At 45.7% G+C, this 57,671-nt stretch carries 44 protein-coding genes; 23 read left to right on the forward strand and 21 right to left on the reverse strand.

Annotation, left to right across the window (positions count from 1 at the left end; genetic code table 11):
* Positions 1–374: 374 nt before the first annotated feature.
* Positions 375–2,603: a formate C-acetyltransferase gene (pflB, locus tag QT990_RS18265; RefSeq protein WP_333465594.1), complete on the reverse strand. Its 2,229-nt coding sequence runs from the start codon at positions 2,601–2,603 to the stop codon at positions 375–377.
* A 420-nt stretch (positions 2,604–3,023) separates the two neighbouring features.
* On the opposite strand from pflB, the gene QT990_RS18270 reads away from it, so the two are divergent.
* Positions 3,024–5,744 carry a bifunctional acetate--CoA ligase family protein/GNAT family N-acetyltransferase gene (locus QT990_RS18270; RefSeq protein WP_333465595.1) on the forward strand — a complete coding sequence of 907 codons (2,721 nt, stop codon included), beginning with the start codon at positions 3,024–3,026 and terminating at the stop codon, positions 5,742–5,744.
* Between the two features lie 370 nt (positions 5,745–6,114).
* On the opposite strand, the gene QT990_RS18275 is transcribed toward QT990_RS18270, so the two are convergent.
* Positions 6,115–6,717: a superoxide dismutase gene (locus tag QT990_RS18275; protein WP_333140780.1), complete on the reverse strand. Its 603-nt coding sequence runs from the start codon at positions 6,715–6,717 to the stop codon at positions 6,115–6,117.
* A 381-nt stretch (positions 6,718–7,098) separates the two neighbouring features.
* On the opposite strand from QT990_RS18275, the gene QT990_RS18280 reads away from it, so the two are divergent.
* Positions 7,099–7,638, forward strand: a complete 540-nt coding sequence (locus QT990_RS18280; protein WP_333105942.1) for a phosphate-starvation-inducible PsiE family protein — start codon at positions 7,099–7,101, stop codon at positions 7,636–7,638.
* A gap of 724 nt (positions 7,639–8,362) precedes the next feature.
* On the opposite strand, the gene QT990_RS18285 is transcribed toward QT990_RS18280, so the two are convergent.
* Complete coding sequence (locus tag QT990_RS18285) at positions 8,363–8,914, reverse strand: peroxiredoxin (RefSeq protein ID WP_333140602.1); 552 nt, start codon at positions 8,912–8,914, stop codon at positions 8,363–8,365.
* Between the two features lie 119 nt (positions 8,915–9,033).
* Here QT990_RS18285 and QT990_RS18290 point away from each other — a divergent pair, with 119 nt between their 5' ends.
* On the forward strand, positions 9,034–10,383 hold the full coding sequence (locus QT990_RS18290; protein WP_333140604.1) for a peptidylprolyl isomerase: 1,350 nt from the start codon (positions 9,034–9,036) through the stop codon (positions 10,381–10,383).
* An 80-nt stretch (positions 10,384–10,463) separates the two neighbouring features.
* Here QT990_RS18290 and QT990_RS18295 read toward each other — a convergent pair whose 3' ends face one another.
* The gene (locus tag QT990_RS18295) at positions 10,464–11,177 is read right to left on the reverse strand and encodes a tetratricopeptide repeat protein (protein ID WP_333305917.1); all 714 of its coding nucleotides are present in this window, start codon (positions 11,175–11,177) and stop codon (positions 10,464–10,466) included.
* Positions 11,178–11,703: 526 nt separating this feature from the next.
* Here QT990_RS18295 and QT990_RS18300 point away from each other — a divergent pair.
* From QT990_RS18300 to QT990_RS18315, 4 genes are all read left to right on the forward strand, one after another.
* Positions 11,704–12,420, forward strand: a complete 717-nt coding sequence (locus QT990_RS18300) for a pentapeptide repeat-containing protein (protein ID WP_333140608.1) — start codon at positions 11,704–11,706, stop codon at positions 12,418–12,420.
* 728 nt (positions 12,421–13,148) lie between these two features.
* Positions 13,149–13,880: a cytochrome c biogenesis protein CcdA gene (locus QT990_RS18305; protein ID WP_445251107.1), complete on the forward strand. Its 732-nt coding sequence runs from the start codon at positions 13,149–13,151 to the stop codon at positions 13,878–13,880.
* A 315-nt stretch (positions 13,881–14,195) separates the two neighbouring features.
* On the forward strand, positions 14,196–15,608 hold the full coding sequence (locus QT990_RS18310; protein ID WP_333337686.1) for a cytochrome c biogenesis protein: 1,413 nt from the start codon (positions 14,196–14,198) through the stop codon (positions 15,606–15,608).
* A gap of 268 nt (positions 15,609–15,876) precedes the next feature.
* Entirely contained in the window at positions 15,877–16,074 is a 198-nt protein-coding gene (locus tag QT990_RS18315) for a DUF2283 domain-containing protein (protein ID WP_333140612.1), read from the forward strand.
* Positions 16,075–16,111: 37 nt separating this feature from the next.
* Here QT990_RS18315 and queF read toward each other — a convergent pair whose 3' ends face one another.
* Entirely contained in the window at positions 16,112–16,531 is a 420-nt protein-coding gene (gene queF, locus QT990_RS18320) for a preQ(1) synthase (protein ID WP_006633986.1), read from the reverse strand.
* Positions 16,532–16,676: 145 nt separating this feature from the next.
* Here queF and QT990_RS18325 point away from each other — a divergent pair, with 145 nt between their 5' ends.
* Positions 16,677–17,273, forward strand: a complete 597-nt coding sequence (locus tag QT990_RS18325) for a hypothetical protein (RefSeq protein WP_333140615.1) — start codon at positions 16,677–16,679, stop codon at positions 17,271–17,273.
* Between the two features lie 84 nt (positions 17,274–17,357).
* Here the strand turns inward: QT990_RS18325 and speD are convergent, their stop codons facing one another.
* Positions 17,358–17,780 carry an adenosylmethionine decarboxylase gene (gene speD, locus QT990_RS18330; RefSeq protein ID WP_190743421.1) on the reverse strand — a complete coding sequence of 141 codons (423 nt, stop codon included), beginning with the start codon at positions 17,778–17,780 and terminating at the stop codon, positions 17,358–17,360.
* A 253-nt stretch (positions 17,781–18,033) separates the two neighbouring features.
* Positions 18,034–18,237: a hypothetical protein gene (locus QT990_RS18335; RefSeq protein WP_333140617.1), complete on the reverse strand. Its 204-nt coding sequence runs from the start codon at positions 18,235–18,237 to the stop codon at positions 18,034–18,036.
* Positions 18,238–18,310: 73 nt separating this feature from the next.
* On the opposite strand from QT990_RS18335, the gene QT990_RS18340 reads away from it, so the two are divergent.
* Positions 18,311–23,218 carry an ATP-binding protein gene (locus QT990_RS18340; protein ID WP_333465596.1) on the forward strand — a complete coding sequence of 1,636 codons (4,908 nt, stop codon included), beginning with the start codon at positions 18,311–18,313 and terminating at the stop codon, positions 23,216–23,218.
* Between the two features lie 495 nt (positions 23,219–23,713).
* Here the strand turns inward: QT990_RS18340 and QT990_RS18345 are convergent, their stop codons facing one another.
* The 6 genes from QT990_RS18345 to QT990_RS18370 form a co-directional block, all read right to left on the reverse strand.
* On the reverse strand, positions 23,714–24,775 hold the full coding sequence (locus tag QT990_RS18345; RefSeq protein ID WP_333140621.1) for a pentapeptide repeat-containing protein: 1,062 nt from the start codon (positions 24,773–24,775) through the stop codon (positions 23,714–23,716).
* Positions 24,776–25,124: 349 nt separating this feature from the next.
* A complete protein-coding gene (locus QT990_RS18350; RefSeq protein ID WP_333305926.1) occupies positions 25,125–25,265 on the reverse strand; it encodes a hypothetical protein in 141 nt (46 codons plus the stop codon).
* A 999-nt stretch (positions 25,266–26,264) separates the two neighbouring features.
* A complete protein-coding gene (locus tag QT990_RS18355; RefSeq protein WP_333140623.1) occupies positions 26,265–27,497 on the reverse strand; it encodes a histidine kinase in 1,233 nt (410 codons plus the stop codon).
* A 398-nt stretch (positions 27,498–27,895) separates the two neighbouring features.
* Positions 27,896–28,378 (reverse strand): BON domain-containing protein, encoded by a 483-nt coding sequence (locus tag QT990_RS18360; RefSeq protein ID WP_333140625.1) that lies wholly within the window; start codon positions 28,376–28,378, stop codon positions 27,896–27,898.
* 405 nt (positions 28,379–28,783) lie between these two features.
* Positions 28,784–28,984 carry a hypothetical protein gene (locus tag QT990_RS18365; RefSeq protein WP_333140627.1) on the reverse strand — a complete coding sequence of 67 codons (201 nt, stop codon included), beginning with the start codon at positions 28,982–28,984 and terminating at the stop codon, positions 28,784–28,786.
* Between the two features lie 16 nt (positions 28,985–29,000).
* The gene (locus tag QT990_RS18370; protein ID WP_333140629.1) at positions 29,001–29,555 is read right to left on the reverse strand and encodes a hypothetical protein; all 555 of its coding nucleotides are present in this window, start codon (positions 29,553–29,555) and stop codon (positions 29,001–29,003) included.
* 69 nt (positions 29,556–29,624) lie between these two features.
* Between QT990_RS18370 and QT990_RS18375 the strand changes: the two genes are divergently transcribed.
* A complete protein-coding gene (locus QT990_RS18375; RefSeq protein WP_333140631.1) occupies positions 29,625–31,040 on the forward strand; it encodes an S-layer homology domain-containing protein in 1,416 nt (471 codons plus the stop codon).
* Positions 31,041–31,651: 611 nt separating this feature from the next.
* On the forward strand, positions 31,652–32,686 hold the full coding sequence (locus tag QT990_RS18380) for a histidine kinase (RefSeq protein ID WP_333140633.1): 1,035 nt from the start codon (positions 31,652–31,654) through the stop codon (positions 32,684–32,686).
* A gap of 197 nt (positions 32,687–32,883) precedes the next feature.
* On the opposite strand, the gene QT990_RS18385 is transcribed toward QT990_RS18380, so the two are convergent.
* A complete protein-coding gene (locus QT990_RS18385; RefSeq protein ID WP_333140635.1) occupies positions 32,884–33,921 on the reverse strand; it encodes a hypothetical protein in 1,038 nt (345 codons plus the stop codon).
* A 230-nt stretch (positions 33,922–34,151) separates the two neighbouring features.
* Positions 34,152–35,129, reverse strand: coding sequence for a DNA polymerase III subunit delta (gene holA / locus QT990_RS18390; protein WP_333140637.1), 978 nt, complete (start codon positions 35,127–35,129; stop codon positions 34,152–34,154).
* Positions 35,130–35,302: 173 nt separating this feature from the next.
* On the opposite strand from holA, the gene QT990_RS18395 reads away from it, so the two are divergent.
* The 6 genes from QT990_RS18395 to QT990_RS18420 all read left to right on the forward strand — a co-directional run bounded on the left by QT990_RS18395 (position 35,303) and on the right by QT990_RS18420 (position 45,017).
* On the forward strand, positions 35,303–36,043 hold the full coding sequence (locus QT990_RS18395) for a DUF1868 domain-containing protein (protein ID WP_333140784.1): 741 nt from the start codon (positions 35,303–35,305) through the stop codon (positions 36,041–36,043).
* Positions 36,033–36,251: a hypothetical protein gene (locus QT990_RS18400; RefSeq protein ID WP_333305932.1), complete on the forward strand. Its 219-nt coding sequence runs from the start codon at positions 36,033–36,035 to the stop codon at positions 36,249–36,251. Before QT990_RS18395 ends, QT990_RS18400 begins: the two co-directional genes overlap by 11 nt.
* A gap of 334 nt (positions 36,252–36,585) precedes the next feature.
* Positions 36,586–37,890 carry a precorrin-6y C5,15-methyltransferase (decarboxylating) subunit CbiE gene (gene cbiE, locus QT990_RS18405; protein ID WP_333140639.1) on the forward strand — a complete coding sequence of 435 codons (1,305 nt, stop codon included), beginning with the start codon at positions 36,586–36,588 and terminating at the stop codon, positions 37,888–37,890.
* Positions 37,891–38,293: 403 nt separating this feature from the next.
* A complete protein-coding gene (locus QT990_RS18410; protein ID WP_333140641.1) occupies positions 38,294–38,992 on the forward strand; it encodes a hypothetical protein in 699 nt (232 codons plus the stop codon).
* Between the two features lie 3 nt (positions 38,993–38,995).
* Positions 38,996–39,838 (forward strand): DUF1822 family protein, encoded by an 843-nt coding sequence (locus tag QT990_RS18415; protein ID WP_333140643.1) that lies wholly within the window; start codon positions 38,996–38,998, stop codon positions 39,836–39,838.
* 421 nt (positions 39,839–40,259) lie between these two features.
* Positions 40,260–45,017: a CHAT domain-containing tetratricopeptide repeat protein gene (locus tag QT990_RS18420; RefSeq protein WP_333465597.1), complete on the forward strand. Its 4,758-nt coding sequence runs from the start codon at positions 40,260–40,262 to the stop codon at positions 45,015–45,017.
* 9 nt (positions 45,018–45,026) lie between these two features.
* Here the strand turns inward: QT990_RS18420 and QT990_RS18425 are convergent, their stop codons facing one another.
* On the reverse strand, positions 45,027–46,715 hold the full coding sequence (locus tag QT990_RS18425) for an SWIM zinc finger domain-containing protein (protein ID WP_333465598.1): 1,689 nt from the start codon (positions 46,713–46,715) through the stop codon (positions 45,027–45,029).
* A gap of 354 nt (positions 46,716–47,069) precedes the next feature.
* On the opposite strand from QT990_RS18425, the gene QT990_RS18430 reads away from it, so the two are divergent.
* Positions 47,070–47,267: a hypothetical protein gene (locus QT990_RS18430; protein WP_333140649.1), complete on the forward strand. Its 198-nt coding sequence runs from the start codon at positions 47,070–47,072 to the stop codon at positions 47,265–47,267.
* Between the two features lie 206 nt (positions 47,268–47,473).
* On the opposite strand, the gene QT990_RS18435 is transcribed toward QT990_RS18430, so the two are convergent.
* Positions 47,474–49,456, reverse strand: coding sequence for an NB-ARC domain-containing protein (locus QT990_RS18435; protein ID WP_333140650.1), 1,983 nt, complete (start codon positions 49,454–49,456; stop codon positions 47,474–47,476).
* 695 nt (positions 49,457–50,151) lie between these two features.
* Between QT990_RS18435 and QT990_RS18440 the strand changes: the two genes are divergently transcribed.
* From QT990_RS18440 to QT990_RS18455, 4 genes are all read left to right on the forward strand, one after another.
* Complete coding sequence (locus QT990_RS18440; protein ID WP_333140652.1) at positions 50,152–50,661, forward strand: hypothetical protein; 510 nt, start codon at positions 50,152–50,154, stop codon at positions 50,659–50,661.
* 173 nt (positions 50,662–50,834) lie between these two features.
* Complete coding sequence (locus QT990_RS18445) at positions 50,835–51,173, forward strand: hypothetical protein (protein WP_333140654.1); 339 nt, start codon at positions 50,835–50,837, stop codon at positions 51,171–51,173.
* 84 nt (positions 51,174–51,257) lie between these two features.
* A complete protein-coding gene (locus QT990_RS18450; protein ID WP_333140656.1) occupies positions 51,258–51,620 on the forward strand; it encodes a hypothetical protein in 363 nt (120 codons plus the stop codon).
* Between the two features lie 65 nt (positions 51,621–51,685).
* Positions 51,686–52,144, forward strand: coding sequence for a hypothetical protein (locus QT990_RS18455; RefSeq protein WP_333140657.1), 459 nt, complete (start codon positions 51,686–51,688; stop codon positions 52,142–52,144).
* 421 nt (positions 52,145–52,565) lie between these two features.
* On the opposite strand, the gene QT990_RS18460 is transcribed toward QT990_RS18455, so the two are convergent.
* From QT990_RS18460 to QT990_RS18475, 4 genes are all read right to left on the reverse strand, one after another.
* Entirely contained in the window at positions 52,566–53,429 is an 864-nt protein-coding gene (locus QT990_RS18460) for a CPBP family glutamic-type intramembrane protease (protein ID WP_333140659.1), read from the reverse strand.
* 309 nt (positions 53,430–53,738) lie between these two features.
* A complete protein-coding gene (gene lpxD / locus QT990_RS18465; protein WP_333140661.1) occupies positions 53,739–54,779 on the reverse strand; it encodes a UDP-3-O-(3-hydroxymyristoyl)glucosamine N-acyltransferase in 1,041 nt (346 codons plus the stop codon).
* Positions 54,780–54,922: 143 nt separating this feature from the next.
* Positions 54,923–55,240, reverse strand: coding sequence for a YkvA family protein (locus tag QT990_RS18470; protein WP_333036095.1), 318 nt, complete (start codon positions 55,238–55,240; stop codon positions 54,923–54,925).
* A gap of 551 nt (positions 55,241–55,791) precedes the next feature.
* Positions 55,792–56,907, reverse strand: a complete 1,116-nt coding sequence (locus tag QT990_RS18475; protein WP_333465599.1) for an SPFH domain-containing protein — start codon at positions 56,905–56,907, stop codon at positions 55,792–55,794.
* Positions 56,908–57,225: 318 nt separating this feature from the next.
* Here QT990_RS18475 and QT990_RS18480 point away from each other — a divergent pair, with 318 nt between their 5' ends.
* Positions 57,226–57,546 carry a DUF433 domain-containing protein gene (locus QT990_RS18480; protein WP_027248967.1) on the forward strand — a complete coding sequence of 107 codons (321 nt, stop codon included), beginning with the start codon at positions 57,226–57,228 and terminating at the stop codon, positions 57,544–57,546.
* The last annotated feature ends 125 nt before the right edge of the window (positions 57,547–57,671 follow it).

The following is a 57,671-nucleotide window of genomic DNA, read 5'->3' on the forward strand; positions in this document are numbered from 1 at the left end:
GACTGTTGACTGTTGACTGTTGACTGTTGACTGTTGACTGTTGACTGTTGACTGTTGACTGTTGACTGTTGACTGTGAACTCGAATTTACTATTCCGATGCTAACGGATTTGATATGAGGGGGAGGGCGGGCTTAACAATAGCCGGAAAACTTTTCGGATCTCTTGTTTATAGCCGAGGCTCGCTCCCCCTGGCCAAGGGCGGGCACGGGGGCACCGCCCCTACGAAGGGGGATTTTCCGAGTTTCCGGTTCTCCCTTTCTTAAGGCTAGGGGGGATTGAGCTTAATTGTTTAACAGCTTCTTCAGTCCCCCTCTGTTCGGATGAAAGTTTGACTCTTGAGCGGTTGAAACCGCCGAGTTTTTTCTGCTGGGATTTAGACGCGCTCGTGGAAAGTCCGTTTAATCACATCTAATTGTTGTTCGCGGGTAAGTTTGATGAAATTAACCGCATAACCGGAGACACGAATTGTTAGCTGGGGATAGTTTTCTGGATGTTCCATCGCATCTAGTAATGTTTGCCGATCGAGGGCGTTAACATTGATGTGATGGCCGCCATCGTGGAAGTAACCGTCTAACAGACCAACTAGGTTATTAGTCCGATCGCTCTCCATTCTGCCCAAGGCCTGCGGTACAATCGAAAAAGTATTCGATATGCCATCTTGACAATCACTGTAAGGCAGTTTTGCTACAGAAGATAAGGATGCGAGCGCCCCACAGGAATCTCGGCCGTGCATCGGGTTAGCACCGGGAGCAAAGGGTTCGCCTGCTTTACGTCCGTCGGGAGTGCTACCAGTTTTTTTGCCGTACACTACGTTAGAGGTAATCGTTAGTACCGATTGAGTCGCTACAGCGCCGCGGTAGGTTTTGTGCTGGCGAATTTCGTTCATGAAGCTTTGCACAAGTTCGATCGCCAGACTGTCTACGCGATCGTCATTATTGCCGTATTTGGGATATTCTCCTTCGATCGAGTAATCCACTGCCAAACCTTGCTCGTTGCGGATCACCTTAACTTTAGCGTGTTTAATCGCCGATAGGGAGTCCGCCACCACAGAGAGTCCGGCAATTCCGCAGGCCATTGTCCGGTAAACATCGCGATCGTGCAATGCCATTTCTAGCCGTTCGTAGCAGTATTTGTCGTGCATATAGTGAATGACATTCAACGTATTGATATACGTTTTTGCCAACCACGCCATCATGTCGTGGAACCGGGCTCTTACCTCGTCATAATCGAGATATTCGGTAGTAATCGGTGGGAACTGCGGCGCGATTTGGTCGCCGGACTTCTCATCTTTACCGCCGTTAATCGCATAGAGCAAAGTCTTAGCCAAGTTAACTCGCGCGCCGAAAAACTGCATTTGCTTGCCAATTCGCATGGCAGAAACACAACAGGCGATCGCGTAATCATCGCCGTATTGAGGACGCATCAAGTCGTCGTTTTCGTACTGAATCGAACTCGTATCGCTGGATACCTTGGCACAGAATTCTTTGAAGTTTTCCGGCAAGTTTTCCGACCACAAAACAGTGAGGTTTGGTTCTGGTGCAGTACCGAGGTTTGACAGGGTGTGCAAGAATCGGAAACTGTTACGAGTTACCAATGTTCTACCGTCAGTGCTTATACCGCCGATCGCCTCTGTTACCCAAGTTGGATCGCCAGAAAACAGAGCGTTATAGTCGGGAGTCCGCAAAAACCGCACCATGCGGAGTTTCATTACAAAATGGTCGATCAGTTCTTGCAATTCCACTTCGGAACTCGCGCCACTTTGCAAATCGCGCTCGAAATAAATGTCTAAAAACGTCGATACGCGGCCCAGAGACATCGCTGCCCCGTTTTGTTCTTTCACTGCTCCCAAGTAGCCAAAATACACCCACTGGACAGCTTCTCGTGCGTTTGCCGCCGGACGGCTAATATCAAAGCCGTAGCTAGCCGCCATTTCTTTTAACTCAAACAAGGCCCGAATTTGCTCGGATAACTCTTCGCGCAAACGAATTGTTGCCTCGTCCATCGCCTCTAGTTCGAGTGATTCTTGCTGGGTTTTTTTATCATCAATTAGGCGATCGACACCGTACAAAGCAACGCGCCGATAGTCACCGATGATCCGCCCGCGTCCATAGGCATCTGGCAAACCTGTGATGATACCAGAACGTCTCGCCAGACGCATCGAGCGCGTGTAAACATCGAATACACCATCGTTATGAGTTTTGCGATATTTCGTAAATATTTCTTCTGTTTGCTCATCTAGCTGATAGCCGTAAGCTTCTAAACCTGCCTTGACCACCCGAATTCCGCCAAAGGGCATAATCGCGCGTTTCAAAGGTTTATCTGTTTGCAAACCTACTATTTGTTCTAAGTCGCGATCGATGTATCCTGCTGCATGAGCCGTGATAGATGTGGGAACTTTTGTATCAACATCCAATACACTTTTTTCGCGCTCTTGCTTCATTAGTTCCAGGACTTTGTGCCAAAGCTGCTGGGTTTTTTCTGTTGGTGCTGCGAGAAATTCTGCATTCCCTTCGTAGGGGGTGTAATTCTTTTGGATGAAGTCTCTGACGTTGACTTCGTTTGTCCAGTTGCCTTCAGTAAAGCCGTGCCATTCTGCAAACATAGCTTGCTTTCCCCTCAAATTTTTGTTAGCGATCGATCTTTTCTTCTTCGACCACTACATCTAGTATATATTTAATTTCACTATTTTAAATCCTCAGTTCGCTATTTGTTACAAAAGTTGACTTGCTAATTCGGTGGGAAGAATTAAGATAGATAGTAGGCAGAGCATCCTCTTGAATTATTGTTGAGGAAGCTCTGACAAACTTGGCTCCCCAACTAACACTTGGACAACGGAAAGGTTGTTTAAGGGCGGGTAGGTCGGCAACGGGCAATGAGATTTTTGGGTCACGAACCGCGAACACGAGAGAAAGATGAAGAAAAAGCCGAAAAAGAGTTCGGATTTGATTCGGTGATTGTTATCGAAAGCAGAGCAATATTAATTGCTGATTAATTGAAGTAGGGTACTATGCAGATAAATTCAATGAATCAAAGCACTGCGAGCGATCGGGCTCACGATATTTGGAAAGAACAGCGTCATCCGCTCGATCGGATTTTTCGGCCTCGCTCCGTGGCTGTAATCGGCGCAACAGAGAGAGAAGGAAGCGTCGGACGAACTCTCCTGTGGAACTTGATTCGGAATCCGTTTGGCGGAACAGTTTTTCCAGTGAATCCCCAGCGCCACAGCGTCTTGGGACTCAAGTCTTATCCTGACATTGCTAGCGTCCCGGAAGTAGTGGATCTGGCGGTGATTGCTACGCCTGCTGCTGGGGTGCCGCAAGTGATCCGCGAATGTATCGCTGCTGGGGTGAAAGGGGCAATTATTGTTTCTGCTGGGTTTAAAGAGATTGGCGCGGCTGGGGAGGCTTTAGAACAGCAAGTTATGGCCGAGGCGCGTCGGGGCGGAATGCGGATTATCGGCCCAAATTGCCTCGGGGTGATGAATCCTGTGCTTGGGCTCAATGCTACTTTTGCAGGTACGATCGCCCGTCCGGGTAATGTCGCCTTCATCAGTCAAAGCGGCGCCCTCTGTACTTCGATTCTCGACTGGAGTTTGGGGGAAAATGTCGGTTTTAGCGCTTTTGTGTCGATCGGCTCTATGCTTGATGTCGGTTGGGGCGATCTGATCGAGTATTTCGGGGACGATCCCCATACCCACAGTATCGTTTTGTACATGGAATCTATGGGTGATGCTCGTTCGTTTCTGTCCGCCGCCCGCCCAGTGGCGATCGACAAACCGATCATCATTCTCAAGGTAGGACGTACCGCCGCCGCCGCCCAAGCCGCCGCTTCCCATACGGGGGCTTTGACCGGTAGCGATGACGTGCTTAACGCTGCTTTCCGCCGCTGTGGCGCGTTGCGCGTACATACGATTTCCGATTTGTTCGACATGGCAGAAATTCTGGCCAAGCAACCGCGACCGCAGGGCAACCGCCTATCGATCGTCACCAATGCAGGAGGCCCAGGGGCGATCGCCACTGATGCCTTAATTAGCGACGGCGGTGCGCTGGCAAATCTGTCACCGGAGACGGTGCAGAAGCTTGATGAGTTTTTGCCCCCTCAGTGGAGTCATCACAACCCGATCGATATTTTGGGCGATGCTAGTAGCGATCTTTACGCCAAAACTCTAGAAGTTGTCGCTCCCGATCCCAATAGTGACGGATTGCTGGTCATCCTGACGCCACAAGCGATGACAAATCCGACGCAAACCGCAGAAAAACTCAAGTCTTACAGCAAACTCGGAAAGCCCTTATTAGCAAGCTGGATGGGTGGTGTGGAAGTGTCAGCGGGAACGCAAATTCTCAATCAGGCAAATATTCCGACTTTCCCTTATCCCGATACCGCCGTCAGGTTATTCAACTATATGTGGCGGTACACATACAACCTGCGCGCTATCTACGAAACGCCTTCTCTCCCCGCTGATTGCGAAATCGAGACTTCCGGGTGTGCGACTGCTGCGAAGATTTTGACTGCCGCGGGCCAAAACAATCGCACTCTATTAACCGAGTACGAATCAAAACAGTTGCTGGCAGCTTACGGCATTCCCACCGTAGCGACAGAAATTGCAGCAAGTGCGGCCGAAGCTGTGGAAATTGCCGAGATCCTCGGTTATCCAGTGGTGCTAAAACTCCATTCTGAGACGATTACTCACAAAACCGATGTGGGGGGCGTAAAACTAAATTTAGGCGATGCTAACGCTGTAATTAGTGCCTTTGAGGGGATCTCCCAGCGGGTACGGGCGATCGATCCTGCAGCGTTTCTTGGCGTAACCGTGCAGCCGATGGTGCATTTGGAAGGCTATGAACTAATTTTGGGTAGCAGTATTGACCCACAATTTGGGCCGGTGATGCTGTTTGGTTCCGGCGGACAATTAGTGGAAGTCTTTCAAGATCGATCGCTCGCCCTTCCGCCTTTAAATACCACCCTAGCGCGGCGGATGATGGAGCAAACTCGCATCTATAAAGCTTTGCAAGGAGTGCGCGGTCGATCGGCAATTGACCTGGTACAACTCGAACAGTTATTAGTTCGTTTCAGTCAACTGATTGTAGAGCAACCTCAAATTTCCGAGATTGATATTAATCCGCTGTTGGTTTCTCCTGAAGGTGCGATCGCTCTTGATGCCCGCGTTGTTCTCCAGACAACAGAAAACCGCATTTCACCCGCGATTCGCCCCTATCCTACGCAATACGTTCAAACATGGTCAACAAACGGCGATCGTCCCCTCACCATCCGTCCCATTCGCCCAGAAGATGAGCCGCTGATGGTGCTCTTCCACAAAGAACTTTCCGAAGAGAGCGTGTATTTGCGTTACGCTCACATGGTAAAGTTAAAGCACCGCATCGCTCACGAACGTTTGACCCGGATTTGTTTTATTGACTACGATCGGGAAATGGTGTTAGTAGCCGATCGTCAAGACCCGGAAACCTCAGAACACCGGGTTTTGGGAGTAGCGCGTCTGAGCAAACTCCACGGCACAAACCAAGCCGAATTTGCGCTGATCGTTAGCGATAGCTATCAGAAGCGCGGTTTGGGAACAGAATTATTGAGGCGGATGCTGCAAATTGGTCAGGAAGAGAAATTAGAGGCGATCGTTGGCTACATTCTCAATAGCAACTACCAGATGCAGAGCCTCTGTAAAAAACTAGGATTTGAACTCCAACCAGACCGAGACGAAGGAATGTTGAAAGCTGTTTTTGTCTGCTAAGCTGTGGAGCATTTAAACCACTAACGAGGCTTGTATGGTGCGTCAGGAGTGAACACTTACGCGCTTATGCGGGAAACACTTCTGTACGCTCCGCACCCTACAATCGTCTTTTAAATGCCGAACAGCTTAATAGCAAGTTTGGTTAAACTGATATCTTGCACCATTCTCAATTAGCCGTAGGGGCGGGTTCGCCAACAGCCTTAAAGCTTGCAAATAGGTTCTATAAACCCGCCCGACCCCACGAAAAATCCTCTTATTGATATTGCTGCAAGATGTCAGGTTAAATAATTCTCATTCATCACCACTAAAGTCCTCACTACAAACCGATAAAGTTTGTAGTGAGGACTTTAGTCCTCAAACTAAGATGCTACTAAGCCGCAGCCAAATTTGCTGCTGCGAAATCCCAGTTAGCCAAATTATCCAAGAAATTAGTAATGTAGTCGGGACGGCGGTTTTGGAAATCCAAATAATAAGCGTGTTCCCACACATCCAAAGTCAGCAACGGAGTTTGACCGTGTGCTACGGGGGTGTCAGCGTTAGCTGTTTTGGTAACTTTCAAAGTACCGTTGTCCACAACCAGCCAAGCCCAGCCGCTACCGAACTGAGTTGTCGCAGCAGTCTTAAATTCTTCTTTGAATTTGTCGAAGCTGCCGAAGTCGGCGTTGATTTTCTCAGCTAAAGCTCCTGTCGGAGTGCCACCGCCGCCCGGTGCGAGGGAATTCCAGAAAAAATTGTGGTTCCAAACTTGACCTGCATTGTTGAAAATGCCAGCTTTGGATGGGTCTTTAGCAGATTCCTTGACAATTTCTTCAAGGGATTTGCTCGCCATTTCAGTTCCTTCAATCAGTTTATTCAGATTGGTCACGTAAGCAGCGTGGTGCTTGTCGTGGTGGAACGAAAAAGTGTTGGCCGACATATGACCTGACTCTAGGGCGTCAGCGGCGAAGGGTAATGGTGCAAGTTCAAATGCCATTGTGTTCAATCCTCTCTGGATTACTTTTGGTTTTTGGGCTAACTTTCCGGCTTTTGTATGATTAAAGCCGAGAGTCGCTAGCTTGAGTTTATCAAGCTGTGGTAAATAATTCTTTACAATTTTCATATTTTATAGCAGTTGGGGCATTCCAGCATTCAGACTTGTATTTTTTAGATATCAAAGCTACTTATTGCAGGTTTCACATAGCATAAAGTATCACTAAATGTCAAGCCACCGGGGTGGCAAATAAAAGTGTGTGTGAAATTGTCAACCGAGCGAAATTTTATGAGACTGATAAATAGATTAAACCTGTAAATTGTCAAAGATTAACCTAAGTTCAATTAAGCTGTAAGGAAGTCAAACAAGTTGCAGGAGCTGTCAATGGAAAAGCGTTTAAACAACTCGTCCAGTCACCCCCCTCAATGGTTGAATCTTCAATTAATCGTCACCGCTCTGGAAACAGTCCAAGACTTAATTGTAATTTCCCTATGTATTGGTTTGTTTTGTTTCATGGTGCTCGAACTGCGAGAAATGTTCTTCTCGCTGCTACCTCCTTTGAATTTCCAGGAAGTCACTGCCGACATTCTATTCTTATTGGTTTTGGTGGAATTATTTCGCCTGCTAATTATTTATTTACAAGAGCAGCGGGTTTCGATAGGTGTGGCTGTGGAAGTTTGTATAGTATCTGTTTTGCGAGAAGTTATCGTGCGGGGAGTGCTGGAAACTCCCTGGGTTCAAATATTATCAACAGGCGCATTTTTGCTGGTTTTGGGAGTGTTGTTGGTAGTCCGAGTTTGGTTGCCGCCAACCTTCGAGGGAATTGACCCGGAACGCCGCCTTGCTAGCAGAAATAGAAAATTTTCAGAGCCTGAATCTTCTTCGGAGCCTCTTGCAGTCAATAGCAAGTTTAATTCTCATTGAATATGGCATGACAGGCGATTTTAGATTTTAAATTTACTCTGATATTGCTTGTCACGTTACCAGCCATCATTTCCCGTAAAACTGAGATGTTGCACCATTGTCAATAAGGGGCTCTCCTGCCCGTTCCACAAAGAGTAGATTTTCTCGTGGGGAGTAGGGGTTGGGCAGGAGAACCCACCCAAAAAAGGATTATTGAGAATGCAATACGCTTGGGTTAAGCTCGATCCCCCGGCGCCTAGGGCGGGCACTCTTGGCACCGCCCCTACGAAGGGGAGTAGGGGGTGGGACAAGAAATTACTCAAAGTCAACCCCTACTCCCCAACAATCAGGGGGAGTAGGGGGTATGCGAGGGGGATATAGCCCGGAATAAATAGTTTTAACCCAAGCGTATTGATTGAGAATGGTGCAAGATGTGAGGTCAAATCAACGGGAGCATCTCACCTTTGCAGCCCTCCGCTAGAAATTGGAGTTTTGAGGCAGGAGGCAGGAGGCAGGAGGCAGAAGGAAAGAGGCAGAAGGAAAGAGGCAGAAGGAAAGAGGCAGAAGGAAGGAGCCAGAAGAAGTATTTTTACAAATATGAGATGCTCCCAAATCAACCTGATAACGTTTGCAGTGAAGACTAAAATCATCTGCATTTTCAGAGGATTTTAGTCCTTACTACAAACACAAGCTTCCTCAGTCATTCCCAATTCTTCCAATCTAAAATCTAAAATCTAAAATGGTATTACCCGTTAGCCTGCAATTCCCCCAAACGGGCAAACACTTCTTTAGAATGAATCGCCGGATTAATCTTCACAAAAGTTTCCCGCAAAATGCCTTCAGGGTCAATAATAAAACTGTGCCGCGCCGAGATAAAACTCATCCAAGAACCGTAAGCTTTACTCACTTTACCATCCGTATCAGCTAACAGCGGAAACTTTAAACCTTCCGAATCGCAAAATTCCGCGTGGGAGTTGACATCATCAGCGCTAATACCGATAATTTGAGTATTCTTTGCCAAGTATTTCGGCAAGTCTTCCTGAAATCTCCGTGCTTCGATCGTACATCCCGATGTAAAGTCTTTCGGATAAAAATAGACTACCAGCCACTTACCGCGATAATCGGACAGGGAGACTTGTCCCTCGCCGCTGTTTGTCGGCAAACTAAAATCCGGTGCCGCTTCATTCAGCGTCGGAAGCTTGCCACCGAGGGCCAATGCAGGTGTGGCAAAATTGAAACTTAGAACAACTAGACAAATTGCCAATAAAGTGCTAAAAAACTTGCGACGGGACATCATAAATTTAGAAGTAGAACTGTACTTAAGACAAGTTTACAGTTTTCTGATTAAATGGGTAAGGGCAATTCGCGGATTGCTTCTAAAACCCAACGATCACTCACTCAAATAGCAATTTACCCATGAGCGCTGCACTCCCGTTAACAGGCAAAGCTATAGTAGTCCAGGTAATTAACGGTCAACCCGTTACGATCGAAGTAGACGGCACTAATGCCCCGATTACTGGGGGAAATTTTGTTGACTTAGTTGAACGTGGCATTTACGACGGGGTGATGTTTCACCGAGTTGTGCGCCAGCCAGAGCCTTTTGTGGTGCAAGGAGGCGATCCGCGCAGCAGAGATACGACAATTCCCGCAAGTCAATTGGGAACGGGTAATTTTATTGACCCGGATACCAATCAGCCGCGTTTTATTCCTTTGGAAATTAAGCCACAAGGGGCCGCGCAACCTGTTTACAACCAAGTTGTAACCCAGACGCCGCAGTTGCCGCACACTCGCGGGGCTGTGGCAATGGCTCGTTCTAATGCTTTGAATTCTGCTTCTTCGCAGTTTTATTTTGCTTTGGATGATTTGCCATTTTTGGATGGTAATTATGCTGTTTTTGGCAACGTTATTCAAGGTTTTGAAACGGTGAATGCGGTGCAGCAGGGCGATCGCATTTCGACTGCAAAAGTCGTTCAAGGAATCGTTCCCAGTCGGGTTTCTAGCATAGTTAGCGATGTTAATGCGCTTAACGCTTTAATCAATAGTACCAATTTCGTAAATCTATCTTTGCGAGCGCTCAGACTGTCAAACACCACCAATAACTATCAAGTCACTTCCCAAGACTCTCAGCAAAATCCCAGCGGTGTAGTGGGAGGTAGCGGCAACAATGCGATCCTCGGTTCACCCACGGATGATGCAATTAATGGCAGCCAAGGCAACGATACCCTCACGGGCGAAGCGGGTGACGACTTTCTCAGAGGCGGCAAAGGTAACGACTCCATTAGCGGAGGTGTTGGCAACGATATTCTGATTGGCAATTTCGCTGACGATATTCTCAATGGTGATGCTGGTAACGACTTTTTGCGAGGCGGTCAAGGGAATGATATCTTAATTGGTGGTGATGGCAATGATATTTTGATTGGAGATACAGGCAACAATACTCTCACAGGAGGTAGTGGTGCAGATACTTTTGTTTTGCTCGGAGTAGATCCTGCTTCTCTTCCTTTTATTACCCTACCCCCGACAAGTCATACAATAGTTGATTTTAGACCAGAGGAAGGCGATCGCATTGCTTTGACAGGAAATTTATCCGATACTACATTCACTCAATCTGGAAGCAATACTGTAATTAACTTGGCAGCGGCTTCTACTGTGGTACAAAATGCTACCGTCGCCTCTGTTCAAAATGCAGCCTTTGCAATTCCTTTATCTAGGATTCCTAGTGCTCCTAACCCTCAACCTACCGATGCAGCCTTGAGAATTGGCTAACTTTAACTAGAGGTGTAAGGTGCGCTGCACCTTACCCAATTCCCAATTCCCAATTCCCAATTCCCAATTCCCCAATTCAACTAATACCATAGCTGGCTAATTTTAGAAACCGCATCTTGATAAGAATCCATTCTCCCCTGCAGCTTAAAAAGCCCTGCCGCCTTCTGAAAATCCTCAAATGCTCCCTGAACCTCTCTCAATTTATATCTAATCACTCCTCGGTTAAAGTAAGCTTTAGCAAAATCGCTATCGAGGCGAATTGCTGACTCAAAATCAGCTAGTGCTGCCAGGGAATTCTCCATTTGCAGGCGGATAGCACCTCGGTTAAAGTAAGCTTGGGCTAAATTGGGGTTCAGCAGCAGTGCCGAGTTGTAATCTGCGATCGCCGCAGTATAATCTTTTAAACCAGTCAGCATAAAACCGCGATTGCTGTAATACTTGGCTCGGTAAGGATTGAGTTTGATGGCTGTAGTTAAATCTTCGATCGCCGATTGCTTGTAGCCTAATTTGTAGCGGGCCACACCGCGATCGTTATAAGCTGACGCGAATTGCGGATTAATGTTAATTGTGGCAGTAAAATTTTTAATAGCGCCGTGCAAGTCTTGTTGTTCGAGATTTTTTAAACCCTGAGTGTAAAACTTTTTGGTAATAACTTTTAAATTTGCCTCTTGTCGGGATTCAGCTTGCTCCCCCGGAAATACTTTGCCTGCAATATTAGTGAATCCCAAAGATTCGATCGAATTGAAAATAGTTGTGACAACTAATTGGCTTGGGAGAAGGGGGATAGTAGGCATGGGAGGAGTGGTGTTCAACTGTATGCACTTATTTTCCTCCATACTTCAGCTACTGACAGTGATATCCGTAGTCTCAGGAACGTGATAAGTTTGATGAGATTTGGTGATGCTGGGGCTTGAGTTGTGTGATGAAAGTTGGGCTTAGTTAGTGATGACGATCGCAATTGTGAACAAATGCGTCTACAACCCTTTAAATATAAGGTTTTCAGGCTAGCTTGGCGGTTTCTTTCTTCCCATAGTGAGCAGTTCCTACCGGGATTGTTTGCAGGTAGGCCCCTGGGGGAGCGATCGCAACTGCCCGCAGCAAGTATTACTTTGTAGCGATATTCGATCGGGATTTGTCCATCGAACACGGCCATCTTAAACCCGGTTTTTACTCACGCCCAGAGCACCATTCTCGCTTAACAGGCTTTCCGGCCTGTTCCACAAATTACTAATATTTTTGAGTAATCTTGCTGAGGAAAGTTGCAGATTATTTGCTATGCTTTGATTAGACATCAATAATTAATGGCGCAAATTAGTGTCAATGAAAAGAGTTATGAGGTTGAAAATTTTCTTCGCGGCCGTATTGGCGATCGTCCTGTTCACTCTCTACTTAACTCCTCCTGTGATGGCCGCGAATGGGGAGGATTTGAGTCACCTATTAAAAGATAATTGGTGCGTCAGCTTTCTCTGGAAGCAATGCGATTTGAGCGCTGTCGATTTGCGGGGAGCTAATCTCCAAGAAGCCAATTTGTCCGGCGCTAATTTGTCCGGTGCTAATTTGTCCGGTGCTAACTTAAAAAATGCTGACCTTTCTGGCGCAGACCTCAGTGGCGCTAATTTAGCAAATGCTGAGATTTTAGGCACGGATCTCAGTCGAGCCAATTTGACCGAAGCTAATTTCAACGGCACGAAGTTGTGGGATGCTAATCTGACTTTGGCAAATCTGAGCCGCGCCAATTTACAAGATGCTAATGTCTTAGATTCTCGACTTTGGGGAAGCAATCTCACGGAAGCTAATTTAACGGATGCGACGCTGCACGGTGCTGATTTGCAATATGCTAATTTAGCCGACAGTAATTTGAGAGGTGCTGACTTGCACAGCTTCTTTTTCCGAGGTTCCAAACAAGTCACAAATTTGAGCAATGCTAATTTAGAAGGTGCTACTTTAACGGGAGCAAATCTCAGAGGTGCGGTGCTGGCAGGGGCAATAATGCCGGACGGGTCTATTAATGAAGAAAGTGGCTTGAATTTACAGTAGAGTAAAATTAAAGTCTGCTTGAATAATTTCAACAACAGGCTTTCGGGCTGATTTCGCAGTGAATGAATTATCGGGTGTAGCTGCGCCCGTTGCCAACAGCTTGTTGAGGAGGCTGTCAATCGATTTTAGATTTTAGATTTTAGATTTTAGATTGAAGCCTTGACCCCACGGATAAATTCGGGGGCTCCTTTATCGGATACAGGTTTTTATTTCTGGGTCCTGAGTCTGCGAAGGAATGAATCCGGGGGCTTGTATCCTGGATGCTTGCGGTCAAGATATCAATTTAAACCAGGGTGCGATCGACCTTTTAACTCCCAAGCTGCGCCCATTGCCAACAGCTTGTTGAGGATGCTGTCAAGATATCAATTTAAACCAGGGTGCGATCGACCTTTTAACTCCCAACCAGTAAATATCGCTAAAATCTAAAATCTCAAACCGAACCTGCGCGCATCTGTTACAATTTTCAACAAAGCCAGAACACCCCCGAACCTGAAGTCACCTGCCTAGGGCTACAAGCCCCCGACAGGAGTCGTGAAGAGCAAAAATATTAGGTATTTAGTTGAAACTCCCAGATTCATCTGTAGAGTCAATCTAAAATCTAAAATCTAAAATCTAAAATCGATGGGCTGTGGAGTCAATCTAAAATCTAATAATCTAAAATCTAAAATCTAAAATCGATGGGCTGTGAGTCAATCTAAAATCTAAAATCTAAAATCTAAAATCGACTGATGGAAACCCTGCAAACTCAACTTTACGAACTCGCACAATTTGCTAATAATTTAGTAAATACTCAACTGACAAACCTCAGTTTAGTCAGCGTCGGAGTCATCTTTCTGGCAGGGTTGCTAACGAGCTTAACACCCTGTATGCTTTCCATGTTGCCGATCACGATCGGCTACATCGGCGGATACGAAGCAAAAAGCCGCCTGCAAGCTGCCGCCCAGTCTGCGTGGTTTTCCCTGGGATTAGCCACCACCCTTGCGGGTTTAGGTATTGTAGCATCATTTGCCGGACAAGTTTACGGGAAAATTGGCGTGGGTTTGCCGATTCTTGTCAGCATTATTGCTATTCTAATGGGGCTGAATTTACTCGAAGCTTTACCCTTGCAACTGCCGTCTTTCGACGCTGTGGGGTGGGTGCCGAAAGATTTGCCGGCGGGCGTGCGATCGTACTTATTGGGCTTAACTTTTGGTTTAGTAGCGTCTCCCTGCAGCACGCCGGTTTTAGCTACACTCTTAGCTTGGGTTTCCAAAACGGGAGATACAGTTTTAGGTGGTGTGTTGCTGCTGTTTTACGCTGCTGGCTACGTCGCTCCGCTGATTATAGCAGGTACTTTTACTGCCAGCATTAAAAAGTTGTTAGAATTACGTCGGTGGTCGAGTTGGATTACGCCTGTTAGTGGCGTTTTGCTAGTAGGATTTGGCGTTTTCTCTCTGCTTTCCCGCATCCTTCCCGCGTAACTTTCGTTCTCAGGACTTCAGTCCTTATTGAGAGATATAGCAATCACTATGGAATGCGTGAATTAAGTTTTTTTTAACGAACCGCGAAGACGCGAAGAACACGAAGGAAGAAAGAAAGAAAAGAGAAAGAATTCAAAATTGATTGAGACTTTTTCAATAAACATAATAATATTTTGTTCATCTTTTTTTTCCCTCCTTTCTCTTCCTTCTCCCTTCTTCCATCCGTTACATCCGTTACAAAATCCGTTGCCGAACTTCCTTCCATCCGTTACATCCCGTACATTGCTCGTTGCCGAACTTCCTCCATAATTACCAATGACATCAAAAGAAGTATTTCTATCAAAACTCTCAAACTGGGCGACGGCCCCTCAAAGGTTTTTCAAGCGAGAAATCTTGCCGGTGCTAGCAGATTTGCGGCTGGCAATTATCTTGCTGCTGACGATCGCATTTTTCAGCATTTCTGGCACTGTCATCGAACAAGGCCAATCAGTACCCTTTTACCAATCTAACTATCCAGAACACCCCGCTTTGTTCGGCTTCCTAACTTGGAAAGTTGTGCTAATTGCAGGACTTGACCACGTATACCGCACTTGGTGGTTTTTGTCAATCCTCATTTTGTTCGGCAGCAGCTTAACAGCTTGTACATTTACCCGACAATTTCCCGCACTAAAAGCCGCCCGCCGCTGGAAATTTTATGAAGAACCAAAGCAGTTTGAAAAATTAGCTCTCAGTGCGGAATTAGAAACAGTTGCTTTAAGTTCGTTAGAACCACTTTTGCAGCAAAAAAATTACCGCATATTTCGAGAAGGCGAAAAAGTTTATGCCCGCAAGGGAATAATTGGTAAAATCGGCCCGATTATTGTTCACGCCAGTATGCTAATTATTTTAACTGGGTCGATATGGGGCGCAATGACGGGATTTCTCGGTCAAGAAATTGTTCCCAGTGGCGAAACATTTCAGGTGCAGAATATCCTGGATGCGGGGCCTTGGGCCGGGCCGCAAATACCGAAGGATTGGTCGATGCGAGTTAATCGGTTCTGGATTGATTATACTCCCGAAGGCGGAATCGACCAATTTTACTCTGACCTGTCAGTTTTGGACAAAACAGGCCAAGAGGTCGATCGCAAAACCATTCACGTTAACGAGCCCCTCAGATACCGGGGAGTCACATTTTATCAAGCAGATTGGGCAATAGCCGCCGTGCGAGTTCGCCTCAACAAAAGCCCGGTTTTACAATTGCCAATGGCTCAGTTAGACACCCAAGGTAAAGGCAGAATTTGGGGTGCTTGGATTCCCACAAAACCAGATTTGAGTGCGGGAGTTTCTCTGCTAGCAAAAGACTTGCAAGGAACGATGTTAGTGTACGGTACGGATGGCAAATTGTTAACTACAGTTCGCGCAGGCACGGCGGTAGAAGTTAACGGAGTCATGCTGACAATTGACGAAGTTGTAGGCAGTACGGGATTGCAAATTAAAGCCGATCCGGGTATTCCTATCGTTTATACTGGCTTCGGGTTGCTGATGCTTAGTGTGCTGATGAGCTATCTGTCTCACTCGCAGATTTGGGCTTTGGAAACCAACGGTAAACTATATGTCGGCGGGCGAACAAATCGCGCCCAGGTGAGTTTTGAAAGAGAAGTTGTGGAGATTTTGGACAAGTTGGCCGAATCGAAACAAGAGGAAGAAAAGAGCGAAATAGCGCCGACTTCTCTAGCGAATCAAAACTAACCGTAGGGTGCGCTAGGCGCACCTTACACCAGGTGAAAAACGGATAATTAAACAGGAAATAAATGTGATCAGGAATAAGAATTAAATAACTTACAATGCGTGATGGTTCTTGTGGGATGGGCGTCCCGCCCGTCCAGAAAGGGCGGGCGGGACGCCCAACCCCTACTCCCCACTTTCAAGAGTGTAAATTATTTAATTCGCGATCCTAAAAACGATTGAGTTCAGTTAACACGCATTACTAAAAAGAGAGATTCTAGAAAGTCAAGATATGAAAAAGATTAGATACAGCCAAGATGTAGATGCGATGCTGATCGAAATTTCCGATTGCCCGATCGCCTATGCCGAAGATGAAGGAAACATGATTCTGCACTATTCTAGCAGCGGAGAACTGGTGTTGATTGAAATATTAAATGTCAAACAATTTATGTCATTAGAATCTCTCTCCGATGAGATACCTACCCGCTAAAGCAGTTCAAGCGGGCGGACACTCACAGGGACTGCACCTACTTCTGGTGCGACACCTCAATCACGGTGTGGACGTTCCCCCGTGGCGAAAAATCGCCCTTAATCGTCGCTTCCAGCGGCGCGCAAGCGGCCACAAAATCGTCTAAAATTTGATTGATCGATTCTTCGTGAGAAATGTAGCGATCGCGATAACTGTTAACGTAGAGTTTGAGCGCTTTTAACTCTACCACCCGCTCGTCTGGCACGTAAGTAACGTGAATAGTCGCAAAATCGGGATAGCCAGAAAACGGACACTTGCAAGTAAACTCCGGCAAAGTGATGTTAATCGAGTAGCGCCGCCCGACTCGCGGATTCGGGAAAGTAATTAACTCCCCTTCCAAAATCTGGCGTTCGCCGTATTTCATTTCTTCGGTGCTTGACTTTTGCGACATAGTTTGTTCCGGTGCGTAGTTGTTCATAGCGATTGACCAAAAACTTGTAACATTAAATTAAATTTACGTTCAATATCTGTAACAAATATCTTGACGAATTGTGTTGCGATCGATCTAATTGCAAATAGTCTCAGGCTAAACTAAAACAAGTTCACCCTCGCCATCTACAATTATGCAAAATACTACCTTATCTGACAATACTTCCCCCGAAAACTCAAATAGTTACTCTCCATCGGTACCGATTTCCCTCTATCGAGAAGTCACGGCAGAGCTCCAAGCAGCCCAAGCGATGGTGGACTCCCTCAAAACCCACAATCAGCAATTAGTCCAACAAAATCAACAACTCCGGCGAGAAGTAGAAACAGTAGTTCAAGTATCCCAACAGTTACAGCAAGTAGTCAACTCGGCTCAGAGCGTCACCCAGACAGGAATGCCTCAAATGCCGTCAGTCAAATTCAATTTCAGCATTGAACCTCCGCCCCCACCACCTGTAACCTCGCAGACTAACTCTGCCATACCTCAACCACCTCAGACAGTGGCTTTCCCCTTCCCAATACCGGAACCGGAGCCAACAGCCACCTCAATGCCGCAGCCACTTCCCGAAAAATTATTTACAGAGGTGCCAGAAACTCCTTACCGTGTGCGATCTCAACTCAAAAAAACCTCAGATTTAAGCGGATTGTGGTTGGCGATCGCGATTTTTCTGATTGTGATTGCAGCTTTCGGTGCAGGTTATTTAGTTGTCCGCCCTTTATTAATGAAAAAGTAAATTCCAACAAGAATCCCACGGCTCAAGCCGTGGGATTTTAAACAAAACCTAGCATAAATTGTTCAAAGTTACGCTAATTGGCCATCATCCTCTGGCGGCAATCGTTTCTACTGAACGAGGGGCATACTGCTCTTCACAAGCAGAACCTACGATTCCCACCCCTGGCTCGAAACCGCGCGTGAACTCAGTGAGTTTTACCTGTTTAGCTTCCAAAGCTGTCTGTAGCACCTTCATGGCTCGGTGAGGGTCGCCGGCTCCGCAGAAAAATAAATCTGCAGCAAAATAACCGTGTTCAGGCCAAGTATGGATTGCTATATGGGACTCTGCCAAAGTAGCAGTAGCTGTCACTCCGTGAGGACTAAACTGGTGTACGCACAAATCGATGAGAGTAGCTCCTCCGGCTTCGATCGCATCGAGAATAGCGCGGCGGATACGTTCAGGATCGTTGAGCAGGTCTCCAGGAGACTGCCAAGCATCAGCGACCAGATGGGTTCCCAATTGTTTCATTCTGCGGGGTTTTACCTCTATTGAAGTTAAGTCTCAAACCTTTTAACGTTAGCACGATGTCAAAAATTTTGCAAGTATTTTTCACAAAGAAAGATGCAGGTTAGGAGAAGTACGCATCACCAACCGCTTGCGGTATAGTGGGGTCGAACTGTCTCACAGGCAGAGGCCACTAATCGAATTCGTGTTATTTCAGCGCTGCCAAGTTCTTCTCAAACCACCTTGTTTGATTAAAGCGATCTTTTGTTTCCATTGGCTAAAAACCAAAGCTCGATCGTTCCGGCCGTGACGGAATTGATATGAGATCGAAAGGCAAAAGATGCACGGCTATCCTCTCATGCGTAAAATTCGCCACAGCCGGAACGATCGCCCGCCGGGCCGATTCCAGCGCTCGCTCTGGCAGCCTATGCTGTAAAAGTTGACCAGCAACAGGCGATCTCCGCTGGGTTTCTGGCGTCACCTAGCTAAACCCGCCCGGTCAGCCGAGATAGTATCGTTGCCCGTTGGTGTGGGATCAATGGAAAGACAAGCGCATGATCCAGCAGTATCAACTCGTTGAACAGATTTTTGCAGGCAATAGCGAGATGGCGATGCTGATGCGATCGCACGATTGGTCGCTTTCTGCCCTTGGTGCCGTTGAAACCTGGCCTCAAAGCTTGAAAACCGCGATTCGGATCATCTTAGGCTCTCGCTACCCCATGTTCGTCTGGTGGGGACAGCAGATGACCAACTTTTATAACGATGCTTACATTCCTGTCCTCGGCAAGCGACATCCGCAAGCACTAGGTCAGCCTGCGTCACGGGTATGGGCTGAAGTCTGGGACACGGTAGGGCCGCAAGCAGAAGCGGTTTTGAACCAGGGACAATCGACGTGGAATCAAGAATTGCTTCTGGTTCTGGAGCGCAACGGGTATACAGAGGAAACCTACTTTACCTTTTCCTACAGTCCGGTGGCGAATGATGATGGCCCAGTAGGGGGCATTTTCTGCGCCTGTAGCGAGGACACTCAGCGCGTTTTGAGCGATCGCCGCTTGGCAACGCTGCGCGAATTAGCAGCAGAAACAGTCACTGCCAAGACGCAAGAAGCAGCTTGCGAGATTTCCGCCACCGTATTGACCAATAACGCCTATGACATCCCGTTTGCGCTGTTTTATCTACTCGATGGCGAAAGCGAGCTCGCACGACTCGCGGGTACAACCAGGTTAGCAGCCGGAACCCTTGCCTATTGTGAGGCGATCGAGCTTACATCCGCCCAAAAGTGCCAGTGGCAATTGAAGCAAGTCATCGAGACGGGCGAAAGCAGAATCATTGAAGATTTGGAGGCGCAATTTGGACTTTTACCGGGCGGCGCGTGGTCCGGGTCTCCTCATCAAGCGGTAGTTCTACCACTAGCTCGATCAGGAGAAACCTTCGGGTTCCTGATTGCTGGGGTGAGTCCGCTTAGAACGTTTGATGATGATTACAAAGGTTTTTTTGAGTTGATGGCAGGGCAGGTGACAACAGCGATCGCCAACGCCCAAGCTTACGAAGAAGAGCGTAAACGTGCCGAAGCATTAGCTGAGTTAGACCGTGCTAAAACCACGTTTTTTAGCAATGTGTCTCACGAATTCCGCACGCCGCTGACCTTAATGCTGTCGCCGTTGGAAGAAACGATCGCGAATTTGAATGGAACAATTCCACCTCAAGAACGCGAACAATTACAGTTGGTGCAGCGTAACGGAATGCGGCTGCTCAAACTCGTCAATAGCTTGCTCGATTTCTCACGCATCGAAGCAGGTCGAGTCGAAGCATCTTATGAGCCTGTAGATTTGGCAACCTATACGGCGGAACTTGCCAGTACCTTTCGATCGCTGATTGAACGGGTGGGAATGTCGCTAATTGTTGACTGTCCACCCTTGCCCAACGCGATTTATATCGATCGCGAAATGTGGGAAAAAATCGTTCTCAATCTATTATCAAATGCTTTTAAGTTTACGTTATATGGCTCAATTACTGTTCGATTGCAGTGGGTAGACTCTCACGTTAAATTATCGGTTGCGGATACAGGAGTCGGTATTCCGCCTGAAGAATTACCGCATTTATTTGAGCGATTTCATCGAATCAAAAATTCTCAAGGGCGGAGTTTTGAAGGTTCCGGCATTGGGCTATCGCTAGTACAAGAACTCGTCAAACTACATGGGGGAGCGATCGATGTCAGCAGCACTTTTGGGCAGGGCAGTTGCTTTACAGTGACGATTCCCACCGGAACAGCTCATCTGCCGCCGGAGCGCATTGGCGCCAGTCGCACGTTAGCATCAACGGCGTTAGGCGCGATGCCATATATCGAAGAAGCTCAACGCTGGTTGCCAGAAAACGATTTTAGATTAGAAGAATGGAGCATGGCTCCATCCACTAATGAACTCGTCAATCAACCCGCTCAATCTAAAATCCAAAATCTAAAATCTAAAATTCTCCTGGCCGATGATAACGCTGATATGCGCGATTATATTCGACGACTCCTGAGCGGTTCTTATATTGTTCAAACCGTCGCCGATGGCATTGCCGCATTGACTGCCATTGAGAAGAATCCACCCGATTTGGTATTGACAGATGTGATGATGCCGGGGATGGATGGGTTTGAGTTGTTGCGATCGCTGCGTTCTAATCCCGCAACCCAAGACATTCCCATCATTCTATTATCAGCCCGCGCGGGCGAAGAAGCGCGTATTGAAGGACTCGCAGCCGGCGCCGACGACTATCTGATTAAACCATTCTCGGCGCGTGAACTGCTGGCAAGGGTAGAAGCAAGTTTGAAGCTGGCACGGCTACGACAGGAAGCAACTGTGCGAGAGCGAACCATTCTGGGGCGCGTAACCGATGGGTTTATGGCAATGGATCTCGACTTTCGCATTACCTACGCCAACCAAGCCGCACAAGAAGTGTCGCGAACTTCTTTAGAAGCAATTCTGGGCAAAACGATGTGGGAAGCATTCCCAGGCACGATCGGCAATCAGTTTGAATTCCAGTATGGCAGAGCGTCCAGCGAGCAGGTGGCGGTGGAATTTGAGGAATATTATGCGCCCTTTGATTTGTGGGTAGAGGTTCACGCTTATCCTTCACCGACTGGATTGTCTGTGTTCTTTCGGGACATTAACGATCGCAAAAAAATTGAGCAGGAACGGGAACGGTTTCTTGCCGTCGGTTCAGATTTGCAAGTGATTACGGGCATAAACGGGTATTTCCACTGGGTCAGTCCAACTTTTGAACGAACCCTCGGCTGGACACCAGAGGAAATGACATCCCGCCCTTGGACTGAGTTTGTGCACCCGGACGACTTGGGCACCTCCATTGCAGAAGCCGACAGTCTGTTCTCCGGTAACGAAACCTTTACGTTTGAAAACCGTTACCGCCACAAAGACGGTTCCTATCGCTGGTTTCTCTGGAATGCCCAGCCTTACCCAGAAGAACAAGTGATTTACGGTGCTGCCGTTGACATCACCGATCGCGTGCGCGTCGAAAACGAGCGCCAACGGGCGGAAGCAGCCTTGCGTGAAAGCGAGGAGCAGAGCCGGAATATTATAGAGAGCATTGGTGAAGCATTCTTTGCCGTGGATGAGAACTGGCGGTTCACCTACGTCAATCAATTTGCCGAAACCTTGCTCGATCGCACTCCGGGTGATTTGATTGGCAAGAATTTATGGGAAGAATACCCAGGACTGAGGGGCAACGAGTTGGAGCGGATCTATTGGATCACCATGCGCGATCACGTGCCTGCGTCAGTGACGGCGTTTTATCCCGACCACGATCGTTGGTACGAAGTCCGCAGCTACCCTGCCGCACAGGGAATCACCGTTTATTTCAAGAATGTCACCGATCAAATTCAAGCGGAAGCAGCCCTGCGCCAATCGGAGGAACGCTATCGAACGCTGTTCGAGTCGATCGATGAAGGCTTTTGCATCATTGAAGTGCTATTTGATGCCAATGATACGCCGATCGACTACCGCTTCTTGGAAATCAATCCTGTCTTCGAGCAGCAAACAGGACTTCAACAAGCCGTTGGTAAAACGGTGCATCAGTTACTTCCAGATATTGAAGACCACTGGATTAAGATTTACGGACAAGTCGCCCTGACGGGTGAATCCGTTCGCTTTGAAAATGGCTCCGAAGCGCTGAACCGTTGGTTTGACGTTTATGCTTGCCGCACCGGGCAGCCAGAAGCCCGAAAAGTTGCCGTCGTGTTCAAAGATATTAGCGATCGCGTTTCGCACGAAGCTGAACGCGAACAACTCCTGCAACTAGAACAGACAGCACGAGAAGCCGCCGAACGTGCCAACCGCATTAAAGACGAGTTTCTGGCAGTGCTGTCTCATGAGTTGCGATCGCCCCTCAACCCTATTCTCGGCTGGTCGAACTTGTTACAGCGAGGGAATCTGGACGCTACAAAAACGGCTACCGCCCTTGCCACGATCGAACGCAACGCCCGACTCCAGTCACAACTGATTGATGACCTGCTCGACATCTCCCGCATTATGAGTGGCAAACTGAGTTTGAATCGGATGTCCGTTGACTTGAATATGGTGATCTCAGCCGCCTTGGAAACCGTTCGACTAGCCGCCGAAGCCAAGTCGCTGGAAATTAAAACAACTTTTTCACCCTCCCAGGGAATGGTAATGGGCGATTCCGGGCGTTTGCAGCAAGTAATCTGGAATCTTTTATCCAATGCCGTGAAATTCACCCCTCAAGGCGGGCAAATTAGCGTTAGGTTAACCCAAAGTAGAACTCATGCCCAGATTCTTGTCACCGATACTGGAAAAGGCATCAATCCTGACTTTCTGCCTTATGTGTTTGAGCATTTTCGGCAAGAGGATGGAGCCACAACTCGTAAATTTGGGGGTTTGGGATTGGGGCTGGCGATCGCACGGCAAGTTGTTGAGATGCACGGTGGCAGAATTTGGGTTGAAAGTAGGGGTGAAGGACAGGGAGCCACCTTCACCGTTGAACTTCCCCTCTTGCATACCGCGAATCGGGTTGAAGAAGTTGCCGATACAACTGAAGTTCGATCGAACGATCTTCACCTTGCCTCTCTGCGCGTGTTGGTTGTGGATGATGAACCGGATTCACGCGAGTTTGTGGCGTTTGTAGCCCAACAAGCCGGAGCCAAAGTGACTGCCCTTGGGTCTGCGATCGAGGCACTGCAACTGCTCTCAACCACACCCTTCGATATCCTCCTGTGCGACATCGGAATGCCGGATATGGATGGCTATATGCTAGTGCGGCAAATGAGAGCTCTACCACCAGAGCAGGGCGGGCAAATTCCGGCGATCGCCCTGACTGCTTATGCTGGAGACTTTAATCAGAACCAAGCTCTTGCTGTTGGGTTTCAACGTCATCTTGCAAAACCTGTTGAACCCAATGAGTTAGTCCAAGCAATCGTGACATTGCTAAGGAAACTGAATCGCTGACTGCGAATTTTAATAGATTGTCTGCGATCGAAAATCTATAGCAATCCTAAATCATTTGCATAATTATTGTAGGGGCAATCCCCCCGTGGTTGCCCGATAGATAGGGGGTAGGCACGGGGAGTAGGGGTAGCACTACCCCTACAAATTTATCTGAATCATTTAGGATTGCTATATATAAACCCGCCTCGCACAACCAATTACTCAATTCTGACTCCTGGCTCCTGAATTCTTTATTGTCAAAAGTTTTGAGTTTTAAATTAAAGATTATTTAACTTAAAACTCAAAACTATTTTCCCTTAATCAACTCCTCATATCAATTCCTGCTGCGCCGGAATGATATCAAATCCGCGCTTCATAGTAGGGCGTAAAGTCGAATCCCAATGCCAACAAATAATTCGCGCAATTTTCATTTTTTTAACCCCTCCTTCAACCGTCAACAGTCAACAGTCAACAGTCAACAGTCAACAATGATAAGGAGTGCAACCGGAATCGATATCAATCCCGGCTGTGAGTAGCTCCATTCGGCAAAATTGCGCCGCCCAAAGCTGCTTCATTCAAATTATCAACATTCAAGCTCGCCCCAATCAAATTAGCCTCGGACAAATTAGTTCCTGTCAAATTCGCCCCTGTCAGAGAACTTAGCAGCAAACCCGCTCCCGACAAATTGGCGTGACTCAAATTCGCCCCCCGCAAATCCGCTTCCAGCAAGCTAGCGCCTGCCAAATTCGCACCGCTCAAATTAGCTCCCCGCAAAGAAGCTTTGTTCAAATTCGCAGCCCTCAAATCAGCATTGTGCAGAATCAAACCATTTAAATTAGCTTTACTCAAATTAGCTCCCTGCAAGTCGGCACCGCTCAAATTAGAGCCATTTAGATTGGCCGATTGCAAGTCAGCACCGCTCAAGTCAGCACCGCTTAAATTAGCAGCGCTAATAGAAGCCTCCCGCAGACTTGCTTCGCTCAAACAAGCCCCAACTAAATTGACGCCGCTGAGATTTCCGCGATTGAGATAAGCCCGAGTTAAAGTTGCTCCGCTCAGGTTCGCCCCGGTCAAATCTACCTCGCTGAGAATCGCTCTAGTCAGATTTGCTCTGCTTAAATCAACGCCGCTCATAATTGCTCGGCTCAGCGTCGCCCCGCTCAAATTAGCCTCCGTTAGTTTCGAGCCGCTTAGCAAACAAGCTCCTACTAAACTCGCTCCCGTCATCACAGCTTTGCTCAAGTCAGCCTGAGACAATATTGCTCCGCTGAGATTTGCCCCGCTAAAATCTGCTGCGATCGCCACAGTTCCAGTTAAACTAGAACTGCCGAGGTTAGCTTCAATTAATTTCGCCTTAGACAAATTAGCCCCGCTCAAGTCGGCGGCGTTTAAATTAGCTCCAATCAGTTTGCTTTTAATTAAGTTGGCGCCTTTCAAATTAGCGTTGCTCAAATTTGTTCGACTGAGATTAGCTTCACTCAAATGAGCTGCAATGAGGTTAGCCCCTCGAAAATCTCGTTCCCCGTTTCTATGTCTAGTTAAAAGTTCATCGGCACTTAAAAGTTCAGTGAAATTCATAAAAAAATTGAGTGAGTTTCCTTAATTTCTCGATGTTCTATGTTGTCTGAAAATTTGTACTATCGTGTTTGGCCGTAAGTTTTTTAAACCTATACTGCCACATTAACAATTGTCAAAACTGGTTGATTCCTAGCATCACCCCGCTCACCTAGTTATAACTCACGAAAAACCCGGTTTGTCGTAAATAATCTGGGTGTTTTCAGCGCGGCAGTCCTGAAGAAACCGAGTTGCTCGCCGCCTGTAAGCCCTGTAAGTCTTATGGGGCTAGTAATTAGTTGGCGGTTGATGTTAGTTGTTAATTGTTAGTTGTATTTATACTAACTGCTAATCACTAACTATTAACTGCTAACTATTTACCAAAATACCGAGAATTTGTCGATCGATCTTGTCCAGGTCGATCGAATATTTGGGGTATTGCTGGCGGCATCCGCGCCGCATTCTGACCGGAAAAATTGCTGGTACAGGCGATCGAATTTATTAGTGCAATCAAGAAACAAGATATCGGAGCTTCAACCCCAAATGCCTTCTACATAAGTGCCTTCTATCTTCGATCGTCCATGAAAGCAGAGCCCGGTCAGCTCAGCTAGTTTCACCTCCCCCCACTGTGCTGTGCACAGCGTGAAATCCAACAGGAAGGCTGTTTCCCTCGGAGTGCTGAGCGAGTCGCAGGCAAAGCAAACAATACGCTGCCCTGAGCCTGAGATTTCGCGAAAAAAGACGCCGCGAGCCATTGTGCTCCCGCGCTGCTGTGCTTGCTGTTAATCTTTACTCGATCCATGAGCGCTTGCGGTTCTAATTAACAGAACACCGGACACCTGACGCGCTCCCGGACATAAAAGCTGTTCCTGGGCTTCTCAAATGTTTCGCTGAGGCATTCCCAGAAAAACTGTATTCCTGTAGCAGGTCTTGCCAACGGCAATTCGGCTGCTACAGCCAACTAATGACCAGCCTAAGTGTTGCCCGAAGGCTCCGACAATTATTACTATTCTAATATTTGCCGACCACCGCAGGCATTTCTGGGCGCGCGGGACTGGGTACTTCACCTGTATAAGTTGGTGAAATTAGCCACCCCATAATTAAAGATAGTCGCTCTTTGACTAACTGGGCAATATCTGCTGTAATTTATGTCATCAAATTTGATAATACTACAGGGTTTGCAATCGAGCTGTAGTGAGTGTTACAGAGTCAAAAAACACTGCGGATTTAGGGTATAAAAATTAAGGGAGCCGATCGATCCTCCGGCGCAAAGCCCAGCTCACGGACTGGGCCCCTAATCAAAATTAAACTTTTGACCGGTGGCTTTTTTAAGTTTTCAGAACAAAACAAAAGTCGGCTTTCAGAGAAAAAGCCGACTTTTGAGATAATTTTACTGACGAAGTGCAAAACCGCTAGCTCGCCCGTCCTGGTTCGCTCACTTTCCACAATCCGATCGCGCGAGTGCGACTACTTTGCAGAAAGTAGAAACAATAACCAAACAAACTCTGAAGTATTAAATCAGAGGGCGGCCGGTAGTGCCATAAGTTGGATCGTAAACACCAGCGGTAGTATCAACCCCTGGAGTGCCCGGTGCGCCGTAATCAGCCCGAGCGCTATCGACGCTGGGATTATTATAGTCGTAGGTGTTCCAATGCTGAATGCCTCCGCGGCTCAGAATGGTTTCAGCTTTAGCGACTTCTGCTTCGCTGCCGTCAACCAGTACCAAGTAATCTCCTCTTGCCACGCGATCGTTGTATGCTCTAGCTTCCTCTTCGGGAATTCCCATACCGACTAAAGCTCCGATCAAGCCGCCTGCTGCCGCACCCAAAGCCGTACCGGCGAGTGTAGTGGCGATCGCCGTAGCTGAGGCTCCTGCCAGCATAATCGGCCCGATTCCCGGAATTGCCACTAGGCCCAGACCTACCAACAAGCCTGTCAAACCGCCCAAAGTGCCACCTGTGAGTGCGCCCTTTGTGGCCCCTTCATCGGATTTGTTGTCCGCGCTGTCGTGTACGTCAATGCCTGCGATGTCGCCTTTAGACTCAGCATCCTTAGCGATGACCGAAACCCGATTCATGTCGAAACCGGCAGTTCTCAGTTCTCCCAGTGCGTGTTCCGTCTCGCGGCGGGTTGAAAACACTCCCACGGCGCGCTTCTGGCGACCCGAAGCTCTGCGGCCGGTGTCTGTCGGCACATCGTAAATGCCCCAATCCTGGATGCCCCGCACAGTCATAATTCCTTCGGCTGTGGCAAGTTCGGCATCTGTTCCTTCTACGAATACCAAATATTCTCCACGCGAGACGCGATCGTTATAAGCCTTAGCTTTTTCTTCCGGAACTCCCAAGCCGACCAAACCGCCTACCAAACCGCCTGCTGCTGCCCCAATCGCGCCTCCAATTACAGTATCTGCCAGCAGAGTTGCGATCGCACCCCCCGCCATCACCGGGCCAACTCCTGGAATCGCTAGCGCTCCAATGCTTCCGAGTAACCCAATCAAACCACCCGTCACGACTCCCGCTGTCGCGCCTGCTTTTGCGCCGCCGCCCACCTTGTCGTCGGTACCCTTACCAGTACCAGTACCAGTACCAGTGCTAGCGCCGGCAATTTGGCTGCGATCGAGATTTTCGCCAACTACCGAAACTTTATTCATCGGAAACCCGGTACTTTGCAGTTCCATCAGGGCTAGTTCCGTATCTCGGTAATTAGAAAATGCTCCTACAGCTCGCTTGTGTTGACCTAAAGCCATTTTTTTTCTCCTGAAAAATATACTACTTTTACACAACCACAGAATTTATGCTCTGCCATCAATCACATTTAGTCATTTTTTCCCAACAATTTTCATCGGTCGCTGGGAATAACTTCCCGCTCTATCTTCAGGTTGGTTTCCAACTAATTGTCCGGGATGGGAAATCGGAAATTGGGAAGGGGAAGTTGCAGGTATTGCGCGAGTTTTGAGTGCGGAAATTGTAAATTCAATTTAAACTCTTTCACTTAAAACCCCACTCTCCCTAGAGAGTCACCTAAGCCTTGCGATCCGCTCCGAAAGCCATCTTACAATGCCCAACTTTACCCTCTTCCCTCAGACTTCTCTCCTAGATAACTACATCCTTTTCCCTTCTTTCCCTCGCAATTCTTCCTGCTAATTTATTGATTGCTGCTAGGCGATGCGGGTGCAGCAGGGGCGACAACAGCCGTAACATTCACCTGTTTGACACCCTTAATCTCTTTAGCTAGTGGCTCAATTTTAGCTAAATCAGCTTGATTGGGAACTGTGCCACCTACGGTGACAAGCCCATCTTTTGCGTCAACAGTTAGCTGACCTTTAGTGATGTTTACTTCTAACTTGGAGCGTACTTCACTTTGCAGGTCGCCATCGGCTCTGATGGCATCGCCACCCGTCACATTGTTGCGCTGTTCTCTGGCCCTGATATCAGAATTTGCTTGTGCTTTGCGAATATCGCTAGTTGCGTCACCCTGAGTTTTTTGAACAGTCTCGGCTGGAGGCGGGCTAGTGGTATTTTCTGTGGTAGAATTAGGAGCATCAGCGCTAGTTTTAGCCCCCTCGCTGCAAGCAGCAGCTCCAAATAATAGGATGCCGCTGAGGAGAATGGGTGTTAGTTTGTTCATAATAGGTTAATACCCTCCGGGTAAGCTTTCGATGAGCCTGACTTCCCTGCCTTCGTTAAGCCAGATGGGAGCCAGATGGATCAAGACAGCATCTTTATTTGTGCTTTCTGCGATTTAAAAATCCTTATATCAAATATATAAACTTGAGGAAGTATCTACATCGCTCCACAGGTGTAAAATTTATCTATACCGTTAGATAGAGTACAAAAAACAAAATAAGGTATTAAGTCACATTTAACTTAGGAATGAGAATTAAATAACTTGCATTTTTTGTAGGTTGGGTTGAGGCACGAAACCCAACCCCAAGCTTGATTGTTGGGCGGAGTGAAACGGAGGGTTCGTTCCACGGGCCCAACCTACTACGGAAGTTATTTAATCCACGATCCTTAATGAGTTCTGACCGCATTATTCCTCAGAAACTCGGTAGATAGCTTCATTTTTCGTTACCAAAGCCAATATTTTCCTATAAACCAAGTTTAAATGCGTAAGTTTTATTAATAAATTCGATCGCCACTCCCAACTAATTTTTCCCTCGAACCTCGAACCTGGGACTTCTTCCCTCAACATCCCTCCATTAAATCTGTTAAATCTCGCTACACTACTCATTGTAAAACTTCCTGCTTCAAAACAAACGAAAAGAGTCGAGAAATTTTTGAGCATTTTCGGGTTCTGGGGTAGTGGCAACCAGCCCGTAAACGCGCGTTTCCACAAAAAAAACTTGACCTACACCTACAGGTTCAGTGGGGGAAAGCGGCTGAAACTCAAATTCTTTTCCCGGATAGCCTCCGAGGGAAATATCCCGCACTTGCAACAATTTAGCATTCGCCCCCACTACAAATAAATCAACGGCATTATTTAAAGTAATTCTGATATTATTGATATTATTGTTCCTCATCCGAAAATCTAGGTCAAAGTATTGAAGCAAATAAGTTTCTTTATTTTTTAAGTTCGATCGGTATGTATGAGCAATAATTTGATTTGAAAAAATTTCGGAATTAATTTTGGGATTTCCCGGCATATCGATCGCAAACTGACCCATCGCTGAGCAAAATGGCTGCCACTCTGCCGTCGGAATGGCTGTCCGCAGCGGGGCTGGTTGAGATGCAGCGGGACGGGCAAATTTGAGAGGCAATACAAGTAATGTAGCAGTAGCTAGAAGTAAATACAGAAATTTCATTTGGTTAAGAAATATATTTGACCGATCGATCTGCGCTAGCCTAGAAATATATCCGCAAAGGGGGGATTTATGCTGAATATTATATTTACTCAACGGCGACGCAACTCTCAAGGGCGATCGCCAGCTAAAACCAGTAAAACCAATAAAACCAATAAAACCAATATACTCGCTGCTGTAAATACTTGGCTAGCGGTGTGTCTGCTGGCTGCTGTCACAGCTTGTGCAAACAGCCCCAACAGCAAGGCACTCGAAGAATCTTTAGCCGCCGATCCGACATTAAAACAAAATCCAGTGGTTTTCTCTTCCCCGCCACCAGCGACAGCAATTGAGACAAACTCTACCGCCAAACTTCCTCCCGATTTCCCTACAGAGATTCCACTCTATCCTAATGCTGAGTTAATCGAAGTTAGTGGGCAAACAGATTCGTTGCCAAAAAATGTGCGGCTGCGCTGGGAGAGCACAGATCCTGTGAATTCGGTACAGAACTTTTACTCCACAGAGTTTGGGCGTCGCAACTGGGAAATAGTCAGCCGCCCCACCGCCGAGGGACAAGGTTCTTTGGTAGCAACGCGAGATAATTTACGGGTAACAGTGTCGCTTTCTCCTACTCAGAAAGTAGGGGGTTCTACAGAATTTGCGATCGACTACAGCAAAGAAAGCCCCGAAATTGCAGCCAGTCCCCAACCTAATAATTCCGAGTCTAGCGCATCTCCAACCGCTTCACCAACTCCATCTAATTCCGAGGGAACTACTCCAACACCATCTGCCTCGCCAAAATCAGCAAAAGTTAGCCAACAAGAAAGCCAAATTCCTCAACAGTTGCGGCAGTATGTGGCAGATTTAAGTCAGTTGGAAGTGCTGAAAGTGCGAGCCGCAGAAAGTGCTAATTTAGAAACTGCCACCACTTTGCCCAAACCCAACAAAATTATCACTCGCCGCGAATACGCCCGCTGGTTAGTAGCAGCTAACAATCAGATTTATGCTAGCCGTCAAGCCAAACAAATTAGATTAGCAGTAGACTCTAGCGAACCGGCTTTTTCTGACGTACCCAAAACAGACCCGGATTTTTCAGCAATTCAAGGTTTAGCAGAAGCCGGTGTAATTCCGAGTTCGCTTTCGGGAGAAACTAAAGATGTGAAATTTCGCCCGGATGCACCTTTAACTCGCGAAACAATGATTCTCTGGAAAGTGCCTTTAGATAGTCGTCAAGTTTTACCGACAGCTAACATTGACGGAGTGAAAGAAAAGTGGGGTTTTCAAGATGCTTCTAAGATTGATTCCCAGGCGTCGCGGGCAGTTTTAGCTGATTTTAACAATGGAGATTTGGCGAATATTCGCCGCGTTTTTGGTTTTACTACTCTGTTTCAGCCTAAGAAATCCGTGACTCGCGCCGAAGCTGCTGCTAGTTTGTGGTATTTTGGCGTTCAAGATCAGGGATTGTCTGCTAAAGATGCCCTGGAAGCAAAGTCTCAACCTGCTGAGTAGAGTTTTTTGGGGTAGTTAAAAGTTTTCACCACAGCATCTATAGCCTTTCTCAGAAAGATGAGGTACTCATGGGCATAGGGCATAGGGCATACCTCACTTTTTTGAGAACCGCTATACTTACCAATACCTCAAAAACCGGGTTGTTTCTCTGTAAGCAAACCCGGTTTTTGCGTCCAAGACTGACGAAATTGTACCATTTTTTGATTGATCGGCGTGCGATCGCCAGCCACAAAAATTGCAGCTTGAGTTTCAAGGATTTCTGTGAAGATAGCTTACCCAGAAACCGACTTTTATCTACGAAAATGCCCACTCAAACGCGAGGCATATCCGTTGAAAAACCCTGTTTCTTTTCCTCTGGGGGAGTTATCGTAAAAAACCGTTTGCTAAATTATACATCGGCTTTTCTTCCTTGTGGCCTACCCTAGGGGATAGATTTTTTTTGCTTTAATCTTAATTTCTGTATCCTGCCATACAACCGCTGCATTGGGGGGCAAATTTTATAGATATTTCAACCAACACTGTGTTTAAAACTCTCAGTAGGATTCCGGATGGCTTAGCGGACTTAACGATAAATGAAAAACAGTGTTTGAGCTCTTGGAGAGCATTTTTTAATGTACGATATTACCTTATTTACCCCGCAAGACATGGCGAAATGCAGCTTAGTCCTGCGCCATTTAGGTAGAAATACTGCTAGTATGGAAGCCAGCAGCCAGAAGATTGTTAACTATATTTACCGACATTTTTGCGATTCGCAAACTGGAGAAAATACCTGTGCCTTAGTGCGTTTGTTCAAAACTCATCCCTACGGGGAATTAGAAGACTCATTGCAACAATCTGCGCGCCGCTTGATGAAGGGCAATTCCCCCGCCGCCGACATGAAATGTTGGACTCTGCTAGCAGCCGCAGGCACAGAACCGCAGTGGAATTCTCGGCACACAGCAGCAAAAAATACAGCTATTCCATTAGTTAGCCCAAAATTAGTGGCTCAAATGCCGGCGATTTCGGAAATAATCCGGCAGTTTGGTTTAGACATTCCTACCTTCCTCGGAATTGAGCGAGAAAGGTTCCTGCAATTAGAGTCCGCAGTATTAAATATTTTTCACGTATCAGAGGCAAAAGGCAGCCCCTTTATTCCTGAGCAAAATTCCTTAATTATCCCCTACCAAGTCAAGTCTGTCTTGGGATTTGGGGGACTTCTGCCGTCAGGAAGTGTGTTTGCGGTAGTGATTTTCCTGAAAGTTAAAATTCCCCAAAGCACGGCTGAAATGTTTAAAGATTTGGCACTTAGTGTCAAAACAGCATTGTCCATGCCCGACAAACAAAGTGTTTTTGAATATTCAGAAAATCCTACCAGCTTTGTTACAAATAACAATATTTACGAAACCAAATTACTGGAATCTCAAGTTGCAAATCTGATGCAATTGCTGGAGTTTTCCGAACAAGAAATGCTCAGACAAGCGACTCGCTTTCAACAGACTATTGACAATTTACAGCGCGAACTTGCAGAACACAAAAATAAGGAACAAGCTTTGAAAGTAACCCAAAATTCGTTTACAGGTATCCTCAATATTCCTAAAGATGCTATTGGGTGCGTAGAGGAAAATCAAGGAATTCAGCGTTTTAATCAAGGGGAAGAACCGATTTAAATCAAGCTCTGTGTTTAGCAACCCGGTTTATCCAAGAAAGCGGGTTGTTGCTGTGTTTGTTCAGTGAATCTTACTTTTATCGAAAAAAGTCAAAAGGTAAGAAAGCTTTGAGTAAAAAAAGATTTTTTACTTTTGGCTTTAGACTTTTGACTTTTAGCACATCGAGTATTCAACTCAAAACTCAAAACTTAAAACTCTTAAGGCGCTGCTGCCGCCCTGCGGTTGGCAACAATCAGATTAGCCTGATACTCTGCCGCTTTTTGCTGAGCCTTTTGATAGTTCGGGCTGGTTGACGGTACGGATCTCATGAGCTTAACGGCTTGCTGCCACTCGCTTGCTACTGCGATCCACTCATTTTGAGACTGAGCCGTCTGGGCCGAAATTGCTGCCTTCTGAGCTGTGTTAACGGCTTCTCTCCAAGAGTCAGGCTTAGGCGCGGCGGGTTTTGGTGCAGGAGAGGCTGCCTTGGGCGCCGGAGATGCAGCAGCAGCTTTGGGTGGTGGAGATGTCGGAGTTGGGCTTGCTGGCGCAGCAGCAGTGGGAGCGGGTTTTGGTGCAGGGGAGGCTGCCTGTGGGGTGCCCGGAGATGCACCCGGAGAGGATGCGGCGGCTTTAGACGCGGGAGATGCGGGTTTCGGGGAAGGGGAAGCAGCTTCGGGGGCGATGGGTTCTGGGTTCGAGTCGCCGAAGGGGAAAGTTTTAGTAAAGAAAAGCCCTGCGATCGCCGCCAGAGGTACTAAGATACCCACAGGTATTACCCATTTGGGAAATTGTTTTTTCGGAGGCGGGGCTTGATCTTCGTCTTCGTCTTCGTCTTCCTCGTCGTCATCTCGATCGAATTCTCCTTCTTGATAATAGTCTTCCTCTTCTGGCTCGACATCATCTAAACCTACAGATTCGTCAGGCATTCCACTATCCAAGGGGTAAGGCATTGAATCTGCAGGCATCAGATCAATTTCATCTTCCCACGCAGGCTCACCGTCACCTGTTCGACGCCCGTAAACCTTTACAGTGTGAATTGATTCGAGTCCCAGCTTCGTCATGCCGGTGCGGATGAAATCGACCAATACCATTTGATCCGGTACTTTGTCTGCCTCCAGAATTATGTGGAGGCAGCCGTTGTCCCGCGTCACATCGGCGTTGATGCCTTTGGGTTTGAGTGTACGGTTGATGCTAGATGCGATCGCTTTTGGATCGCCTTGCTTGAGCAGTTCCCGCGGGTTCTGTTGTGTCATGGGTAGCGCTCTTTTTTTTGGGGGGGTGGAGAGCCGGCAAATAATATTAACCGATCGGCATTCGGCGGACAATATTTATTTACCACATTAACTTCTAATTTGGCATTCTGAGAGTATTTCTAGTATCTATTGACCTTTTGGCCCGCGAGCCGGCATCAAGCACATAGCCGAAGAAAGAAATTTGTTGTAAAAATTTACAGTAACGGGTCGCTCCTGTGCCCTGTCGCGCATCAGCGAAACAAGCTAGAAAGTTCTATAACTTTGGTTTGCAGGGTTGAGATTTCTTCCCGGCCGCGCTTTAAAGAAGCTTCTAAGTCTAGCAGCAAGGGCAAACTTTTTTCCAGTTTTTCTAAGCTGGCGTTCTTGACTTCTTGACGAAAATAGTATACTCGTTTCGGATTGCCGAGGTCTAGAGCTTGAGCAATTTTATCATCGCGATCGCCCGCTTGGATCATCGCCTTTACCCACAGCCAAATCCGAAACTTACCAGTCAAGCCAGCCACAATCCTCAAACCAGGCTCGCTGCGGCCAGTTAAGCCTGCCAATAAATCCAAAGCGGCGGAGGTATTGCCCTCGCGAATCGCATCGGCTAGCTGGAAGGTATTCTGGGCGTGACAGTGCACCAGTGCCGCAACTTCTTCCGGGTTCAGAGGTTGGCTGCGGTTGCCCGCAAACAGCAGCAATTTTTCGAGTTCGCTGTATAGCTGGCGGGTATCGCTGCCAATGGATTCGGCCAAAAGTTCGATCGCCGTGGCGGTCAATTTTACGTTCATTTCGCCTGCGACTTGACGCACCCGCTGGGCTAATTCTTTGTCATTCCAAGGCGGAATCGGTGAAAATTCTCGAAATTCGGCGGACTCTTTCAGTAACTTGGTAGATTTGAGCCGGCTGTCGGGTTTTTTGACGGATGTCAGCAGCAGCACGGTGGTAGGGGGAATCACCGGCAGCGTCCGTTCAAATTGTGCTAACAGTTCAGGAGAGCACTGCTGCGTTACAGTCGTATTTGCCAGCCAGACAAAACGGCTGCCGGTACCGAAGGGCGGCGTTAAGGCTCGATCGAGCCCTTCGACCACAGCTCCGGCGGAATCGGCAATAATTTTGTCATAGTTAAAACTAGCCCAGTTGGGGTCGAGGACTGTTTGGCGCAAACTTGTCACAGCCTGCGCCATCGCAAAGTCGTCTTCCCCCCAAAACAGGTAAATTTGCATAAACGCTCACTAGCCAAAAAAATCAGAGTTGCAGGCGAGGCTTGTCCAACATATCCTGAATAGGGCTGTTGGAAGCCCGCGCCATAATATAAAATTTGGTGTGGGAGTATGTCACCGCGAGGAAATCAAGATTGGATGATACTTATCAAGCTTACGTAAATCGGGTGGCGCGAATGACGCTGCTGGACTCCTACAAGTCCCAGGTGGAACACATTCAGGAATCTCCAAAATTTAAGCCCGACGAAGCAGGCCGGAGAAATCCTGTACCTTTTCCAGGTTATTCGGTGATTACGCCCCCTGCGGGGGAAGATGCAGAAAATGCTGCATTTTATAGTAATTTGCACTCGAGCCAACAACGGATATTGCAGGAAATAGCGGAGGGTGCGATCGTGGCACTGCCTCCTGATACCTTCCATTTAACCGTAGCCGATTTAATTTGGAGCAGCGCTTTTCGAGATGCCTCTGATAAAAATCCCGAATTTGAGGAGCAACTGCGCTCGCGCATGGCCGATCGTTTTGCCGCCTGTAAACCCTTGGCGGGCGGCCCTCCGATTCGCTGGATAGTGCTGGGGTTGATGGTGATGACTAGAGCTGTGGGTGTTTGTTTGGCACCGACGGACGAAAACTCTTACAAGCAAATTCTGGAGTTTCGCCGATCGATCTATCAAAATCCCGATTTAATGGCTTTGGGAATTGAACAGCAATATCATCTTACGGCACACATTACTCTGGCTTATTTTGGGGACATCGGGCCGAACCTTGACCGCGCTCGCTTGTGCGCTTTGCTGTCAGAGTTAAACGAGCAATGGCTGGACACGCCGCAAGAACTGTCCGTAAACCGAGTGGAACTGCGGAAGTTTGACGACATGACCACCTATCTCCGGCAACCGGAATGGCCTGTTTTTGAGTTTTAACGAAGGAAGAGGGAAGAAGGAAGAAGGAAGAAGGAAGAAGGAAGAGGGAAGAAGGAAGAAGGAAGATTTTTTCCCATCTCCCCCTCTCCCCATCTCCCACTCTCCCAGTCTCTCTCCCCCTCTCCCCCTCTCCCCTGTGGCAATAGTCAGGATATTGCCTATTAACTACCAGCCGGGAAGTCCCGGGCGTATATTTAGAGGGGATTAATCAGATCGCTGGGCCCCGTACCCCGTTGGGAATTACGCCCGCGTGATGAAAGGCTCGTCGGGTTTCGGTACCGAAACCGACAATTATTCTTTTATACCCCAAGATGCTCGGGAAATACTCTGATACTATATTAGCAAGTGGGGGTGGAACTACCTCACTATAAAAAGCATGAGAAAAAAAAGGAAAAAGAAGCCTTCGGTCTAACTGTACTCAGTTGACCGTCTGGTTTGTTCACATGCTTTAATTATTTTTGTTTGACATTAAAGTCAAGGAAAAAAATTATGAAAAACCAGGAAAAATCAGTAATTCTGGTTTTTTACTTTTTGCTTAAAAAGTGACAGTAAACGTTGTTGGTATAGGTTTAGATGGAGCTGCTGGGCTGAGCGAATCGGCGCGGCAGGTTGTAGAAATGGCCGCTCTGCTAATAGGCAGCGAGCGCCATTTAAGCTATTTTCCCCAGCACGACGGAGAGCGCTGGGCGTTGGAAGATTTGACCGAAGCAATTCTGGAAATTCGGCGCTGGTGGGCGACTGAACCCGAATTATATCCCTCTGGGGAGACGGTGGAACCCCGCGATCGACCGATCGTAATTTTAGTGGCCGGCGACCCGCTGTTCTACGGCTGGGGAAAGTTGTTAATTGCCCAATTGCCTGCAGAAAAATTGAGTTTTCACCCCCACGTCAGTTCTGTGCAGTTGGCTTTTAACCGCTTGCAAATCCCTTGGCAAGACGCTCATTTTGTTGGCTCTCAAGGACGTTATTTTGAGGAACTGACGGCAAAACTCAAACTCGGTGTCGAGAAAATTGCGGTGCTCGCCGACGAAACTCATACTCCGGCGGCCCTGGCAAATTTGGTGAAAGCTCTAGATTTGCCTACACGCTACGAGTTTTGGGTTTGCGAAAATTTGGGTTCTGCTGACGAGCGCGTGGGCCTCCGTTCTCTGTCAGCTTTGCTGGGAGAGTCTTTTGCACCGCTGAGCGTGGTTGTGATGCTGCGGGAGTCCCCGGCGGGGACGGAACCTTTGGATTTGGAAAAGTTGCCTTTGTTGGGAATACCGGATGCAGCTTTTATCGGTTGTGGCGACAAGCCTGGTTTGACGGTTGAACGGGAAGTGCGGGTGTTGGTGCTGGCACAATTGGCTTTGCAACCGGGACAAGTTGTCTGGGATGTGGGTGCTGGTAACGGTTCTGTGTCGATCGAGATTGCTCGTTTATTCCCGCAGTCTGAGGTGTATGCGATCGAAAAAACGGTTTCTGGTACTTCTGCGATCGAGTTCAACTATGGCCGTTTTGGGCTGCAAAATGTGTTCTCGATTCACGGAACCGCCCCGGAAATCTTGCACCGCTTGCGTCCTCCGCACCGAATTTTTATTGGCGGTAGTGGGGGAGGGTTGACTAAAATTTTGGGCGTTTGCGCGCTGCGGCTGCTCCCTGGAGGCTCGATCGTCCTGGCTTTGGATGCTTTTGAGGATATTGCTACTGTTTTGAGCTGGATGGGCGATCGGGTGCGCCGGGAACCGCACTGGAGTTACCGAATCGTGCAAGTGCAATTGTCGCGTTCTGTGGCTGGGGGGAATTCAACTCGTTTTGATGCGTTGCGGCCTGTTTCGATTGTGACGATCGATCGACACTTGAATTAATCTGAAATCTGTGATATTCGCGCTTCCAAAGTCTGGCGTAAAATCGAGTCAAAATTCAACACTCAACCATCATTCAGTTTTTCGATTAACAGTCAACAGTCATGAGGAGTGCAACCGGAATAGATATAACTACAGCATATTCGGTGGTTCGTGAAGTACACTATAAAGCTCTATTGTTGGTACATTGTTATGTAGGGTGCGTCGCTGCTCATGTTTAATGAAACTTGCAGATTGACTGGTGGCGACGCACCTTACTTACGACAAGGTTGTGTGTACCGAATATACATGGAATATGCTGTATAACTTTCGGGTGCACGCAGAACACAGAGCATCCTCTGGTTAGCGGACAATCTCCAAGGATTGCAACAATCAGTTGAGAACTCAAATAATTAATTTAACACCTATGGATCAACTGCTGCGCCAACTAATTGAGGAGGTATGCGAGTATCCCCAAAACAGCTCCCAAAGGCGCAAAGCGATGAACCGATTGCTCGCCGAACTACAGGAACTTCCCGGACTACGGCGATCTGCACATCCCGATTATTTAGAAGCCTTAAATAAAACCTGGCAATGGGTGAACAAAAGCATTTGCTCAAAGTTCAAGCTTAGCGATCCGAATGTTTCAACACGACTACGACAATGGATAAATAGTTACCTAGAGTGGCGCATTAAGGATTTGAATTTACCTTCTGAACCGCCCACCTACAGTTTAGATGCCCCCATAGGAAGCTCAGATACTGAAACCGCGTTGCTGGATTTGCTTTCAGAAACAAGTTTTTCTACTCCTACCCGCAGTGGTTTGGATGGCTATATCGCACTTTTAGAGCAAGAAAATTATCAGAATATTATTCAAAAGCTAGAACAATACGTCCAAGAAGACCCCGATGGGAAATTTCGCTCCTGTCATCCTAAAAATCATCCAGAGTGTAACTGTCAAGTTCTCACATTAAAGGTGCTGTTTAAAACCACCCCTGACAAGTTTACTGCGATCGCCAAAGAATTTAACATCAACTACCAAACTCTAAAATCACACTGGGAAAGGAACTGTCGCCCCTTGCTCCAAGCGATCGCATTAGAGCTAGGATACACAAGAGAGGATTAAATTATGCAAAGCACAAACCCAACGCTATTGACAGTTCCACTAGGTACTGATGCTCACCGCACTGCTCGAAAATTTGCGGCCGAAACTCTGCAACTCGCTCCTGAATTGACAAAGCATGAGGCTGCCAAACGAGTTTATGTGAATACTTTAGCAGTTTATGTTGTCTATAGTTACCTCAAATGGCAAGCTTACGAACCCGATTTAATTCAAGGCGATAGTTGGCATCCAGTCGTCCGTGCCCAGTGGGATATTGCTGATTTAGTGTTACCAGGGATGGGTAAATTAGAATGCCGCCCGGTTTGGTTTGGAGAAAGTGCGATCGTAGTTCCACCAGCAGCCATAGAAGACAGAATCGGCTATGTAATAGTTGAATTTGGCGAAAATTTAGACTCAGGGAAACTGCTAGGATTTACCCCATCACTGGATAATTCTCCGTTGCCAAGCCAGATCCAGATTGCCCAACTCCAAAACTTAGATGATCTGATCGATCATCTCTATCGTCTGGAATTAGGAAATCAGTTTTTGAGAAGTGACGATCCAGTAGCCTTAGAAGTGCGACAACTCTTAGAAACACAAAATTTTTCAGAAATTATCGCTCAATTAGAGCGCATTTACCGAACTACCAAGCCCATTAAATGGCGGTATGCAGGAGCAGATGTATTAGTCGCTAGTATTCCTATTAATCCTCACAACCAAATAGTTGAGTATTCTCCTGAACAACAGGCTTTTATGGGAGAAATTAGTCGAGAAGAAAAAGTTCTCTCCGCAGATTTCAACCTCCAACAGTTAGCCCAAAAAATGCTAAATAAATTAGCAGGAATTTGGGATATTGAAACAAAAGCTTAAATATTTTTTCAAAAAACTGAGAACCTCCCCATTTTGTAAAAAGCGTTTTTTAGGAATGCGAGTATCATGCTCGCTTGCCTATATATTTGTAACGATACAGATACTTGCACTCCTGTGGTATCAAATCCCTACCCTCGGAATTAATATTAGACCTCTTGCAAAAATAGCTGGGACGGGCTCTCCGGCCCGTCCCACAAAAAGTTTTTTCTCTTGTGGGATGGGCCGGAGAGCCCGTCCGAAAATTTGATCGAAAGGACTTTTGCAAGAAGTCTATTACCCACAGCTTTCGACACGGCGCAGTGCCCCATGTCCCGAAAATTAATCCGGGTAGTCCAAGGGGATTGCCGTCTCCTCTATATCCTGTCTGAGTGCAACCGGAATTGATATAAAACCAAAATGATATTAACCCAAAAAAGGTAACATGAAAGAACAGCTCAACTCTGCTTATCGTCACCTAATTGAAATGCTACGTACCTGTCCAGATGGTGAAGAAGGAGATATTTTGGATGACTATTCAAACCTCATTAATGAAGGTTTATTAGAGGTGATGGAGGAGGTAGCAGATGAGTTATTGGTTGAGGAAAATGAAGAGGGATCTGACTGGCTGCGGAGTGCTGCGACGAGGATAAAAGACTTAATTAATATTCGATCGGAATTAGCTAATTCTGAGGAATCGTTAAATTTTTTCCTAGAAGTTTTGGAAGCAATCGAAGCAAGTGAAGGAAATGCAGAAGTTGTATATCCTATTTTAGAAAAAAAATTAGATAAATTAGATGATAATTTTGATTGGTTTTTGCGAAGTTGGGCAACTGACGTTTTAGCGAAATTAGAGTCTGAAGAAGCTTACGATATAGCCACTGTAATTGGCACTTTTAGTGGTCTTATTCAAGAATTTACTCGGGGCGATTGTGTAAACAATATTGAAATTGCGATCGCGGGATATCAACAAGTAGCGGCGGCGCTCAATCGGGAAGATTACCACAAGGATTGGTTGATTGCTCAAAACCATTTGGGGTTTGCTTATCAAATTCGCATTGCTGGGAACCGTAGCAGGAATTTAGAAAGAGCAATTGAGTGTTATGAATTAGCTTTACAATGTTGTAATGATACCGATGAACCGGAATTATGGAGTGTAATTCAACATCGCTTAGGTTTAGTTTATTTTGACAGAGTTGAAGGTGATTTAGAAGAAAATCTGGAGAGGGCGATCGCTGCTTTTGAATTAGCATTAAAAGTGTGCAAGTGTCAAGAGTTTCCCTTAAAAACGGCGGAAATTCAGCATGATTTAGGTTTGGCTTATCTCCACCGTGTTAAAGGAGATGAATCGGAAAATATAGAACTAGGAATTAAATATTATCAAGCTGCTTTGGCTGTTTATCCAAAAGAGGATAATCCTACAGATTGGGCAAGAATTCAAAATAATTTGGGTCTAGCTTATTATAATCGTATTCAAGGGCAAAAAGTAGATAACATTGAAAGGGCGATCGCCACTTTTCACAATGCCTTACAAGTCCGTACTTATACTGATTATCCCATACACTGGGCAGAAACTCAAGAGAGCTTAGGTAATGCTTATATTACAATTGAAGAGAATCGAGACGACAATCTCCAAAAAGCAATTGAGTGTTATCAAGCAGCTTTAACTGTTTATAGTGCTGAAGACTTCCCCGAACAATCGAGTACGATCCAATTTTGTATGGGAGATGCTTACCGTCAAAAAATAGAAAATCGTGCTGATAATCTTGAGAAAGCGATTGAGTGTTATCAAACTGCTCTACAAATTTGTAAGAAAGAAGAGTTTCCTGAATTATGGGCTTTTATTCATAATGATTTAGGGGCGACATATCTCAGCAGATTCAAGGGAAGTCAAGAACAGAATATAGAATTAGGTAGGAGTTTGATAGAGGCTACTTTACAAGTTTATAATCGTGAGGACTATCCCGACAATTGGGCGAACACTCAAAATAATTTAGGATTTTCCTATTACCTTTCTACAACGGGGAAATATTCCGATAACTTGGAACGAGCAATTGCATATTATGAATTAGGATTACAAGTGTATAATTCTGAGACTTTTACAGAAGTGTGGGGATTGATACAACTTAACTTAGGAGTTGCTTATTTAGAGAGAATAAAAGGAGACCTTTCCGAAAATATTGAAGCATCAATTGCTGCTTCTCAAAATGCCTTAACTATTTATAATCCAGAGAGTTATTTAGAAAATTGGTTGAAAATTCAGAATAATTTAGGGTATGGCTATCAAAATAGAGTTAAAGGAGAGCAAGTTGATAACCTTGAGAAAGCTCTCGGCTATTATAAAATTGCTTTAGATGCTTGCGGTTATAGTCAATTTCCTGAAATTTGGGGTTTGCTCAAAAATAACTTAGGAACTTTTTATTTAAGAAATGCTCAAGGGAATCAAGCTGAAAACGTAGAAGAAGCTATTGTTCTTTATCTTACCTGTCTTGAATCTTATCAAAAAGCATTTAATCGTAAACAATGGTCGATGATTCAAAATAATGTAGGGATTGCTTATCTCAATCGCAAATATGGTAGCCGTCTCGAAAATATAGAATTAGCAATCGAAGCTTTTAATAATGCCTTGCAAGTTCGTAATTATGAAAATTATCCTGAACAGTGGGCGGAAACACAACAGCATTTAGGAGTTGCTCATAGTGAACGAATTTATGGAGATTCTTTACACAATTTAGAAAGTGCTATCAAATGTTATGAAAATGCTTTACTAATATATACTCGTTCAGATTTCCCTGAACAGTGGGCAATGCTGCAAAATATAATTGGTAGTGCTTATAGCGAACGTCTGCTAGGAGATGAGGATAATAACTTAGAAATAGCCATTAATTACTATCAAATGGCTTTGCAAGTAAATACCCGTCAAATTAACCCTGAAAATTGGGCAATGATCCAAAATAATTTAGGAAATGCCTATAGGAGGCGCACTATTCAAAATGAAATTGAAAATTTAGAAATGGCTATTTTTTACTATAAGTCAGCTTTGGAAGTTTATACTCAGAAAGATTTTCCTGAAGATTGGGCTATGGTGCAATTAAACTTAGGTTATGCTTATAGCGATCGCACTCAAGGAAGTGTTGACGAAAACCTCAAACTGGCGCGGGACTATTACCAAGCTGCTTTAGAAGTTTATACTCTCAAAGATTTTCCTGAAAATTGGGCAACTGTACAAAATAATTTAGGTTATCTCTACCACAATTTAGAGCAGTTTACCGAAGCAATTCAATACTTTAAGTTAGCATTAAAAGTCAGAACGCCTCAAGCTTTCCCACAACTTTGTCTGATTTCGGGACAAGTTTTAGGTCAAATTGCCTTCAAATTAGGACTATGGAGAGAAGCCATTGAAGGGTATAGTCTTGGTATTGAAGCTTTAGAACAATTGCGAGTTTGGGCTAATACCGATCGACGCCGCCAAGAAATTTTAGGAGAAGATATATATCTTTATGAAAATATTGTACAAGCATTAGTTAATACGAAAAATTTTCCACAAGCTTTTGAATATGTAGAACGTTCCCGCTCTCGTCGGTTAGTAGATTTAATTGCCAGTAATGACCTTTACTCTCATGGAGATATACCTTCAGAAGTAGAAGAATATTTAGCCGAATTTGAAGGAATTCAACGACAGATAGATTGCGAACGTTCCGGTTTAAAGAAATCAAGTAAAAAGCAGAAGTTAATTGCATTTAGAGCTAAGGATCTAATTGATATGGATTGTACACGCAATAGAGCAGCTTTAGAAGCCATTAGTGAAAATATCCAAGGTTTAGAAAGTGAAAAACAACTAATTTGGGAACAACTAAGACGTTTAGATCCGGTTTTAGCGGGCGAAATTCAAGTCAGTCCCCCTAATTTAACCGCTATCCAAGAACTCATCGATCGCCCTACTACAGCAATACTTAATTTTTACACTACTGAGGAAGATACATATATATTTGTTTTGCGACAAGCCGAACTAAATTTGTACAAAATAACCAGAAAACGAGGCAAAAACTTACAAAAATGGATTAATAAAAATTGGCTAACACCCTACTTAGATTCTGGCGATTCAAGTAAATCAGCCCAAGAGCAATTACAATGTAAAGCTAAGTGGAGAAAGCGAATTCCGCAGTTTTTAGCGAAACTTTCCCGCCGTCTGCAAATCGATAACCTGATTCGTCATTACCTTAATAATATCGAGGAACTGATTATTGTTCCTCACCTTTGCCTACACCAAATTCCTTTTGCTGCTTTACCTTTAGAAAATGGTCAATATTTAGGAGATAAATTTCTTATTCGTTACAGTCCTAGTTGTCAAGTTTTAGAATTTTGCCACAAACGTCCACCTGTCAACGATCGACTAATGTATGGTATTGTGGAAGATGCAACGGAAGATTTACCCTGTGCAAGTTTTGAGGGTGAACAAATTGCCAAACTGTATAATATTCGCAATGAACAACACTTACGAGGACGTAGCCAAGCAACGGTCAGCAACTATCGGCAACTTTCTTTACAAGTCCAGGGAATTATCTCTAGCCATCATGCTCAATCTCGCCTTGATAATCCGTTAGAATCCCGACTGCAATTGGCAGATGGTAGCATTACTTTGGGACAGTTAATGACACCGGGCTGGCGGCTGCCTCATTTAGTTGATGTGTTTTTATCCTGTTGTGAAACAGGGTTAGGAACTACGGAAATTACTGATGATATTTTGACATTATCGACGGGCTTTTTATGTGCGGGTGCTCGGAGTGTTGTGAGCACGCTGTGGGCTGTAGATGATTTAGCAACAGCGTTATTTTCAATTTTTTATCACAAACTTCGGCAGCAAGGAAGTAGCCGCCCAAAAGCATTGCAGCAAGCACAAATAAATTTGCGATCGCTCTCTGGATCAGAATTTGTCGCTTGCTATTCTCCCCAACTTGCTGATTTATTAGAACGCAAATTTGAAGAGGCGGAGGGCGATCGCCAGTTGGCAGAAAACCAGCGTAATTCCTATCCCGAAGGTTCCCCCGACTACCTACAATGGCTACAAGAGGAAGAAAAGCGGGCCGAAACAGCAACACGCAATTACAAAACTTTGCAACGACTGGAAATAATTAGTTGCTTAGATTTCCCTTTTGCTGACCCTTTTTATTGGGCCGCTTTCACTTGTTCCGGTTTACGGTAAAATTCAGCCTCAATCTAAGTCTGGACTCTTCAGCATTCCCATTAATTTCCGCTTCCGATTGTGTACTTGCATAAGTTGAGAACGATAAGCACACCACTGAAGATTTTGCCCCATTTGTAAATAGGCAGCGCGGGCTTTTTCCAACCACTTAATTGCACGATCGTAATCCTCTGATTTTCCCCGATCCATAATCGATTCAGCAAGCCGACAAGCATTGGCGATCGTCCAATCGGGGCGGTGGGCGATCGCAGCCCCCATTACTCGGTGAATCAGTGCCGATTCGTAGCCACTCAAGCCATCAGCAACAGCGATCGCATCTTCAATAAGCCCCTCATAAAGAAAAATATCAACCTGTGCTTCAGAAACTCCCCAACTTCTATCACTTTTCAGAGTTGCTAACAAATTTGCTTTCACACTTGACCAACGGTCTCCTGCAAACTCTTTCACTAAAAGATAATCGGCAAAGGATGGTTTGATTTGAAATACCCGCATTCTAGAATTTAATGCAACTTCGTTTTCTCCCAATTCAACAGCCAACTCACTCGTCCAAATTGCCAGTTTATAAAGGCAATTGCCTGACAAATTCAACCCAGTTTGAGCAATTTTTAGAGCTTCAGCTTGGGCTTGCTGTGCTTGTAAACTTTGAGCGAGAGCAAAAGCATCTTCCGCTGAGTTCATCTGAGTAGCGGCAGCTTTCACTGCTTCCTCTACTCTCCCCAAACGACTTAACATCGTCAAGTATTGTTGAGAGCAGTTTTCTGCTTGCGCTAAGTATAAGTATTCTTGATAGCGTTCCTGGCGATCGAGGATTTGCAAGCGAATTAATGCTAAGCTTTTAGCACATTCTGGTGCCTCATTAGCTCCTATTTCTTGCCCCGTAATATTTCCTTGAAGTACCTCTTGAATTAGGGGGTCATCCCAACCTTGGCGTAAAGCTTTCAAGCTCATGCTGAAATCGCAATCCCATTCATCTTGCCAAGCTTTTAACATCACCTGGAGATCGATCTCTTCTTCAGCAGTTAGTTCAGCCGTTAAAATGGCTTCTGTCCAAGCTTCATCCAAAGCGTTAGCTATATCAGAACTTTCAGCGCCATATTCTTCTACGTCATCCCAATCTTTAACGCAAGCTGCGGTGATGGCTTGTAAAATTACTAAGGCGTTGTTACCATCTCCCTCTGCGATCAATTCCTGCGCTTGCTGAATCACATCTAAAACTTCTTCTGTAATAGGGTCTTCTTCCCCCCATCCCTCGTCGAAATAACGCACAGCATTTCGCAAAATTTGTCGTACTTGTTGTCTAAAAGGAGCCGGATTAATGGAGGTACGACGGGGTGCTTTAGTAGGTGGCTGTGGAGGCGTAGGAATAGCAATTAAGTTAATGTATCGTTCGATCGGATCGATGAGTGAGGGCTCCTTTTCTACTAAATGTTGTATTAATTGCTGGGTTTGTATATCGTTGAGGCGATCGAGTAACTGTTGCAGTGTGGGGCGCTGCTCAATTATTTGTGGTTGTCGCAGACATAATAACATGGTAGCAACAATATGTTTACACCACCCAACGCGATCGTAAGCACAAGTGCAATTTGATGATGCCACATTAGCGTCATCAAAGTTTATCGTAATACGGTAAGGTTGCACAGCAGAACCCTCCACTATTGCTTGCACGATAATTGCCACGCAGGACAGCGCTAGTAACATTACCCGCTAAATAGTAAGTTTCACCGCGCTTGAGGGAGGTGGCAGAGGTATTATGCTGGCTCGTCGCTTCACTAAGCTTGGGAATTGGCATGAGACTATGCCTGAGCAATTAAAGGATTAGACTTAATTTTACCTCAGAGATGTACTCTGCCTAGGATTTAATTGCCTCTCAATGTAAGATTTACAGAAAATTTAATAATCCGTAAAGCAAGCACTGAGAACGTTTGCAGCTTGATGAGGCGACATTTTTTATTAAAATTTTGCATAATTGTCTCCCTACCCCCTGGTTAATAATAGAGCGCAGTTGGCCAACTCGCTTCTCCCTTATCCCTTTCTTTGACGGAGAAACGAGCTGTGATACCTATAGTTTCATCTACCCCCCTGACATTATTAGTAATGGGGGTTCCCAATGCTGCGGGAGAAATCATTGCCAATATAGAGGCAAGTTTAGTATCAGCCATTGGTAGTTATCCCTTGATGGAAATTGCCCAAGCTGAGCGCCGAACACAATGCAGTTCTGGAGAGGACGATCCGATAGTTCCTCCGAACTAAATAACTTTAATTGCTAGCGAGCTTTCAGTAGGGTGCGTCAGCTAGTTCAATGGTGAAGTAGGAGCGAAAAACTGAGAACTACTGACGCACCCTAAGCTGTTGCGTGTTTAAATTGCATATTCGGGACGGGCTAGAAGCCCATCCCACAATAATTTGAGTGATTTTTGACACACAATTTAAATGGAGAACAGCTTACTGTAATTTAATTAATTAGCTTCTCGGCCCGAAGCACTGAGCCTTTCGCGGGCAAAACTCTTCCAAATACTTAATTCTGGAAGTTTCCACGCCACACCTTCTTGTTGTTGGCCTTGTGTCGAGCAATTCAGGCATTTTTGCCAGCAAGAAAGAGCTGCTGTTGTATCCCCTTTTGCTTCGAGAACTTGTGCTAGCAAGCAGTGTGCTACAGTATAGAATTTATCTAATTCAATTGCTTTTTGCAAGTGAGTCTCGGCGTCACTGTAAAGTTGCAGCCCTAGATAAGCCCATCCCAGATTTTTGTGGAGCGTGACTTGCACCATTTTGTCATTAACTTGTGGCAAAATGGAGAGAATTAGCTCTACCGCTATGTCAAAATTTTCGCTGAGAATTTCCAATCGAGCTAAATTATTGACAGCAGCACCGGCAGCGCGACTGTTTTTATATTCTGCTGCTTTTTTGTAGTGCTGGCGAGCGTTGGGCAAATCTTCGAGTTTTTCGTAGGTTGACCCTAAATTGTAGTTAGCTGCTGGCAGTTCTGGATTGTAGCGAAGGGTTTGTGTTAAATAACATTTTGCCGTCTGTAACTCACTCTCTAAGTATTTCTTGTAACCAATTTGATTCAGGTATTTAGCAATTAATTGATGGGTGACAAATCGCCTAGCCTGCGGCCTGACTGTCAGGCGTTCTTCCCCGGAGTCGGTGAGGGCTTGCAGGAGCGATCGCTCGATTAGAATTTCTACAGCCAGTTTCAATTCTGATAAGTCTTCAGCAAATAGTAGACTGAATTGCAACTCGCTAAGGGTGGCGGGTTTATTGCTCGCCAAACAAGACAATACTTTTACTTCTAATTCATGAAACTCCTGAAATTGCTCCTCAAAATAATCTCGGACAATGGCCTCAATAACCGACGGAGTTTTTTTGACGAGTTGTGCTAAATTGCCCGCTAACATATCTTGAGCGTGAGTGACAGCTATTTTTAAAAGGAGGGGATTGCCCCCATATAGGTAAATGAGTTCGGATAGTAAATTACTCTCTGAAGTAGAAACGTGGGGGGCGGATAAAATGATTTGTTTGGCATCCTTTTCTGGTAACTCACTCAGTTCTAAAGCTCGATAATGTAAGGTTTTTTCTGCTAAATTATCGATTTCTATAGGGGGAGTCCAACTGATGAGAAGCAGGCAACTTTGGTGAGAGGTTTGTGCTATTTGTTGGAAGAGTTCCCGGTAACTTTCGTATCCGGGGCGGTATTGTCCTGGTAGCTGTCCGCTTTGGAGGATAGTTTCGACTTCATCGAATACTAATAAACAGCGGGTTAAACGCAAATATTCTATTAATTGGGAGATGAGTGAGTTGCTGGGTTTTGGAATGTCGATTTCTGAATGATGAGATAGGAATTGCAAGAGGTCTGGCAATAGTTTTTCAAGGGGGCCCGATGTGGCGAGATTTCGCCAGCTTATGGTTTGAAATTCCCCTTGAATTTGTTGTAGAGTTTTGGTAGCTAATGCTGTTTTGCCAATCCCTCCCATGCCACAAATTGTGACTACTCGACAACGGTTTGTTACTATCCATTTTTTGAGAGTTTCTATTTCGGAATTACGTCCGTAGAAAGGTTCTTGATCAGGGACTTCTCCCCAATCAATACGCGGTGAGAATTGAGGGTTAGTTGCGTCTTGGAAGCGGGTATTCTCTACGGTTGGATAAACTTCGCGATCGGTTGTAGCATCGTGACGGTTATTGGCAACTTGTTTCTGGTATTCAGTTACGAGAATTTGCTGGAGTTTGGCTAATTTTCCAGGCCCGGCACCTTGAACTTCAAATTTTTTATACACTTCTCCCAGGCGTTTTTGTAAGGCATCTTTGCGAACGCGAAGCTGGTCTGAAATATCAGACATGGATTCGCCTTTGATTGCTCTTGATAAGACTTCAAATTCGTTTTCGGAAATGCCAACTTTAGTGGCTAAAGTTATTAAAAAATCTTCGGGAAGTTTCATACTACGTTGAATACAGGTATTACAAAGCGGGCGGTTCTACTCAAAGATAGCTGGGAAAGGACGGGGCGATCGCTGGAAGTAAGCTAACACAGAAATTTGGGCATCGGAAACAGAGGCTTCTGGGCTGTAACTTGATTATATGGGCATTTTTCTCACTTATCACGAGATAAACGAGATAGACAACAGAAGAACTGAGGGGTGGCGCAAACAGAGGCTTCTGGGCTGTAATTTGATTATATGGGCATTTGTCTCACTTAGAAGTAGGTAAACGAGATACAAAAGAGAATAGTTGAGGGGCGATCGGCTGAAATTTGGAGCCATTGCTCGATCGGGATACTTGATTGGTAGAGGTTTAGAGCTTGTTTCAGTTGCCATTAGAGGGGCTAGAGCGTTTTGCAATCGACTTTTGAGAGAATTATCTCACTTGATGAGTTTTTTTTGAGCATTAGCTTGACAAACTAGAACTATACTTGATACATTGATCTCAGTTAGGCGCGGTGGATGTTTCAGAAAGTCGGCGCAGCCGGAGAGCTTTCTGAGTTCAGCGAACCTGAATACAGTTTCCCCCTCAGCTTTGCATAATTTTTGGGTTTGACCCTGGTTAATCAGTAGAGGTCGAAACCAGATTTACCTGTGAAAACTGCTGGACTAAAACAACTGATGAGTATCGTTACTCGATTGGAGAGTAAAAGGCCATGTTTAGGTGGGTCAAGTTGATAACCGCTTTACCGACGATCGCGCTTCTGTCTGTTTTCAATCTGTTTCCGAGGGCGATCGCCCAAGAGTATCCGGGGTGTTTTCAGTTGAATTCTGAAAGAAAACAGTATGAATCTCTCGATCAGCTTTGTCGATTTCCCAAACCACCTGAAAACACGCGGAAGCCAGACCCTTTTAGGGTTCAGCTCGTGAATGGACTGGAGTTAACTGGATTAGCGATGGAAAATACAGGAACTCAGCGATTCCTTGTAGGGCGGTTGACCAACAAGCAAAGTAAGACGGCTAAAGTTCAGTCTATCAGCGTCCAATTTATCGATAAACGAGACGGAGCTGTAGTCGAATTTTTGACTGTTCCGCTTGGCGGTGTATTAACCCCCAATCAGGGTTATGAATTCAGGAGAATTATGGATAATGCTCTTCAACTAGGCGATCGTAGTAACAATGATTTGTCTATCAAGTTTTTGGAGTGGAAGGAGGTAAGAGACTAGAGACCAAACTTAAACACCTACCAAATACTTCAATAAATTAGTAAAAATTCATGAAATGAGTAAATAAATTTTTGGGCTTGTTTCATTGAAGGCTTTTGTTAAAGGGAAGTTAAGGCAAAAAAACAAAAATCTCTGATTTTTAATCCCTCTATATACAGACTAGGAGCGACATTATGGACGAGTTTGTTAGGAAAGCTGCTGGACTAGGATTGCCTGTGATTTTACTTCTAATTGTGATGGCAACTACAGGTTTTGCAGGAGCGGCCGCAATTACGACGGCTTTGGCAATGTTAGGTGGGCCAGCAGGAATGTTCGGTGGCATTGCCTTGCTGGGCATCATCGGTTTAGCGACAGAAATGTTATCTAAGTACGGTCTTGAAGCGCTGTTAATTGGAATTTACAGGCAGCGAATTCAAAATGGAGAATCTCATGCTGCAATTTGCAAAGAAATCCGCCAATTACCACTATCTGGAGATTTGAGGCGGAGACTTGGGGAAGAGTTTGGGTTTTAGTAAACATGAGATGAGCAATTTTATTTGTAAATTGCCCAAGATAGATCGCTGCTAATTGCTTAGAGAATCAAATAGGAGGAACAGATGGAGAGCGAATTGATTGGAGAGGTTAGATTACGCAACTGCCACCTCGTCTACCGTGAAGGCTCAAACTATCGAGTAGATGTGATTAAGGCTCAAAGACCTACAATCGTATTTACAAAAAACATTACTTGTGAAGTAGTGGAGTATTTGTACAATCAACTCAAGGGACATCAAGTTAATAAAGATGAAGCAGCAGATGTCCTCAAACCCGTTGCCAGCAAGTTAAATTTACCTTACAGCTATGGGCATCAGCTTGCCTATTATACGCAGGAGGTTTTAGTGGTACTTGTGGCGATAGGTAGAGCAAGTTTGAGTCAACAAATAGGTCGAGGTTGTTGTTATACAATTCTTCGGACGTGCTAAATCCTAAAAGGAGGCGATCTAATAGCTTTTCCGAGTTTCTGCCTTACCGCCAATAGACAATAAATATGAAATCTAATCAACTCATCCAAATCAGCGGTACACCTGGTCAAATTGTGGGGATTGTTCCAGTTCAAAGTAATGGCACAATTACGGTTAAATTGGCTGGCGAAATGTTACAAATCAGCTCGGAATCTTTTTTTGGATTAGAAACAAAAGAGGTGTTTATTCCGATTGAGGATGTTAGAGCGATTGAAACAGGAGAGGGTTGTACTTGGTGGCTGTTTTGGTTAGGAATTCCGACTCTCAGTATTTTTATCGGTGTTGTCTTTATTATTCTTGCCTTCATTGTCAAACAGCGGTATCTGACTATTTACAGCAGTCGGGTTAATGTGATAGTATTTCACAGGAAGGGAGAAAAAGTGGCTCAGTTTAGAAGTGGTGTTTTAGAGGCTCGCTATTCTAAGTCTCTGGCGATCGCTAAACCGCCCATGCCACCACCGCCATCACGTCCTTTGAATATTTGATTCAACAGAGTAGATATCATATCAAATCCGCGCTTGATCGTCGGCAGTAAAATCGAGTCAACATTCAACACTCAACAATCATTGAGTTGGGCGACCTCGAATTAACAGTTAACAATTAACAGTCAACTATTATGAGGAGTACCACCGGAATTGATATCATAATCCAAATGTCCTGAGTTTATGGTGCTCAGCAAAATAAAAATTATCGTTGTGCGATCCCCCTATCCCGGATGAGGAAGACGCTTATATAGCAATCCTACATGAGCCATAAATTTTTTAACCCCACCCCAACCCTCCCCTTGGTAAGGGGAGGGAGTAAGAAATTCACAAATGATTGAGGATTGCTATACTATCATTTATACCACAAATATAGGAGAGCCAATCTTTTATAAGAAACCGGATTTTTTAGGGTAAGTCTTATTTAAATTAACAAAAGCACGGCTGCTGTTGCTAGCAATAACAGAATTCCGGCTGCACCGGCTAGCGGCTTGGCGGCAATTCCTGTAATCCATTCTGGTACGGTAGAAGTAGGTTTAATTGCCCCTTCTGTATCTACGGTAGTTATACCCCAAATCCAAGCTGCGTGAATGCCGATCGCCAATCCTAAACTGCCATTGTCGGCGATGCGGGCTAATGTTAAAACCATCCCCATCAGCCATAATCCGGGCAGTTGCGGTAGAGTTTCTTTGGCGGCCCAAATTAGGTGGGCGATCGCGAAAATGAAACTGGCGATCGCTGCTGCGATTAGCATTGAGTAATCTTGCTGGAGGATTGTTTGCAAGCAGCCGCGAAAGATTAACTCTTCTGTGGCGCTAATCCACAATCCTAATAACAGAGTCAGCAGACTAGCAGGGCTAAAAATTAAAGTCCAAAAATTAATTGTTTTTTCGCCTGTTTCTGTGGAATTTTCGCTTTTTTTTAGCTCGATGCAGCCTGCGGTTAATTGCAGACCGAATAAAATTACTAAACTAATTATTCCTAATCCTAATCCCCGCATTAATGACATCAAAACTGCGGGTTGCCAATCCCAACCCCAATTGGTAAAAGAGGTGTTTTCAATCCACATTGTCGCCCATAAAATGAAGGGGACAATCACGTAGAGGGAAGCTAGTAAAGGTAATTTTTTGTTTCCCAGGGGTTGGGGCGGATGCCATTTGAGGGCGATCGCCAGCACAATTGCTATGGGCAGCCACACAACAATCCAAGTCAAGAAAAAGAAGATTATTTTGACAATTGCTGGTATTGACGGCGACAGCAGTCGCAGGTTAGTTATACTATTCCACATTTAAGGGGTTGCAACTATAATACTGTTGACTGTTGGCTGTTAACTGTTAACTGTTGACTGTTGACTGTTGACTGTTGACTGTTGACTGTTGACTGTTAACTGTTGACTGTTGACTGTTAACTGTTGACTGTTGACTGTTAACTAATGACTAATAACTAATAACTAATAACTAATGACTAATGACTACTGACTACTGACTACTGACTACTGACTACTGCCAACTGCCAACTGCCAACTGCCAACTGACTACTGCCAACTGCCAACTGCCAACTGCCAACTGCCAACTGCCAACTGACTACTGCCAATTGACTACCGATCGAGCTTGCGCTGAATTTGCCTCAGAGACTGGTACATTTCGGGCAAGCGGTTGTAGACGGCTGCGGCTTTGAGAAATAATTTATGCGGAATTGCTGGAACGCCCGTCACGATCGCACCTGCGGGCACATCGCTGTGAATTCCGGCTTTAGCAGTGGCGATCGCCCCATCTCCGATTTTGGCTTGATTGGCAATTCCTACTTGACCTGCCAAAATTACATTGTTGCCAATTTTTACTCCGCCAGCCATGCCAACGTGAGCGGCAAAAACGCAATTTTTCCCTACTTGACAGCCATGACCTACCTGTACTAAATTGTCGATTTTTGTATTCTGGCCGATGCGGGTTTCTCCGACAGCGGGCCTGTCGATCGTGCTGTTGCAGCCAACCTCAACGCCCTCTTCTAATACAGTGCAGCCAGACTGCTCCATTTTCACCCATCCTGTGGCTGTCGGCACGAACCCAAAACCTTCGGAACCGATCGCCGCACCGCTGTGAATCACGCAATTTGCCCCGATGCGAGTACGTTCGTGAATGACACAGTTAGCGTGTAAAACAGTGCCTTCGCCTATTTCCGCATCTGGGTAAATTACGACATTTGGATGAATGCAAACGTTGCTGCCAATTTTGACTTTTGCTTGAATAACGACGTGGGGGCCGATATAGACATTTTCACCAATTTCTGCTGAGGGGTGAACGACGGCTGAGGGATGAATTTCGGATGCTGGGCGAAACGGTTGATAGAAAATGGCGATCGTTTCAGCAAACAGCAATCGCGGATCTGCTGCGGCAACCCAAGCAATATTGCGATCGTCGCATTGAGCTTGAAGACTTTCATCTAAGGGCAAAATTAAAGCCGAAGCATTTGTAGTGGCTGTATGAACGGCAAATTTAGCACCTTCTATGTAACTGATTGTGCCCGATGCAGCTTCATCAACAGGGGCCGCGCCTGTAATTTCTGGATCGGTAGCAACCGACGCTGTGAGGGTGCGACTGGTGGCTAAATTAAGTTTTTGTACTATTTCGCTAAACTTCATCTATAAAAATTTGTTGTTAGCACAGATGGATCATAGTTAAAATTACCAGCTTTGGAGCACGATCTGAGCAGTTGCCATTTAAAAAACAAAAACCCCGGTTTCTTGAAGAAGTCGGGGTTGTAGCGCTCGATTATTTTTGGCAATTATTTTACAGAAACTGCATCTACGTCAACGGTGCTGCCGTTGGCTTCTGAATAATTGGCACCGGTGGCTTCGGATGCTGAAGCTGTCTCTGTTTGGCGGGATTTAAAGTAGTCGATCGCCATTTGGGACACTTCGGAAATCAGCAAGACTGCGATCGCCACATCGTCAATTTGTCCGATGACGGGGAGAAAGTCTGGGGCAATGTCGATCGGGCTTACCAGATATGCCAGGGTTCCCAGAATAATCCACCAGCGGTATTTGGGGTTGCGGAGGGTGTCGCGGTACCAGTTGTAAACAGATTGTATAGAAAAGTTCATCAGGTTGTCCTCTACTTATATTTTCCATCTTGACAAATTGTCGCTCGAAATGCTTGTGGAGATATCCCCCCTAGGGTTGGCAAGAGACTTCTACCTGGGAGTATAGGGAATTGGGGAGGGAGAAGGTGTCAATCGATTTTAGATTTTAGATTTTAGATTTTAGAATTGAAGCATTGACCCCACGGATAAATTCGGGGGCTCATTTATTGGATACAGGTTTTTTATTTCTGGACGGATGAATCACGTGGCGGGTATCCTGGATGCTTTCGGTCAAGCTGTGTGGGAAGGGCGGGGACTCTTGGTAACGCCCCTATAGAAACCTTACTGATGAAAGCCGATGGAATTTATCTGTGTTTATCTGTGTTTATCTGCGGTTAAAAAAAACATTCATCTTGACGGTATATTCGGCATTTTTTACTTGTATATCCTTTAAAGCAAGTTACTTTGATTGGGGTTTTTTAACCGCAGATGTCAGCAGATAAACACAGATGAACGCTGATGGGATTCATTTGTGTTTATCTGCTGTTTAAAAACATCTTCATATCTTTCACTCACGAATTTTGAAAGATCCATTTTTGGTCGCCGATGGCAATTTCGCAGCCGTTTGGTAGCCAAAAAGGCTCGTTAGCAGCCAGCCTCTGCCCTCCTACAAAAGTGCCGTTGGAACTGCCGCTATCGACAAGCTGATACCGCTGTTTACCAAGTTCGTCATTGGCGCGGCGGATTTGAGCGTGGTAGCGCGAACTTTGCGGATCTTGTAACACTAAAGTGTTGGTCGGTTCGCGTCCAATTGTAAATGGATTGGCTGTTAGGGCGATCGCCTCTCCAGAAAGTTTGTAGATTAAATATGCGGTTGTTTGGCGATCACTGCTTGCGAGTACGGTTGGTGCAAGTTGGGGAGGATTTCTCCCAGCAGGGAGACTGTTTTGAGCAAGTTGTTGTGTTAGTTGTTGTAAATCGCGATCGAACCCTGCTGCTGTGTCTGAAGCTGGAAGACTCGCAGGAGAATTACCTGAAATTAAGTTTAACTGCTGTACGGGAGATTGAGGAACAATCGGGCGGCCTGCTTCGGCAATTCTCATTTGCAGGGCGGCGGCATTTTCTGCTTCCTGTCGGGCACTCATTCCCTCAACTTGGCGAATAACTCCGTTGGTTTCGGGAAAGCTGACATCGCCAATTCGCACGTCTTCTAAGTTAAAACCCAGGGTATAAAAATCTTGGACGCGATCGAGCAAATTTTGGCGCAGCAACAGCCGTCCTTGACTAATAAGCTGTTGTAGGGGTATTTGCCCGATCGCTAATCCCATACAATCCTTAACTGCACTTGCTAAAGCACCTATAGGATCGGACAATTCCAAAGCTACCCGTTTCGGATCTATAACTTGATAAATAACAGTCAGAGTGGCATCAATTAAAAATCGATCCTTAGACAAAAAATCTCCGTGCGACTGTACATCCAAATTGCGGAGTTTGGTGTCTACGAGGACAATTTGAGACTGTTCCAGCAGGGGAAGGGCAAAGCTGAAATGTCGCCCGGATTTCAGGGTACGCACGGCGCGGCCGTTTTTGACCAACAAACCCGTGTAACCCGCCCCTATAAAGTCCATACTAAACCCGGCCCAGCGTTCTGGAGTTATCGTTTGAATCAGGGGAGAAGCGTTGTTCATGGGAGGGAGTTGAGGGAGGGGAGATTCTATTTTTAGGGTAACAAATTGCTGGGGGCGAGCGATCGGGCGGTGTGCCGGTTCCGCAACCTCTATTCTATACTTCTAGACACCCCGCGATTCAGGCCGGACTGGATCTAGCTTGCATCTAGTTGATGGTGGGGGCGATCGAAATACTGTCCGTAGGGTGCGTCTGATCCTTCCAACCTGTTGAAATCGAAAGAATTAATGTCTAACGCACCCTACAATTTCCTGTAACGGTGACTATTTGTGCTAATATTAAAGAGCTTAAAAATTACCAATTAATAGCCTTAAACTATAATGTCTAAGGAATCCGTCATCACAGAACATATCGAAATTACGCCTGGGGTACTTGGTGGTAAGCCGTGCATTGCCGGTCATCGAATTGCTGTAGCACACATCGCCGAAATGTATCTCAAAATGGGGATTTCTATAGAAGAAATCGCGGGAAAGTACGATCTGCCACTGGCATCGGTTCATGCAGCAATGACCTATTATTACGATCGTCGAGAAGAAATCGATCGTCGCACGGCTGAAAGTCGAGCTATTGTGGAAGAATTAAAGCGTAATAGTCCACCATCTCCGTTACAAGAAAAATTGAGGGCAATTAGAGGTGAGTGAGCAAATTCGTTTTCATTTAGACGAACATATTGACTCTAATATTGCGCGCGGTTTACGTCGTTACGGGATAGATGTGACGACAACAGTTGATGCAGGGTTGCGTACTAAAAGCGATGAGTCACACC

This window comes from Microcoleus sp. T3_B1 (assembly GCF_036700445.1).
Taxonomy (GTDB): domain Bacteria; phylum Cyanobacteriota; class Cyanobacteriia; order Cyanobacteriales; family Microcoleaceae; genus Microcoleus.

Bases quoted from the DNA above. Each gene is read 5' to 3' on its own strand.
- pflB (WP_333465594.1), bottom strand. From the start codon at position 2,603: ATGTTTGCAGAATGGCACGGCTTTACTGAAGGCAACTGGACAAACGAA.
- QT990_RS18270 (WP_333465595.1), top strand. From the start codon at position 3,024: ATGAATCAAAGCACTGCGAGCGATCGGGCTCACGATATTTGGAAAGAA.
- QT990_RS18275 (WP_333140780.1), bottom strand. From the start codon at position 6,717: ATGGCATTTGAACTTGCACCATTACCCTTCGCCGCTGACGCCCTAGAG.
- QT990_RS18280 (WP_333105942.1), top strand. From the start codon at position 7,099: ATGGAAAAGCGTTTAAACAACTCGTCCAGTCACCCCCCTCAATGGTTG.
- QT990_RS18285 (WP_333140602.1), bottom strand. From the start codon at position 8,914: ATGATGTCCCGTCGCAAGTTTTTTAGCACTTTATTGGCAATTTGTCTA.
- QT990_RS18290 (WP_333140604.1), top strand. From the start codon at position 9,034: ATGAGCGCTGCACTCCCGTTAACAGGCAAAGCTATAGTAGTCCAGGTA.
- QT990_RS18295 (WP_333305917.1), bottom strand. From the start codon at position 11,177: ATGCCTACTATCCCCCTTCTCCCAAGCCAATTAGTTGTCACAACTATT.
- QT990_RS18300 (WP_333140608.1), top strand. From the start codon at position 11,704: ATGAAAAGAGTTATGAGGTTGAAAATTTTCTTCGCGGCCGTATTGGCG.
- QT990_RS18305 (WP_445251107.1), top strand. From the start codon at position 13,149: ATGGAAACCCTGCAAACTCAACTTTACGAACTCGCACAATTTGCTAAT.
- QT990_RS18310 (WP_333337686.1), top strand. From the start codon at position 14,196: ATGACATCAAAAGAAGTATTTCTATCAAAACTCTCAAACTGGGCGACG.
- QT990_RS18315 (WP_333140612.1), top strand. From the start codon at position 15,877: ATGAAAAAGATTAGATACAGCCAAGATGTAGATGCGATGCTGATCGAA.
- queF (WP_006633986.1), bottom strand. From the start codon at position 16,531: ATGAACAACTACGCACCGGAACAAACTATGTCGCAAAAGTCAAGCACC.
- QT990_RS18325 (WP_333140615.1), top strand. From the start codon at position 16,677: ATGCAAAATACTACCTTATCTGACAATACTTCCCCCGAAAACTCAAAT.
- speD (WP_190743421.1), bottom strand. From the start codon at position 17,780: ATGAAACAATTGGGAACCCATCTGGTCGCTGATGCTTGGCAGTCTCCT.
- QT990_RS18340 (WP_333465596.1), top strand. From the start codon at position 18,311: ATGATCCAGCAGTATCAACTCGTTGAACAGATTTTTGCAGGCAATAGC.
- QT990_RS18345 (WP_333140621.1), bottom strand. From the start codon at position 24,775: ATGAATTTCACTGAACTTTTAAGTGCCGATGAACTTTTAACTAGACAT.
- QT990_RS18355 (WP_333140623.1), bottom strand. From the start codon at position 27,497: ATGGCTTTAGGTCAACACAAGCGAGCTGTAGGAGCATTTTCTAATTAC.
- QT990_RS18360 (WP_333140625.1), bottom strand. From the start codon at position 28,378: ATGAACAAACTAACACCCATTCTCCTCAGCGGCATCCTATTATTTGGA.
- QT990_RS18365 (WP_333140627.1), bottom strand. From the start codon at position 28,984: ATGAGTAGTGTAGCGAGATTTAACAGATTTAATGGAGGGATGTTGAGG.
- QT990_RS18370 (WP_333140629.1), bottom strand. From the start codon at position 29,555: ATGAAATTTCTGTATTTACTTCTAGCTACTGCTACATTACTTGTATTG.
- QT990_RS18375 (WP_333140631.1), top strand. From the start codon at position 29,625: ATGCTGAATATTATATTTACTCAACGGCGACGCAACTCTCAAGGGCGA.
- QT990_RS18380 (WP_333140633.1), top strand. From the start codon at position 31,652: ATGTACGATATTACCTTATTTACCCCGCAAGACATGGCGAAATGCAGC.
- QT990_RS18385 (WP_333140635.1), bottom strand. From the start codon at position 33,921: ATGACACAACAGAACCCGCGGGAACTGCTCAAGCAAGGCGATCCAAAA.
- holA (WP_333140637.1), bottom strand. From the start codon at position 35,129: ATGCAAATTTACCTGTTTTGGGGGGAAGACGACTTTGCGATGGCGCAG.
- QT990_RS18395 (WP_333140784.1), top strand. From the start codon at position 35,303: ATGACGCTGCTGGACTCCTACAAGTCCCAGGTGGAACACATTCAGGAA.
- QT990_RS18410 (WP_333140641.1), top strand. From the start codon at position 38,294: ATGGATCAACTGCTGCGCCAACTAATTGAGGAGGTATGCGAGTATCCC.
- QT990_RS18415 (WP_333140643.1), top strand. From the start codon at position 38,996: ATGCAAAGCACAAACCCAACGCTATTGACAGTTCCACTAGGTACTGAT.
- QT990_RS18420 (WP_333465597.1), top strand. From the start codon at position 40,260: ATGAAAGAACAGCTCAACTCTGCTTATCGTCACCTAATTGAAATGCTA.
- QT990_RS18425 (WP_333465598.1), bottom strand. From the start codon at position 46,715: ATGTTACTAGCGCTGTCCTGCGTGGCAATTATCGTGCAAGCAATAGTG.
- QT990_RS18435 (WP_333140650.1), bottom strand. From the start codon at position 49,456: ATGAAACTTCCCGAAGATTTTTTAATAACTTTAGCCACTAAAGTTGGC.
- QT990_RS18440 (WP_333140652.1), top strand. From the start codon at position 50,152: ATGTTTAGGTGGGTCAAGTTGATAACCGCTTTACCGACGATCGCGCTT.
- QT990_RS18445 (WP_333140654.1), top strand. From the start codon at position 50,835: ATGGACGAGTTTGTTAGGAAAGCTGCTGGACTAGGATTGCCTGTGATT.
- QT990_RS18450 (WP_333140656.1), top strand. From the start codon at position 51,258: ATGGAGAGCGAATTGATTGGAGAGGTTAGATTACGCAACTGCCACCTC.
- QT990_RS18455 (WP_333140657.1), top strand. From the start codon at position 51,686: ATGAAATCTAATCAACTCATCCAAATCAGCGGTACACCTGGTCAAATT.
- QT990_RS18460 (WP_333140659.1), bottom strand. From the start codon at position 53,429: ATGTGGAATAGTATAACTAACCTGCGACTGCTGTCGCCGTCAATACCA.
- lpxD (WP_333140661.1), bottom strand. From the start codon at position 54,779: ATGAAGTTTAGCGAAATAGTACAAAAACTTAATTTAGCCACCAGTCGC.
- QT990_RS18470 (WP_333036095.1), bottom strand. From the start codon at position 55,240: ATGAACTTTTCTATACAATCTGTTTACAACTGGTACCGCGACACCCTC.
- QT990_RS18475 (WP_333465599.1), bottom strand. From the start codon at position 56,907: ATGAACAACGCTTCTCCCCTGATTCAAACGATAACTCCAGAACGCTGG.
- QT990_RS18480 (WP_027248967.1), top strand. From the start codon at position 57,226: ATGTCTAAGGAATCCGTCATCACAGAACATATCGAAATTACGCCTGGG.